This window comes from Rhodococcus wratislaviensis (assembly GCF_900455735.1).
Classification (GTDB): Bacteria; Actinomycetota; Actinomycetes; order Mycobacteriales; family Mycobacteriaceae; genus Rhodococcus_F; species Rhodococcus_F wratislaviensis.
In genome coordinates this window covers 115344-170136 of the sequence record NZ_UAUI01000021.1, presented here as the reverse complement: position 1 = coordinate 170136, position 54793 = coordinate 115344, and the positions used below count along the sequence as shown (strand labels likewise).

At 68.0% G+C, this 54793-nt stretch carries 63 protein-coding genes and 1 tRNA gene (2 of these 64 only partly in view); 31 read left to right on the top strand and 33 right to left on the bottom strand.

Annotated elements, in window-relative coordinates; genetic code table 11:
* From DTA22_RS22715 to DTA22_RS22695, 5 genes are all read left to right on the top strand, one after another.
* On the top strand, positions 1-298 hold the 3' end of the coding sequence (locus tag DTA22_RS22715) for a thiolase family protein (RefSeq protein WP_037230799.1). The gene continues 836 nt to the left of window position 1, outside the view; only the last 298 of its 1134 coding nucleotides appear in the window; its start codon lies beyond the left edge, outside the window; its stop codon occupies positions 296-298.
* Positions 299-331: 33 nt separating this feature from the next.
* Positions 332-1096, top strand: a complete 765-nt coding sequence (locus DTA22_RS22710) for an SDR family NAD(P)-dependent oxidoreductase (protein ID WP_037230795.1) — start codon at positions 332-334, stop codon at positions 1094-1096.
* A 17-nt stretch (positions 1097-1113) separates the two neighbouring features.
* Entirely contained in the window at positions 1114-2763 is a 1650-nt protein-coding gene (locus DTA22_RS22705) for a class I adenylate-forming enzyme family protein (RefSeq protein ID WP_112300968.1), read from the top strand.
* A gap of 86 nt (positions 2764-2849) precedes the next feature.
* On the top strand, positions 2850-3203 hold the full coding sequence (locus DTA22_RS22700) for a hypothetical protein (protein ID WP_112300967.1): 354 nt from the start codon (positions 2850-2852) through the stop codon (positions 3201-3203).
* Entirely contained in the window at positions 3196-3855 is a 660-nt protein-coding gene (locus DTA22_RS22695) for a Dabb family protein (RefSeq protein WP_174233847.1), read from the top strand. The genes DTA22_RS22700 and DTA22_RS22695 overlap by 8 nt, the downstream gene beginning before the upstream one ends.
* Here the strand turns inward: DTA22_RS22695 and DTA22_RS22690 are convergent.
* On the bottom strand, positions 3824-4648 hold the full coding sequence (locus DTA22_RS22690; RefSeq protein ID WP_112300965.1) for an enoyl-CoA hydratase/isomerase family protein: 825 nt from the start codon (positions 4646-4648) through the stop codon (positions 3824-3826). The two genes, DTA22_RS22695 and DTA22_RS22690, sit on opposite strands and share 32 nt — an antisense overlap.
* 270 nt (positions 4649-4918) lie before the next feature.
* Between DTA22_RS22690 and DTA22_RS22685 the strand changes: the two genes are divergently transcribed.
* Positions 4919-5881 (top strand): NAD(P)H-dependent flavin oxidoreductase, encoded by a 963-nt coding sequence (locus tag DTA22_RS22685; protein ID WP_112300964.1) that lies wholly within the window; start codon positions 4919-4921, stop codon positions 5879-5881.
* On the opposite strand, the gene DTA22_RS22680 is transcribed toward DTA22_RS22685, so the two are convergent.
* Genes DTA22_RS22680 through DTA22_RS22660 form a run of 5 tightly spaced genes read right to left on the bottom strand, consistent with a single transcriptional unit; the run spans position 5863 to position 11067 of the window.
* The gene (locus DTA22_RS22680; RefSeq protein WP_112300963.1) at positions 5863-6747 is read right to left on the bottom strand and encodes a LysR family transcriptional regulator; all 885 of its coding nucleotides are present in this window, start codon (positions 6745-6747) and stop codon (positions 5863-5865) included. The two genes, DTA22_RS22685 and DTA22_RS22680, sit on opposite strands and share 19 nt — an antisense overlap.
* A 12-nt stretch (positions 6748-6759) precedes the next feature.
* The gene (locus tag DTA22_RS22675; protein WP_037230785.1) at positions 6760-7638 is read right to left on the bottom strand and encodes a LysR family transcriptional regulator; all 879 of its coding nucleotides are present in this window, start codon (positions 7636-7638) and stop codon (positions 6760-6762) included.
* A gap of 47 nt (positions 7639-7685) precedes the next feature.
* Positions 7686-8447 (bottom strand): crotonase/enoyl-CoA hydratase family protein, encoded by a 762-nt coding sequence (locus DTA22_RS22670; RefSeq protein ID WP_037230784.1) that lies wholly within the window; start codon positions 8445-8447, stop codon positions 7686-7688.
* A gap of 11 nt (positions 8448-8458) precedes the next feature.
* Positions 8459-9502, bottom strand: coding sequence for an MBL fold metallo-hydrolase (locus DTA22_RS22665; RefSeq protein WP_037230783.1), 1044 nt, complete (start codon positions 9500-9502; stop codon positions 8459-8461).
* Positions 9499-11067: a long-chain-fatty-acid--CoA ligase gene (locus DTA22_RS22660; protein ID WP_112300962.1), complete on the bottom strand. Its 1569-nt coding sequence runs from the start codon at positions 11065-11067 to the stop codon at positions 9499-9501. Before DTA22_RS22660 ends, DTA22_RS22665 begins: the two co-directional genes overlap by 4 nt.
* A 167-nt stretch (positions 11068-11234) precedes the next feature.
* On the opposite strand from DTA22_RS22660, the gene DTA22_RS22655 reads away from it, so the two are divergent.
* Positions 11235-11600, top strand: coding sequence for an ArsR/SmtB family transcription factor (locus tag DTA22_RS22655; RefSeq protein WP_005251569.1), 366 nt, complete (start codon positions 11235-11237; stop codon positions 11598-11600).
* Between the two features lie 8 nt (positions 11601-11608).
* Positions 11609-12805, top strand: coding sequence for a CaiB/BaiF CoA transferase family protein (locus tag DTA22_RS22650; protein ID WP_037231030.1), 1197 nt, complete (start codon positions 11609-11611; stop codon positions 12803-12805).
* Positions 12806-12857: 52 nt separating this feature from the next.
* Here the strand turns inward: DTA22_RS22650 and DTA22_RS22645 are convergent, their stop codons facing one another.
* From DTA22_RS22645 to DTA22_RS22610, 8 genes are all read right to left on the bottom strand, one after another.
* A complete protein-coding gene (locus tag DTA22_RS22645) occupies positions 12858-13286 on the bottom strand; it encodes a hypothetical protein (RefSeq protein ID WP_037231028.1) in 429 nt (142 codons plus the stop codon).
* A gap of 191 nt (positions 13287-13477) precedes the next feature.
* Positions 13478-14080, bottom strand: coding sequence for a hypothetical protein (locus tag DTA22_RS22640; RefSeq protein ID WP_037231025.1), 603 nt, complete (start codon positions 14078-14080; stop codon positions 13478-13480).
* Between the two features lie 180 nt (positions 14081-14260).
* Complete coding sequence (locus DTA22_RS22635) at positions 14261-15331, bottom strand: class I SAM-dependent methyltransferase (RefSeq protein ID WP_112300961.1); 1071 nt, start codon at positions 15329-15331, stop codon at positions 14261-14263.
* Positions 15332-15382: 51 nt separating this feature from the next.
* Positions 15383-16177 carry an energy-coupling factor ABC transporter ATP-binding protein gene (locus DTA22_RS22630; protein ID WP_112300960.1) on the bottom strand — a complete coding sequence of 265 codons (795 nt, stop codon included), beginning with the start codon at positions 16175-16177 and terminating at the stop codon, positions 15383-15385.
* Complete coding sequence (cbiQ, locus tag DTA22_RS22625) at positions 16174-16938, bottom strand: cobalt ECF transporter T component CbiQ (protein ID WP_112300959.1); 765 nt, start codon at positions 16936-16938, stop codon at positions 16174-16176. The genes DTA22_RS22630 and cbiQ overlap by 4 nt, the downstream gene beginning before the upstream one ends.
* Before the next feature lie 2 nt (positions 16939-16940).
* A complete protein-coding gene (locus DTA22_RS22620) occupies positions 16941-17303 on the bottom strand; it encodes a PDGLE domain-containing protein (protein WP_112300958.1) in 363 nt (120 codons plus the stop codon).
* Positions 17300-17995: an energy-coupling factor ABC transporter permease gene (locus DTA22_RS22615; protein ID WP_112300957.1), complete on the bottom strand. Its 696-nt coding sequence runs from the start codon at positions 17993-17995 to the stop codon at positions 17300-17302. Before DTA22_RS22615 ends, DTA22_RS22620 begins: the two co-directional genes overlap by 4 nt.
* Before the next feature lie 127 nt (positions 17996-18122).
* A complete protein-coding gene (locus tag DTA22_RS22610) occupies positions 18123-19049 on the bottom strand; it encodes a DNA-3-methyladenine glycosylase family protein (protein ID WP_112300956.1) in 927 nt (308 codons plus the stop codon).
* Positions 19050-19121: 72 nt separating this feature from the next.
* On the opposite strand from DTA22_RS22610, the gene DTA22_RS22605 reads away from it, so the two are divergent.
* Both DTA22_RS22605 and DTA22_RS22600 read left to right on the top strand, forming a co-directional pair.
* Positions 19122-19655 (top strand): ribonuclease H family protein, encoded by a 534-nt coding sequence (locus tag DTA22_RS22605; RefSeq protein ID WP_037230776.1) that lies wholly within the window; start codon positions 19122-19124, stop codon positions 19653-19655.
* A gap of 61 nt (positions 19656-19716) precedes the next feature.
* On the top strand, positions 19717-20592 hold the full coding sequence (locus DTA22_RS22600; protein WP_037231023.1) for an amidohydrolase family protein: 876 nt from the start codon (positions 19717-19719) through the stop codon (positions 20590-20592).
* 42 nt (positions 20593-20634) lie between these two features.
* Here DTA22_RS22600 and DTA22_RS22595 read toward each other — a convergent pair whose 3' ends face one another.
* Positions 20635-21078, bottom strand: a complete 444-nt coding sequence (locus tag DTA22_RS22595) for a VOC family protein (RefSeq protein WP_112300955.1) — start codon at positions 21076-21078, stop codon at positions 20635-20637.
* A 376-nt stretch (positions 21079-21454) separates the two neighbouring features.
* Positions 21455-21527: transfer RNA gene (locus DTA22_RS22590), tRNA-Arg, on the bottom strand.
* Between the two features lie 71 nt (positions 21528-21598).
* Between DTA22_RS22590 and DTA22_RS22585 the strand changes: the two genes are divergently transcribed.
* On the top strand, positions 21599-22369 hold the full coding sequence (locus DTA22_RS22585) for a dienelactone hydrolase family protein (protein ID WP_112300954.1): 771 nt from the start codon (positions 21599-21601) through the stop codon (positions 22367-22369).
* Here the strand turns inward: DTA22_RS22585 and DTA22_RS22580 are convergent, their stop codons facing one another.
* The gene (locus tag DTA22_RS22580; protein ID WP_105415257.1) at positions 22370-22627 is read right to left on the bottom strand and encodes a hypothetical protein; all 258 of its coding nucleotides are present in this window, start codon (positions 22625-22627) and stop codon (positions 22370-22372) included. It abuts the gene before it with no gap.
* A gap of 176 nt (positions 22628-22803) precedes the next feature.
* Between DTA22_RS22580 and cycA the strand changes: the two genes are divergently transcribed.
* Both cycA and DTA22_RS22570 read left to right on the top strand, forming a co-directional pair.
* Positions 22804-24282 (top strand): D-serine/D-alanine/glycine transporter, encoded by a 1479-nt coding sequence (gene cycA, locus DTA22_RS22575; protein ID WP_174233846.1) that lies wholly within the window; start codon positions 22804-22806, stop codon positions 24280-24282.
* Positions 24283-24395: 113 nt separating this feature from the next.
* On the top strand, positions 24396-25184 hold the full coding sequence (locus DTA22_RS22570) for a M23 family metallopeptidase (protein ID WP_037230771.1): 789 nt from the start codon (positions 24396-24398) through the stop codon (positions 25182-25184).
* A gap of 4 nt (positions 25185-25188) precedes the next feature.
* On the opposite strand, the gene DTA22_RS22565 is transcribed toward DTA22_RS22570, so the two are convergent.
* Positions 25189-25449, bottom strand: coding sequence for a hypothetical protein (locus DTA22_RS22565; RefSeq protein WP_005251602.1), 261 nt, complete (start codon positions 25447-25449; stop codon positions 25189-25191).
* Between the two features lie 119 nt (positions 25450-25568).
* On the opposite strand from DTA22_RS22565, the gene DTA22_RS22560 reads away from it, so the two are divergent.
* Positions 25569-27077, top strand: coding sequence for a glutamate--cysteine ligase family protein (locus DTA22_RS22560; protein WP_112300953.1), 1509 nt, complete (start codon positions 25569-25571; stop codon positions 27075-27077).
* An 18-nt stretch (positions 27078-27095) separates the two neighbouring features.
* On the opposite strand, the gene DTA22_RS22555 is transcribed toward DTA22_RS22560, so the two are convergent.
* Both DTA22_RS22555 and DTA22_RS22550 read right to left on the bottom strand, forming a co-directional pair.
* Positions 27096-28277, bottom strand: coding sequence for a globin domain-containing protein (locus DTA22_RS22555; RefSeq protein WP_037230769.1), 1182 nt, complete (start codon positions 28275-28277; stop codon positions 27096-27098).
* 1 nt (position 28278) lies between these two features.
* Positions 28279-28755, bottom strand: a complete 477-nt coding sequence (locus tag DTA22_RS22550) for an RrF2 family transcriptional regulator (RefSeq protein WP_112300952.1) — start codon at positions 28753-28755, stop codon at positions 28279-28281.
* A gap of 249 nt (positions 28756-29004) precedes the next feature.
* On the opposite strand from DTA22_RS22550, the gene DTA22_RS22545 reads away from it, so the two are divergent.
* From DTA22_RS22545 to DTA22_RS22530, 4 genes are all read left to right on the top strand, one after another.
* Positions 29005-29889, top strand: a complete 885-nt coding sequence (locus DTA22_RS22545; protein ID WP_037230767.1) for a universal stress protein — start codon at positions 29005-29007, stop codon at positions 29887-29889.
* 73 nt (positions 29890-29962) lie between these two features.
* Positions 29963-31003, top strand: coding sequence for an LLM class F420-dependent oxidoreductase (locus DTA22_RS22540; RefSeq protein ID WP_112300951.1), 1041 nt, complete (start codon positions 29963-29965; stop codon positions 31001-31003).
* A 48-nt stretch (positions 31004-31051) separates the two neighbouring features.
* The gene (locus DTA22_RS22535) at positions 31052-31942 is read left to right on the top strand and encodes a universal stress protein (protein ID WP_037230765.1); all 891 of its coding nucleotides are present in this window, start codon (positions 31052-31054) and stop codon (positions 31940-31942) included.
* 59 nt (positions 31943-32001) lie between these two features.
* On the top strand, positions 32002-33087 hold the full coding sequence (locus DTA22_RS22530; protein ID WP_112300950.1) for an alpha/beta hydrolase family protein: 1086 nt from the start codon (positions 32002-32004) through the stop codon (positions 33085-33087).
* Here the strand turns inward: DTA22_RS22530 and DTA22_RS22525 are convergent.
* Entirely contained in the window at positions 33084-34034 is a 951-nt protein-coding gene (locus DTA22_RS22525; RefSeq protein WP_112300949.1) for an acyl-ACP desaturase, read from the bottom strand. The genes DTA22_RS22530 and DTA22_RS22525 overlap by 4 nt on opposite strands.
* Before the next feature lie 23 nt (positions 34035-34057).
* Complete coding sequence (locus DTA22_RS22520; RefSeq protein ID WP_112300985.1) at positions 34058-34921, bottom strand: nitroreductase family protein; 864 nt, start codon at positions 34919-34921, stop codon at positions 34058-34060.
* Positions 34922-35093: 172 nt separating this feature from the next.
* Here DTA22_RS22520 and DTA22_RS22515 point away from each other — a divergent pair, with 172 nt between their 5' ends.
* Positions 35094-35729 carry a response regulator transcription factor gene (locus tag DTA22_RS22515; protein ID WP_037230763.1) on the top strand — a complete coding sequence of 212 codons (636 nt, stop codon included), beginning with the start codon at positions 35094-35096 and terminating at the stop codon, positions 35727-35729.
* 8 nt (positions 35730-35737) lie between these two features.
* Here the strand turns inward: DTA22_RS22515 and DTA22_RS22510 are convergent, their stop codons facing one another.
* On the bottom strand, positions 35738-37384 hold the full coding sequence (locus DTA22_RS22510; protein WP_037230762.1) for a sensor histidine kinase: 1647 nt from the start codon (positions 37382-37384) through the stop codon (positions 35738-35740).
* A 117-nt stretch (positions 37385-37501) separates the two neighbouring features.
* On the opposite strand from DTA22_RS22510, the gene DTA22_RS22505 reads away from it, so the two are divergent.
* Positions 37502-38125, top strand: a complete 624-nt coding sequence (locus DTA22_RS22505) for a hypothetical protein (RefSeq protein WP_009474921.1) — start codon at positions 37502-37504, stop codon at positions 38123-38125.
* Between the two features lie 12 nt (positions 38126-38137).
* Here the strand turns inward: DTA22_RS22505 and DTA22_RS22500 are convergent, their stop codons facing one another.
* The 6 genes from DTA22_RS22500 to DTA22_RS22475 form a co-directional block, all read right to left on the bottom strand.
* Entirely contained in the window at positions 38138-38863 is a 726-nt protein-coding gene (locus DTA22_RS22500; protein WP_112300948.1) for an SRPBCC family protein, read from the bottom strand.
* Complete coding sequence (locus DTA22_RS22495; RefSeq protein WP_112300947.1) at positions 38860-39930, bottom strand: tellurite resistance/C4-dicarboxylate transporter family protein; 1071 nt, start codon at positions 39928-39930, stop codon at positions 38860-38862. The genes DTA22_RS22500 and DTA22_RS22495 overlap by 4 nt, the downstream gene beginning before the upstream one ends.
* On the bottom strand, positions 39927-40253 hold the full coding sequence (locus tag DTA22_RS22490; RefSeq protein WP_005254209.1) for a cupin domain-containing protein: 327 nt from the start codon (positions 40251-40253) through the stop codon (positions 39927-39929). The genes DTA22_RS22495 and DTA22_RS22490 overlap by 4 nt, the downstream gene beginning before the upstream one ends.
* A 75-nt stretch (positions 40254-40328) precedes the next feature.
* The gene (locus tag DTA22_RS22485; RefSeq protein ID WP_112300946.1) at positions 40329-40727 is read right to left on the bottom strand and encodes a hypothetical protein; all 399 of its coding nucleotides are present in this window, start codon (positions 40725-40727) and stop codon (positions 40329-40331) included.
* 72 nt (positions 40728-40799) lie between these two features.
* Positions 40800-41306 carry a dihydrofolate reductase gene (locus DTA22_RS22480; RefSeq protein WP_037230759.1) on the bottom strand — a complete coding sequence of 169 codons (507 nt, stop codon included), beginning with the start codon at positions 41304-41306 and terminating at the stop codon, positions 40800-40802.
* Entirely contained in the window at positions 41306-42106 is an 801-nt protein-coding gene (locus DTA22_RS22475; protein WP_112300945.1) for a thymidylate synthase, read from the bottom strand. Before DTA22_RS22475 ends, DTA22_RS22480 begins: the two co-directional genes overlap by 1 nt.
* An 86-nt stretch (positions 42107-42192) precedes the next feature.
* On the opposite strand from DTA22_RS22475, the gene cobF reads away from it, so the two are divergent.
* From cobF to DTA22_RS22450, 5 genes are all read left to right on the top strand, one after another.
* The gene (gene cobF / locus DTA22_RS22470) at positions 42193-42933 is read left to right on the top strand and encodes a precorrin-6A synthase (deacetylating) (RefSeq protein ID WP_112300944.1); all 741 of its coding nucleotides are present in this window, start codon (positions 42193-42195) and stop codon (positions 42931-42933) included.
* A 55-nt stretch (positions 42934-42988) separates the two neighbouring features.
* On the top strand, positions 42989-43855 hold the full coding sequence (locus DTA22_RS22465) for an Fpg/Nei family DNA glycosylase (protein ID WP_037230756.1): 867 nt from the start codon (positions 42989-42991) through the stop codon (positions 43853-43855).
* A gap of 38 nt (positions 43856-43893) precedes the next feature.
* Positions 43894-45105, top strand: a complete 1212-nt coding sequence (gene purT / locus DTA22_RS22460) for a formate-dependent phosphoribosylglycinamide formyltransferase (RefSeq protein WP_112300943.1) — start codon at positions 43894-43896, stop codon at positions 45103-45105.
* Positions 45102-45584: a DUF456 domain-containing protein gene (locus DTA22_RS22455; RefSeq protein WP_112300942.1), complete on the top strand. Its 483-nt coding sequence runs from the start codon at positions 45102-45104 to the stop codon at positions 45582-45584. Before purT ends, DTA22_RS22455 begins: the two co-directional genes overlap by 4 nt.
* A 98-nt stretch (positions 45585-45682) precedes the next feature.
* The gene (locus DTA22_RS22450; RefSeq protein WP_112300941.1) at positions 45683-46444 is read left to right on the top strand and encodes a hypothetical protein; all 762 of its coding nucleotides are present in this window, start codon (positions 45683-45685) and stop codon (positions 46442-46444) included.
* A 15-nt stretch (positions 46445-46459) separates the two neighbouring features.
* On the opposite strand, the gene DTA22_RS22445 is transcribed toward DTA22_RS22450, so the two are convergent.
* Positions 46460-47215 (bottom strand): amidohydrolase family protein, encoded by a 756-nt coding sequence (locus DTA22_RS22445; RefSeq protein WP_112300940.1) that lies wholly within the window; start codon positions 47213-47215, stop codon positions 46460-46462.
* Between the two features lie 106 nt (positions 47216-47321).
* Here DTA22_RS22445 and DTA22_RS22440 point away from each other — a divergent pair, with 106 nt between their 5' ends.
* Positions 47322-47891 (top strand): TetR/AcrR family transcriptional regulator, encoded by a 570-nt coding sequence (locus DTA22_RS22440; protein ID WP_037230751.1) that lies wholly within the window; start codon positions 47322-47324, stop codon positions 47889-47891.
* A 53-nt stretch (positions 47892-47944) separates the two neighbouring features.
* Here the strand turns inward: DTA22_RS22440 and DTA22_RS22435 are convergent, their stop codons facing one another.
* Positions 47945-49336, bottom strand: a complete 1392-nt coding sequence (locus DTA22_RS22435) for an FAD-dependent oxidoreductase (protein WP_037230750.1) — start codon at positions 49334-49336, stop codon at positions 47945-47947.
* A gap of 214 nt (positions 49337-49550) precedes the next feature.
* Here DTA22_RS22435 and DTA22_RS22430 point away from each other — a divergent pair, with 214 nt between their 5' ends.
* Genes DTA22_RS22430 through DTA22_RS22420 form a run of 3 tightly spaced genes read left to right on the top strand, consistent with a single transcriptional unit; the run spans position 49551 to position 51691 of the window.
* A complete protein-coding gene (locus tag DTA22_RS22430; RefSeq protein WP_037230749.1) occupies positions 49551-50003 on the top strand; it encodes an Rv0361 family membrane protein in 453 nt (150 codons plus the stop codon).
* Positions 50004-50051: 48 nt separating this feature from the next.
* Positions 50052-50471, top strand: coding sequence for a rhodanese-like domain-containing protein (locus tag DTA22_RS22425; RefSeq protein WP_005562410.1), 420 nt, complete (start codon positions 50052-50054; stop codon positions 50469-50471).
* Positions 50468-51691, top strand: coding sequence for an O-succinylhomoserine sulfhydrylase (locus tag DTA22_RS22420; RefSeq protein ID WP_081792324.1), 1224 nt, complete (start codon positions 50468-50470; stop codon positions 51689-51691). Before DTA22_RS22425 ends, DTA22_RS22420 begins: the two co-directional genes overlap by 4 nt.
* 67 nt (positions 51692-51758) lie before the next feature.
* Here DTA22_RS22420 and DTA22_RS22415 read toward each other — a convergent pair whose 3' ends face one another.
* Positions 51759-52079 (bottom strand): type VII secretion target, encoded by a 321-nt coding sequence (locus tag DTA22_RS22415; RefSeq protein WP_112300939.1) that lies wholly within the window; start codon positions 52077-52079, stop codon positions 51759-51761.
* A 92-nt stretch (positions 52080-52171) separates the two neighbouring features.
* Between DTA22_RS22415 and DTA22_RS22410 the strand changes: the two genes are divergently transcribed.
* Positions 52172-53833, top strand: a complete 1662-nt coding sequence (locus DTA22_RS22410; RefSeq protein ID WP_112300938.1) for an alpha/beta hydrolase — start codon at positions 52172-52174, stop codon at positions 53831-53833.
* On the top strand, positions 53830-54369 hold the full coding sequence (locus DTA22_RS22405) for an LppA family lipoprotein (protein ID WP_112300937.1): 540 nt from the start codon (positions 53830-53832) through the stop codon (positions 54367-54369). The genes DTA22_RS22410 and DTA22_RS22405 overlap by 4 nt, the downstream gene beginning before the upstream one ends.
* A 21-nt stretch (positions 54370-54390) precedes the next feature.
* Here the strand turns inward: DTA22_RS22405 and DTA22_RS22400 are convergent, their stop codons facing one another.
* Positions 54391-54793, bottom strand: partial view of an HAD-IIA family hydrolase gene (locus DTA22_RS22400; protein ID WP_052033043.1) — the 3' portion only. 392 nt of this gene lie beyond the right edge of the window; the window shows 403 of its 795 coding nt (coding positions 393-795); its start codon lies off the right edge, out of view; its stop codon occupies positions 54391-54393.

Here is a 54793-nt window from a genome sequence, read left to right as displayed (position 1 = left end):
CGCGACGGAGAAGGCACTGACCCGCTCCGGACTGAAGATCGACGACATCGGCGCGTTCGAGGTGAACGAGGCGTTCGCTCCGGTCCCGCTGGCGTGGCAGGCGGAGACCGGCGCCGCGACGGACCGGCTGAACCCGCTCGGCGGCGCCATCGCGGTCGGTCACCCGCTCGGCGGTTCCGGGGCGATCCTCATGACCCGACTCGTCCACCACATGCGGGACAACGGCATTCGGTACGGGCTGCAGACCATGTGCGAGGCGGGCGGCCTCGCCAACGCCACCATTCTCGAACTTCTCTGATCCGACAACACTTTTCGAAGGGACACCCGCACGATGGAACTCAAGGGAATCTCGACCGCGGTCACCGGCGGCGCGTCCGGTCTCGGTCTCGCGACGGCACGCCGCCTCGTCGACGCAGGCGCTCAGGTCACGCTCATCGACCTTCCGAACTCCGACGGTGAGGCGGCAGCGAAGGAATTGGGCAGCGCCGCCCAGTTCGCTCCCGCCGACGTCACCGATTCCGAGCAGTTCGCGGCCGCCCTCGACGTCGCCGACGACCGCGGTGGCCTGCGCGGCATCGTGCACTGCGCCGGGGCCGGACGTCGGATGCGTATCCTCGACTCCGACGGCAAGGCAGGCTCCGTCGAGGACTTCGAGTTCGTGATCCGGCTCAACCTCGTGGGCTCGTTCAACGCCCTGCGCCTCGGGGCGGAACGGATGGCGCGGCAGGAGGAGATCGACGGAGAGCGCGGCGCCGTCGTGCTGACGGCGTCGGTCGCCGCCTTCGAAGGCCAGATCGGCCAGATCAACTACACCGCATCGAAGGCCGGGATCGTGGGCATGACGGTCACCGCGGCCCGCGACCTCGCCAGCCGCAACATCCGGGTGTGCACGATCGCCCCGGGAATCATGGACACCCCGCTCCTCGCCCGGTTGCGCGACGACGTGCGTGCGTCGCTGGAGAAGTCCGTGCCGGGCCCGTCGCGTCTGGGCAAGCCCAGCGAGTTCGGGCAACTCGCCTGCCAGATCCTCGAGAACGGCTACCTCAACGGCGAGACCATCCGCCTGGACGGTGCCATCCGCATGGCACCTCGCTGACGAGTAAGGGACCCAACGTGAATTCTGCTGCACCGGTACTGCATTACCCCGACCTGACGTTGGCGGCGTTCCCGTCCGGCATGGCGGGCCTGTACGGAGACAAGGCCGCAGTGGTCGACGGCGAGACGGTGTGCACCTACCGCGAACTCGACCAACGGTCGGGCGCGTTCGCCGCCGCACTGCGGGACGCGGGGGTGACCGAACGCGACGTGGTGCTTCTGCACCTCGGCAACTGCATCGAATTCGTCGTGGCCTACTACGGCGCACTGCGGGCAGGCGCGACCGTCACCCTGGTCAACCCGCTGCAGCCCGGCCCCGGCCTGCGCTCGCAGATCGTCGACACGGCGGCGGTCGCCGCCGTCACCCAGCCCGGGCAACTGGACACCCTCACCGAGGCGGCGAGCGGCACCACCGTCCGCACGATCGTGGTGGCCGGACTCCCCGCAGGCGCAGGTCGCGGTCAGTTCGGGTTCGAGGAGTTCGTCCGCGGGTACGCCACCGCGCCGTCCACCCCGAAGGTGTCCGGGGACGATGTGGCCCACCTCGCCTACACGGGCGGCACCACCGGGTTGTCCAAAGGTGTGCGGGTGCTGCACCGCAACGTCCTCGCCAACGTGACGCAGATGATCGCTTGGCGGGCGGGCCACGAGGTGCGCGCCACCGCCGACGGCGGAATCGAACTGCGCCCCGTCGAGAGTCTCGGGGACCGCGGGGTGGTGCCCGGCGCCGGAGCGACCGTCGTCGTGTCGCCGCTGTTCCACGCCCACGCGCTGATCAACATGTCGTTCCTCCTGCTGTGCGGGGCGACGCAGGTGTTCGCCGGACGGTTCGAGCCCGGCCGCATGCTGGAATTGATCGAAACGCACCGCGCCACATACATCACCGGCAGCCCGGCGATGTGGCATGCCGTCGCCACCCACCCCGACGCCGCGGCCCGGGACACCGACTCGGTGCGGGTCGTCTCCTCGGGTGCCGCACCGATCGATCACGTGACGCTCGAGGCGCTGGGCCGAGCCTTCCCGTCGGCGAGCGTGGTCGAGGGGTACGGGCTGACCGAGGGCACCTGCCTGGTCGCCTCCGCACCGTTGACCGGCTCCGTCGCGTACAAGCTCGGCAGCGTGGGGCTGCCGGTGTTCGACACCGAGGTGCAGATCCGCGCCCAGGACGACTCCGGTGCCGTATTGGAGGCCGGCACCCGCGGCAAGTTGTGGGTCCGCGGCCCGCAGGTCACGGACGGCTACCTGAATCATCCGGAGATCACGGCGCAGCAGTACGTCGACGGCTGGCTCGACACCGGCGACATCGCCTACCTGGACGAGGACGGGTACCTGTTCATCTGCGACCGCACCAAGGACATGCTGATCTACAAGGGCTACAACGTGTATCCGCGTGAGCTCGAGGAGATTCTGGTCTCGCACCCGGACGTGTCCTCGGCCGCCGTCGTCGGCAGGGAGGCCGGCAGCGTCGGTCAGGAGCCGGTGGCGTTCGTGGTGCCGATGCCGGACGTGACGATCGATCCGGATGCGGTGTCCGCGTACGTCGCCGAGCGGGTGCTGCCGTACAAGAAGGTACGCGACGTCGTGGTGGTCGAGCAGCTACCGACATCGGCGGCCGGGAAGATCCTCAAGACGAAGCTGCGTGAGCAACTCGCGACCGCGGCGACCTAGCGTCTTCTCCCGCTGGGTGGACGCAACTCTGTGAGGCGCGCCCTTCTTCCCCCTACCGTCCTGGTCGGGGGAAGAAGGGAGCGCAGATGGCACCGGCCGAGTCGATCGTGTACATCGTCGACGAGATGGTGGTCGAGCCCGGGCGGGCTCGCGCGTTTCTCGCCGCCTACCTGGAGCGTTATGCGCCCGGGGCGACTGCGCGTGGCCTGACGCTGGACCGCGTGCTCGTCTCCCCGCCGGTGTGGCTGGAGGACCAGTCGAACACCCTGACCGTCAGCTGGACTCTGCGGGGTGCTCGCGCATGGTGGCATCAGAGTCTTCTCGCACGCCACGATGCGGAGGTGCTTCGCTGGTGGGCCGACGCGGACGAGGTCCTCACCACCCGGCGCCGCACCGTCTCCTGCTCGTCGGCGGATGTGGAGGCGATGACCGATGTTTAAGGTGACCAAGCTCGTTCACCTCGCCGACGACGCGGATGCCTCCACCGGTGCGACGTTGGCCGGCAGGCTGCGCGAGGTCGCTGTTCCCCGGGCTCGGCGCGTTCTCGTGAAACCGACCCTGCCCGGCGTAATCAACGGCGGCGACGTGATCGCGCACCTCCACTTCGACGACGAATGCCACTGGCGCGCCGTCGAACCAGACATCACCGCACAGCTGTGCGCGCCCGAGATCGCGCACATCGACAGCGTCGGCTACGCGGGTGTGCCCACTCCCGCCCGACGTCATGTCGAGCCGACCGTCTACCGGACGCTGCTTGTCTCAGTGGACGATTCGGTCGACCCGGAGGTAGTGGAGCGGTTCGAATCCGAGACGCGGGCGATGCCGGACCATATCCGCACGATCGGGACCTCGCAGCTGAGCCGGGTGCACGAATCGGCCGGTTCCGCGAGGTGGACCCATGTCTGGGAGCAGGAGTACGCGAACCTGGACGGGCTACTCGGGCCGTATATGACACATCCCTATCACTGGGCGCACATAGATCGGTGGTTCGATCCCGAACGCGGGCCGCGGATCGTCACTCGGCTCTGCCACAGCTTCTGTGCGATCGACGGCCCGACCATCACGGTTGCGGCACCTGCCACTCCCCGCTGAACGCAGGGGGACGCTTCTCCACGAATGCGCGTAGCGCGGCGGGCGCGTCGGTTGCGAAATTGACCGCTTGCGAACGCGCCTCGTTCTCGAGTGCGTCCCGCAGCGACGACGTCGTGCTGTCCTCGATCAGCCGCGTCGACTGCATGACGGCCACCGTCGGCGCTGCCGCGAGACGGGTGGCGAATTGGGTGACGGTGGCGTCCAGTTCGTGCGGCTCGACGAGCTCGCTGACCAGTCCCAGCGCATCCGCCTGCTCGGCGTCGATCATCTCGGCGAGCATGACCAGACGTTTCGCGCGGTGCAGGCCCACCATGCGCGGCAGGAGCCACGAACCGCCGAAATCCACCGACAGGCCGCGCTTGGCGAAGATCTGGCTGAACTGCGCGTCGCGCGAGGCGATGAGCAGATCACACAGCAGCGCCAGGTTCCAGCCGGCTCCCACGGCGTAGCCGCGAACCTTCGCGATCAGCGGCTTGGGGAACTCGGCCACTGCCAGCGCCGTCGCGTTGATCTGACGCATGCGGTTCAGCGGGTGCATGGGTGTGCGCTTGTCGAGGTCCGCGCCAGTGCAGAAGTCGCTGCCGGCGCCGGTGAGGACCACGACGCGGGTGGTGTCGTCGAGGGCGAGTTCGCCGAGTGCCTCGCGCAACGCGATCCACGAGTCGAGGGTCATGGCGTTGCGCCGTGTGGGACGGTTCAGGGTGATCGTCGCGACCGCACCGTCCCGGCTGATCAGAACGTCGCGTTCGGCGGATTCGGTGTCTGTGGTCGGGGTGACGGATTCGATGCTCATACGCGGCTCCAGACGTCGGCGCGGTTCTCGGCGAACGCCGGAGTGGTCGACGCCGTGCCGCCCAGCCAGTCGATCACCGGGGACGTTCCGTCGCAAGGTCGTTCTGGGATACACCGGATGAGGTGAAACCTATGGTTGCCGCCGAGCGTCATAGGTTCCGATTAATCGGACCATCAGCGATGTGTCTTTGTCCGCGCCCAGCGCGCGTGCTGAACTGTTCGGGAACTGGAAGTGCTTGCATCAGAAGACTCCCCCTCATCAGGAGAACCGATGTCTCTACCACCCGTCCTGTCCGATCGCCTGCGCCTGCCGGCCGTCGCCTCCCCGATGTTCCTCGTCTCGGGTCCCGAATTGGTGATCGCCCAGTGCACGTCGGGGATCGTCGGCTCCTTCCCCTCCCTGAATGCCCGCCCGCAGCCCGTCTTGCGCGAATGGCTCACCCGCATCACCGAAGCCCTCGCCAAGCACGACGCCAACCACCCCGAGACACCGTCCGCGCCCTACGCGGTCAACCTGATCATCCACAAGAGCAACGACCGCCTCGACGAGGACCTCGCGACCATCGTCGAGTTCGAGGTCCCGATCGTCATCACGTCCCTCGGCGCCCGCGCCGACGTCAACGAGGCCATCCACAGCTACGGCGGCATCGTTCTCCACGACGTCATCAACAACAAGTTCGCGAAGAAGGCCGTGGAGAAGGGCGCCGACGGCCTCATCGCCGTCGCGGCCGGCGCCGGCGGACACGCGGGCACCCTGTCGCCGTTCGCGTTGATCCAGGAGATCCGCGAGTGGTTCGACGGACCGGTCCTGTTGTCGGGGTCCATCGCCCACGGCCGCTCGGTCCTCGCCGCGCAGGCCGCAGGCGCCGACCTCGCCTACATCGGCTCCGCGTTCATCGCCACCGAGGAGGCCAACGCGGACCAGCGGTACAAGCAGATGATCGTCGACTCCACCGCGTCCGACATCGTCTACTCCAACCTGTTCACCGGCGTGCACGGCAACTACCTGCGCGGCAGCATCGAGGCCGCCGGCCTCGACCCGCACGACCTCGCCGTATCGGACCCGTCCGCGATGAGCTTCCGCGGCGGAACCGCCAAAACGAAGGCATGGCGCGACATCTGGGGATCCGGACAGGGGATCGGCACCGTGCGCTCCGTGCAACCGACGGCGGAACTCGTCGACCGCCTGGTCGCGGAGTACGCCGCGGCCAAGAACTACCTGCTCGCGCTGTAGCCTTCTGCCCGCACGAGTTCGACGAACGCGTGGCCGACGGGGGAGAGCATGTCGGGATCGAATGCGATCCCGAAGGTGCGGGCAATCGTCGGCTCCGCGCGGCGGACCACCGCGCGGTCCCGGGCCGCCTCCGCGATCGACCGTTCCAGCAGGGTTCCGCCGATTCCCGCGAGTACCAGGGGAAGTCGCGCCTCGCGGTGATCCGACAGCGCCGCGAGGATGGGGCGTGCCCCGGCATGACGGATCGATTCCTCGATCTCGTTGGCGACGGAGTGGCCGCGGGGGACGAAGACCATCGGGATGTCGGGGAGCGCTGCGAGCGGAACGGGACCTTCCGGCAGGTCGGTGCCAGGCGGGTACACGAGCCAGTACTCCTGTTCGCCGAGTTCGACGACGTCCAGGCGGGCGTCGTCGAGCGGGAGGTGCGCCACCACGAATTCGCAGTGGCCGTCCTCGATCAGCGACCCGGCCTGCGCCTCGTCTTTCAGTTCACCCAACCGGACCGTCACATTCGGGTGGGCCCGCCGGAATTCGGTGACGAGGTCGACGAGGGGCCCGATCGCCAACGCCGGAAAGGCCATGATGTCCAGTCGGCCGGCGAGTGCCCCGTCGGAGGTGGCGAGGAGGTCCTCGACGGCGGTGACGTCGCGGAGGATCTGCCTGCTCGGCCCGACCATGCTGCGCCCGGCGGCGCTGAGCACCATGCCCCGGCCGATGCGGTGGAACAACTGCACACCCAGTTCCCGCTCGAGCCCGCGCAAAGCCTGCGAGATGGTGGGCTGTGCGACGCCGAGCGACGCGGCGGCCCCGTTGATGCCCTCGTGTTCCACAACGGCGAGAAAGTACTCGACCTGACGCAACTCCATGTGCTCAGTTCCTCACTCGGGTGCCGGTGTTCGGGTGGCCTGCGCGATCGCGACGAACGCCGAGGCCGCCGGTGATCCCGGTCCGGACCGCTGCACGAGGCCGACGGGGCGGGTCAGTTTCGGTGTCATCGACCGGATCGAGACCCCGCGCAACTGCTCCTCGGCGACCAGGCGGGGGAGGACGGTGGCCGCGGCGCCGCGCATCACCAGCTCCCACGTGGCGCCCGGGTGGGTGCAGTCGATGACGACATTCGCGGGCTCACCGACGAGGTCGGTGATCAGCGCCGCGTCACTCTTGTCCCCGAGATCCTGAACGAGCGGAATGGTGCGGACGGCCGAGCGGGGCACCGGATCGGGAAGGGTCTCGGCGAGGGCACCGGGCAGGGCGAGTACCAGCTCCTGATCGCCGATGGGAACCGAGCGCAGCGCACTGTGGTCGACGGACAGGTCGATCACCCCGAGTTCGGCCTCGCCGCGGCGCAGGGCGCCGAGGACGCCGGTGGGGCCGTCGGCGTCGATGATGCGGACCGTCACGCGGGGGTACTGCTCACGGAACCGGCGCACCAGGTCGACGATCGGATCGATCGAGAACGCCGCGTAGGTGACGACGTCGACACGGCCGGACACGAGTTCGCGCACCGCGGCGACCTTGGCCTTGGCCCGCTCGACGTCGGCGAGGATGCGCCGGGCGGCGACGTCGAGGGTGCGGCCGTCCTCGGTCAGCTCGAGACGCCGCCCGGTGCGGTCGAACAGCGTGACACCGAGGCGGCGTTCGAGTGTGCGAATCGCCTGCGAAAGCGACGGTTGCGAGATGTAGAGGGACTGCGCGGCCCTGGTGATCCCGCCGTGATCGACTACCGCGACGAAGTAGGTGACGAGATGCAGGTCCACGCGGTCATCGTACGGAAGCCGTGATGCGGGCTGTGCCGATCATGCCGCTAGCGGCCACGCCACACCGGTGGGCGCTTCTCCGCGAAGGCGCGCGCACCCTCCTGGGCGTCCTCGGACGCGAACACCGGATCGAGGAAGCGGCGCTGCCCGGCGAACGCGTCGGGGTCGGTGTAGTTGGCGGACATCGCGACGACCTGCTTGGTGGCGCGCACGGCGAGGGGACCGTTGGCGGCGACCCGTGCCGCCAGTTCGCGGGCGGCGGCGAGAGCCTGCCCGGGCTCGGTGAGCCGGTTGACGAGTCCGTGCGCGTGCGCGACCTCGGCGGTGAGGGGATCGCCGGTGATCGCCATTTCCATCGCGATCGGGTACGGCAGCACCTTCGGCAGTCGCAGCAGACCGCCTGCGGCGGCGGCGAGCCCCCGCTTGACCTCGGGGATGCCGAACTTGGCGTCGCGGGCGGCGACGATCAGATCGGCCGACAGTGCCAGTTCGCAGCCGCCGGCCAGCGCCCATCCCTCGACCGCGGCGATCAGCGGCTTCGTCGGCGGGGCCTCCGTGATCCCACCGAAGCCGCGGCCGGGCAGCGACGGCCGCTCCCCGCGGGTGAACGCCTTCAGATCCATGCCCGCGCAGAACGTTCCCCCGGCGCCGGTGAGGATCGCGATCGTCAGGTCGGGCCGCGCCTCGAACTCGTCGATCGCGGCGGCGAGCGCTTTGGCGACCTCGAGGTCGACGGCGTTCTTCGCCTCCGGCCGGTTCAGGGTGATGACGGCGACGCCATCGGAGAATTCGGTGAGAACCACACTCATGGGTGTCTTCCTTACGGTGTCGGGGTCCAGCGTTCGGGGTGCCCGCCGAGTGAGCGGATGCTCCCGCGGTCGGCCAGAACGAGCAGGTGGGCATGGGTTTCGCGGACCGCGAGGCGGAGCAGGCGGTCGGACATGGAGTCGAACGGCCGCGACCACGAGATGTGTTGCGAGATCTCCCACGCCGTCGATTCCGGGCGCACGCCCAGCGCGTCGACGATCTCGGCGAACCGTTCCTCGTGATGGTCCATCAGCTGCCGGGCGCGGTCGGCGATCCCCCGGAAGCGGTACTCGTGGGCGGGCAGCACCTCACCGTCGGGCATCGAGGTGGTGGCGTGCAGCGACAGCAGATAGCGATGCAGCGGGTTCTCCAGCTCGCCGGGGACCGTGGAGATGTTCGGACTGATGCGGGGCAACATGTGGTCGCCGCTGAACATCAGCCCGTGGGCGTCGTCGACGAAAGTCAGATGACCCGGAGTGTGCCCGGGGGTCCAGACCGCCCGCAGATCCCAGCCGGGCAGGTCCAGGGCAGTGCCGTCACCGAGCACGACGTCCATGGACTCGCCCGCCCCGAGGCGAACGAGATCGACGCGGGCAGCCGCGAGGATGCCGGTGGGGGCCCCGAGCTGAGCGAGCTGGGTGTTCCACGTCTGTTCGTCTTCCGCGACGTCCGTCGGTGAATGGTGGCCGAGCAGTGCGGCATCCGCGCCGTGCATCGCGAGCGCGGCCCCGCTGACCTCGCGCAGCCGGGGCGCGAGACCGAAGTGGTCGGGATGCAGGTGGGTGATCGCGGCGTAGCGGACGTCGGTGACGTGGTGCCCGGTCTCGGCGATGCCGTCGACGAGGGCCCGCCACGACTCCTCGGAGTCCCAGCCGACGTCGATCAGGGCGAGTCCGTCGGGCAGCGCGAGCGCGTAGATCAGGACGTAGCGCAACGGGTTTCGTGGCATCGGCACCGGGATCGACCACAATCCTGGGCGTACCTGTTCGACCGGCGGCAGGACGCCGCGCGCCCACGCCTCGCGCTGGACGGTACCCACGTCTTCGGTGACGATCACGACGACACCTCCGTGGCGCGGAGCCGTTCGCGCAGGGTGCGTTTGAGGATCTTGCCGCTCGCCCCTCGCGGAAGTTCGGCGACGTAGACGATCTCCCGCGGCTTCTTGTACGACGCGAGCCGGTCGGCGGTGAACGCGATCAGGTCCTGCTCGTCCGGTTGGTTCGCCGGATCGACGAGCCGGACGACCGCCGTCACGGACTCACCCCACGTCCGGTGCGGCACGCCGACCACCGCAACCTCGGCGACCGCCGGATGCTCGGCGAGCACCGATTCGACCTCGATCGGGTACACGTTCTCGCCGCCCGTGATGATCATGTCCTTCACCCGGTCGGTGACGAACAGATAGCCCTCCTCGTCGATGTGCCCGGCGTCGCCGGTGCGCAGGAAACCGTCGTGGGTGAGGAGTTGCGCGGTCTCGTCCGGCCGCCGCCAGTAGCCCGCGACGTTGTTGCGTGAGCGGCACACGATCTCCCCGGACTCGCCCACCGGAAGCCGGGCGCCGGTCACCACGTCCCGGATCTCGACCTCGACACCGGGCATGGGTTTGCCGGCGGAACGCAGCAGGTGAGCGCGGTGCCCGGACGGGTCGTGATCCTCGACGGCGAGGGCGGTGACCGAGCCCGTGGTCTCCGTCATTCCGTAGCGCTGCACGAATCCACAGCCGAGGCGATCGATCGCTCGCCGGAGCAGAGTGGTGGTGATCGGCGCCGAACCGTAGGCGACCAGTTCGAGGCTCGACACGTCGTAACGTTCGAGGTCGGGCACGTCGAGGAGCATCTGAATGGTCGACGGAACCAGGAAGGCGTGGGTGATCCGGTGCCGTTCGACGAGTTCGGCGACCTCCCGTGCGTCGAACGCGCCGAGCAGCACCACGTGGACGCCGGCCGACAGACAGGTGCTCAACCAGCCGGCACCCGCGATGTGGAACAGCGGCATCGCGTCGAGTGCCACCGAGCCGGGCTTCCAGCGGTAGATCAGCAAGCCTTCCGGCTCGTTGTGCAGGTTGCGATGCGTCGCGACCACACCCTTCGGGAAGCCCGTCGTGCCCGATGTGTAGAGCTGCAGCACCTCCGCGTCGGGGTCGTCCCCGAGACCCGGATCGGTGGCGGTGCCCGACGTGACCAGCCGGTCCCACGTCCAGGTGCCGGGCGGAAGAACGTCGCCGTCGGCCGCGTCCACGACCACCACGACCACACTCGGGAGCGCGTCGCGGACGGCGTGCGCGGCGGCAGCGAATTCGGATTCGACGATCAGCACCTGGAGCTCGGCATCGACCGCGATCGCGGCGGCCTCGGCAGCGGGGAGTCGCCAGTTGAGCGGGACGAACACGAGTCCCGATTTGGCGGCGGCCACGAACGTCTCGACACCGTCCGTGCGCATCCGGAGCAGTGCCCCGACCCGGCCGCCGTCGGATGTCAACGCCGACAGCGCGGTTGCGATCCGATTGGTCCGCCAGTCGAGCTCCGCGTACGTCAGTGTGGTGTCACCCCACGTCACCGCCGGTGCTCCGGGCCGTTCTGCGGCATGGTGCCGCACACGCTGGGGAAGATGCAGACCGCTCACATCACGCTCCTCGATGACTCGTCGCCGCCGCCGGAAATCGGGTGACGCGTGCTGCCAGTCGACCACCCGTGTGAGTGCGGAAACAAAGTCACAGAGCCGAACGGACAGTGAGGAATCGCCTATGGATGCCAGGTCGAGTGGCCTCGCGGCGTTTGTAGACTGGCGTGATGGCCGCCACCCCCGCCCTGAACCCCGAGGACGTTCAGCGTGCTGCGGCGGCACTGCACACCCCCGACATCGACGGCTGGGCCAACCGATTCGAACTGCTGTCCGACGGCAACCGCCTGCGACTGCTGCTGTGCCTGCACCACGCCCCCGACATCTGCGTCGGCGACCTGGCGGCGGCACTCGACATGACCGGGACCGCCGTCTCGCACGCGCTGCGACTGCTCCGCAACCAGGGGTGGGTGTCGGCGACGCGGGACGGCCGCTCGATGCGGTACCGGCTCACCGACGACACCGTGCACGAACTGCTGCACACGATCGGGGCCACGCACTATCACAATCACACGGGAGCCGAAGAGGAAAGGTGAATCCCGACATGGAGAACGATCCCGGACTGCTGCCGCTCGACGGCATCACCGTCGTGGCACTCGAGCAGGCCGTGGCCGCTCCGCTCGCCACCCGCCATCTCGCGGACATGGGTGCGCGGGTCATCAAGATCGAGCGCGTCGGCGAGGGCGACTTCGCCCGCAACTACGACGACGCCGTGTTCGGGCAGGCCTCGCATTTCGTGTGGCTGAACCGGTCGAAGGAGTCGCTCGGCGTCGACCTGAAGTCCGAGGTGGGTCGGGACACCGTCGCGAAGCTGATTGCGAAGGCCGACGTCTTCATCCAGAATCTCGCCCCCGATGCCGCCGACCGCCTGGGGTTCGGCGCCGACGAGTTACGCGCCGAACACGAGGAACTGATCGTCGTGAACATGTCCGGCTACGGGTCGGCGGGACCGCGGCGCGAACGCAAGGCGTACGACATGCTGGTCCAGGCCGAAACGGGGATGATCTCGGTGACCGGCACCCCCGACACCGCAACCAAGACGGGTGTCCCGGTCTCCGACATCGCGGCGGGAATGTACGCGATGACGTCCGTCCTCGGCGCCCTGTTCCGGCGGTCGCGAACCGGGGTGGGGGCGCGGATCGACGTGTCGATGTTCGACGCGACCGCGGAGTGGCTGGGCCATCCGATGTACATGAAGATGTACGCCGACAAGCAGATCCCGCGCGTCGGGCTCGGTCATGCGGCGATCGTCCCGTACGACTCGTATCCCACCCTCGACGGGCAGATCCTCATCGGTGTCCAGAACGACCGCGGGTGGCGGCAACTGGTGACCGACGTGTTCAAACGACCCGAACTCGCCGACCATCCCCGGTTCGCGACCAACATGCTGCGGGTGCAGCACCGGGCGGAGGTGGACGCCCTCGTAGCCGAGGAGACTCAACGTTTCACGAGCGCGGCTCTCGACCAGGCGCTCGCGGACTCCGGGATCCCGGCGGCCGAGCTCAACGACATGGGCGGGCTGATCGAGCACCCGCAGCTGGACCAGCGCGACCGCTGGCGCGACGTCGGAACCGAGGCCGGTCCGATCAAGGCGATGCTGCCCCCGATGACGTTCTCCGATGTGGAGATGCGGATGGGTGACGTGCCCGCACTCGGCGCGCACACCGATCGGATCCTCGGTGAACTGGGCTGGTCGGCGGAAGACATCGCGACGATGCGCGTCCAGGGCGTCGTCGGCTGAACGCGCCGCAGCCCCGGCCCGAGTGAGGCCGGGGCTGCAGCTCGCTCTTCGCTCAGGGTGTGGCGAAGAACTGCTCGACGGCAGGCTGGGCATTGGGGTTACCCACGCCGATACCGATGACGGCGCCGGCGATGGTGCCGACCACTGCGCCGACAATGCAGCCTGCGATGAAGTTGGGGAAGATCGACACGCACCCGATGGCCATGCCCACGTTGGAACCGATCGCCATGCCCTGCAGGCCCGCGTTGTTCCAGCCGGTATTGATCTCGTTGGTCATCTTGTCGAAGGCGTCCTGCTTCACTTCGTTCTCCGGGAAGAACTGTTCGGCCACCTGGCTGCTGCCGCCGTCGGCTGCCGGGGTCATCAGTGGCTGCGACCAGTCGATTCCCTGAGGTGCGGGATCGGCATACGCAGTGCCCGCCCCGACGGCCATCGCGGAGATGACGAATATGGACAATGCCAGAGTTTTCAAGAGTTTCATGGAAATTCCCACCATGTCGTAGGACGAACACGGCCCCCACCTGAGTGCACCGAACATCGTTGTGCGTGGACCATATTCGCTGGAAAACCGGAACGGCTACATGCATATGTGGGTGCGCGGTGATGCTCCCCGTGTGCGAACTAACCCATAGCCCTCCCGAAATCGTCTTCGGAGTCGGACGGAAAGCCCCGCTACGGGGTTCCGAGGAATTCGTAAACCGCTGGTGGCGCAGCGGGGTTCGCGTTGCTGATCCCCGTGACGGCGCCGATCGCTGCGCCCACCGCGGCACCCGGGAGGCACCCGCCGAGGATGAGGAAGATGCACCCGACGACGAATCCGATGCCTGCGCCGATCGCGGTCGCGGTCCCGCCGCCGTTGTCCCAACCGATCTGTAGTTGCTGGACCATGTTGTTGTACGCCGAATCCCTGTCGACCGGGGTGAGGGCGAGGGTTCCGGCGACAGGGGTCGTCGTGGGTGTCAGGTTCAGGAACCGGCCGGCGTCGGTGATGAGCGGATCGATCGCGAACTGCACACCGGCGATCGAATAGCGCAGGGGGATCGTGCCCACCGAGGTGCCCGAATCGTTGACGATGTCGACGGCGGCGGCCGTCCGCGACAGGGTGAAGTGCCCGGCGTCGAGTGCAGTGCCGACCGATCGGCCGTCGGCGCTCAGGCTGGTGTGCGAGATGACGGCCTGGTCGGCGGGAGTGGGGGCGGCATACGCGGTACCCATTCCGACACACAGGGTGGCGATCAGCAGCGCTGCCGGTGCTGTCACTCTATGCAGTTTCATGGTGTTTCCCATGCGTAGTAGCGGATGACAAACGACAAATCTGGTTCGACCTGGCGCTTCACTTGCCCCGACCGGCGAAAGCGTCCGTAACCTGCCTACTGCAGACATCTTCCCCCTTCGGATGCCCCAGTTTTCGGCCTTTCCGCAAAATACGTGCGTATCGGGGTGTCGGTCCAGGGATTACACCGTGAGCCGGTAGAACCGGAAGAACGCGAAATCCTCGATCGGCAGGACGTCCATGGTGCCGAAACCGGCCGCCTCGGCGTAGCCGCGCAATGTGCTCGGGCGCATGACCGTTCCGGTGCCCGCGCTCGGTGTGTGGTTCATCCCGTCGGGAAGGCACACGGTGAGGCTGAATCCGTACATCAGACGCTCGATGTCGCTTCCCGGCGCGGAGAACTCGTCGTCCACCGCCTCGTCCATCACGATCAGCGCGCCACCGGGAACCAATGCCCTGCGTACCGCGGACAGTACATCGACGGGCGCGGGCATGTCGTGGATGCATTCGAACGCGAACGCGGCCGTGTAGCTGCTCTCGGGAATTCCCGCCGCATCCGATTCGGTGATCGTGATCCGATCGGCGACGTCCGGCCGCTCGCGCACATTGGACCTCGCGAGTTCGACGGTCGCGGTGTCGATGTCGTAGCCGTGGAGCCGGGCGTCCGGGTAGGCGCGCGCGAGTGCGATCGTGGACCAGGCGCCGCCGCATCCGACGTCGGCGATCGCGGCACCGGGCGTCCGGAGCAGTGCGTCGACCTCGGGAACCGATGCCAGCGCACCGGGAAGAACCTGCTCGTACCACGGACGATTCATGTCGGCCTGCGACTCACGGGCATCCGCGCCGTACTTCGCCCAACCCACCCCGCCGCCCGTGCGGTACGCCTCCAGCAATGCGGGCATCTGCGAGGTCGCGGCGACGAAGATCCGCGCCAGCGGGGCAAGATAGTTGAGACTCTGCTCGTCGGTGAGCACTTCGGCGGCGCCGGCCGGAAGCGTGAACGTCCGTGGCTCCGAATCGTCGACCGTGAGAAGTCCCGACACGGCCTGCTGTTCGAGCCACTCCCGCGCGTACCGCGGGTGGGTGGAGGTGCGTTCCGCCAGTTGGTCCGCGGTCGCCGGACCGTCCGACGCGAGACTGCGGTACCAGCCGAGACGGTCGCCCAGATGGACGGCGAGGAGGTCGATCGCCCCGAGCGATGCGTCGAAAATGCGCTGGGACACCGCCCCGGCGTCGGCTTCGGGTATGGACATCGCGGACCTCCGGTGGGAGTGCGGGGCGAAGCTTCGTCTCCCCATCGTGAGCTACCTGATCTGCGGTGTCACGGATCGTTCGCCGGGCGAATGAGGGTCGGTCGCGGGAAGCCGGAAACCCCAGGGCAACTCGAGGCGATGCTCGGCGAGCAGCGCGGGGTCGCCGAGCAGTTCCAGGATCGGACCGTCGGCCACCAGGTGTCCCTCGTCGAGGATCACGGCGCGCGTGCACAACTGGGCGGCGTACGGCAGGTCGTGCGTGACGAGCAGCTGCGTGGTGTCGATACCCAGGAGGACTTCGGCCAGTTCACGTCGGGCGACGGGGTCGAGATTGCTCGACGGCTCGTCCAGCACGAGGACGTCCGGGGCGCACGCGAGGACCGTCGCCAGCGCGACGCGGCGGCGCTGCCCCACCGAGAGGTGCGCGGGATTGCGATCCGAGTGTGCCGTCATGTCCACGGCCGCCAGCGCATCGTGCACCCGCTCGTCGAGCGCGGTCCCGGTGACCCCGAAATTGACCGGGCCGAACGCGACGTCCTGCGCGACGGTCGGCATGAACAACTGGTCGTCGGGGTCCTGGAAGACGATGCCGACGCGGCGCCGGACCTCCCGCACCGTGTCCCGGGACGCCCCCCGCGACAGTTCCAGCCCGCCCACGGTGACACTGCCCCCGGTGGCCGTCAGAATGCCGTTGAGGTGCAACATCAGTGTGGTCTTCCCGGCCCCGTTCGGACCGAGAACGGCCACCCGCTCGCCGGGTTGCACCGTGAGATCGATCCGGTGCAGCGCGGCCCTGCCGTCCGGATAGGCGAACGAGACGCCCACGAGATGCACGGCCGCGGTCATCGGAGCACGCACGCCGTGATACAGATCCCCACCGCGCACACGGCGGGCACGAGCCCCGCCCGCCACATCGCGGCGGTCGCCGGGGGCGCCCCGGCCGTGGGAACGGAACCGGTGAATCCCCGCGACAGCATGGCGAGGTGGACGCGCTCGCCGCGCTCGTAGGACCGCACGAACAATCCGCCGACGCCCCGGGCGGTGGCACCGATCTGCCGGAACGTCCGGGGGTCGTCGCCGCGGGAGAGCCGGGCGGTGCGCATCCGCTCGACCTCGGCGGTGAGCAGGTCGAGGTAGCGCAGCATCAGCACCACGATCGTGGTGAGCATCGCGGGCACCCGCAGCCGCGCCAGACCCAACGGCAGGTCCCGCGCGGGCGTCGTCGCGGCGAGCGTCAGCGAGACCAGGACGCCGAGCGTGCCCTTCACGAGAATGCCCCAGGCCGCGTACAGGCCCGCGACCGACAGCGACAGTCCGAGGGCGGTGACGCGTGCGCCGCCCTCGGCGAACGGCAGCAGAAGCGCGAGCGTCACGAACGGCAACTCGATCAGCATCCTCGGCCCGATCCACCGCAGCGAAATGCCGGCGATCCGCCAGATCACGAGCAGGATCGCGAGATATCCTGCGAACGCCCAGAACGCCTCGCGTGGCGTCGCGACCACCGCGAAGACGAAGACGACGGCGCAGACGATCCCGACCTCGGCGGGCATCCGGTGCAGAGGGGACGTGCCGTCGAGGTAGAGCGGGTGGGCGTGACCGGCTCCCACGGTCAGGGGCTCGTTCGGTTCCGCCGCGCGCGGGCGAGCAACCAGAACAGTCCACCCGCGACGACGAACGTGGCGGTCGCGCCGATCACGCCCGCGACCCCGGTGAGATGCGACCGGCCGCCCACCGTGTAGTCGGCGAGCGGCGAGTCCGACAACGGATGGGCGGACGCGTTCTGGGCGATGCAGTCACCCACGAGCGTCTCCCCGGTATCGGTTTCCACGGTTTCGCACCCGCGAGTGGTCGCGGCATCCAGACCGTCCGGACTCGAGCTGGCGAGGTAGGAGACCGCGCCGGCGACGAGCAGCGCCACCAGCGCGAAGCCGAGAAGGAATCGGCGCAGCGAGACCGGCGACGACGTGCTCATGCCTGCACCTCGACTCGTCGCGGTGCCGTCCGCAGCAGGTACACGAGGTCGGGGCGCGCCTTCGCGACGGCCGTCACCGTGACGGCGGTGATGAGGCCTTCGCCGATGCCGATCAGCACGTGCGCCCCGAGCATGTACGCCGCCACCGGGCCCAGCGACGTCGAATCTCCGGATGTCGCATGACCGCCGATCGCGTACTCGAGGACGAAGCCCATCGACGCCGCCACCGTTCCGCACAGTGCCGCGGCGAATGCGAGTCCGCCGAGGACGCGGAAGCGCAGTCGCTGCTGTCGCACGACGAGCGGACGCAGGGCCACCGCGACGCCGTAGCCGACGACCACCCCGATGATCGCCATGTTGGTGATGTTCGCTCCCAGCGCCGTCAGCCCACCGTCGGCGAACAGCAGGGCCTGCACGATCAGCACGATCGAGACGCAGAGCATCCCGGTGTAGGGGCCGACGAGGATGGCGGCGAGCGCACCACCGAGGAGGTGTCCGCTCACACCGGGAAGGATCGGGAAGTTGACCATCTGGACCGCGAAGATGAAGGCCGCCACGAGACCGGCCATCGGTGCAGCGCGTTCGTCGAGTTCCGAGCGCGCGCGCCACGCGGCGATCGACAGTCCCGCCACCGCGACGACGACGAACAGCAGTGAGGTCGGCGCATTGATCAGGCCGTCGCTCATGTGCATTGCCACGGGTTCCACGGCGACTCCTCCGGCCGGCAGCTGATTCTTCGAAGTCTAGTTTCTCGTATGAACACTTGAACAGGTGTTCATGGGTGCGGGAAACGCGTCTGGGGCCTCCGCGACTGCCGGGTCAGTGCCAGGTGTGGTCGACGAGCGCCGTGCGGGGCCCGAACTTCGGTTTGACGGCCTTCCCGCTCACCTCCAGCAGCCGCACGGCGCGATGGCGGTGCGGCTGAAGCGGGGCCAGGTACTCCACCATCTCGGCGTCGTCGAGGGGCTTGCCGAGCAGCGACCACCCCACCATCGCGGCGAGGTGATAGTCGCCGACCGACAGGGCGTCGGGGTCGCCGAGCGCACGCTGCGACACCTCGGCCGCCGTCCAGATCCCGACGCCGGGGACGGACATCAGCCGGCGATTCGCTTCCTCGCGGGGGAGGTCGACGATCTTCTCGAGCCGGTCGGCTACCTGCGCGCAGCGGACGATCGTCCGGGACCGGTTCGGGTCGACGTTGGCCCGGTGGAATTCCCAGGACGGAACCCGCCGCCACACGTCCGCGGTCGGGGGCAGCCGCATCCCGTCCGGAGCGGGACCGGGAGCGGGCCCGCCGAACTTCCACACGAGACGCCGCCACGACGCGAACGCCGCTATGCCGTGCACACGCTGCTCGAGGATCGCGGGCACGAGGGCCTCCATCACCCGGTCGGTGCGGCCGAGGCGCAGCTGCGGGAATCGGCGGTGGGCCTCGACGAGGATCGGATGGCCGGGGGCGAAGTCCGCGCAGTCGTCGTGGTCGCCGACGAGGCGGCCGAGTCCGGCGGACAGCTCGTGGGCGCCCGCACCCCATGCCTGACAGCGCACCGAGTGGCGGTCGGTCTGAGTGAGGCGATAGGTGACCGGGCCCGACTTCTGCACCGACGTCCGCCAGATCGAGCCGTCGGCCGTCCGGCGGTGGCAGGGGTCGCCCTTGCCACGTTGCAGCGGCTGCAACGACATGGCGACGTCCAGGGGACGCCGCGCGGTCACGGTGGTCTCGACCACCTCCAGCGAAACCGTCATCGAATGCAGCGTATCCACTCCGAAGGCGACCGCTACCGGCGGATGTCGGAGCGCGCACGTAAAGTCCCAGCCATGATCATCGTGAGTACCGACGGATCCTGCCTCCGCAACCCCGGTGGGGCGATCGGCTGGGCATGGGTCAATCACGAGGGTCCCAGCCAATCGGGTGGCGAACCCTCCGGGACAAATCAGATCGCCGAGCTGCGGGCCTTGCTCGAAGCGATCACCGCGCATCCCGGGGCCGATCCGCTGCTGATCGAGTCCGATTCCCAGTACGCCATCAAGTGCGCGTCGGAGTGGCTGCCCGGTTGGAAGCGCAAGGGCTGGAAGACGGCGGGTGGTGCTCCCGTCAAGAATCTCGCGCTGGTGCAGTCCATCGACCGGGCCATCGGCGAACGTCCCGGGCCCGTGCGTTTCCGCTGGGTTCGTGGTCACGTCGGCAACCACTACAACGAGATGGCCGACGTCCTCGCCGGCGAGGCGGCGCGCGCCGTCGCGTCCGGTGCGCTCGCGCCTGCACCGGTGACAGCGCCGGCCCCCGCGCCCGCACCGGCAGCCGTCGCGCCGTCCACCCCCGAGGCCGAGGACGCGTTCACCCTGTTCTGAGGCGGCCCCTGTTCTGATCCGCCGGGGTTCTGCGTCCGGCACTGCGTCGAGGAGAAGATTGTTGTCCGAGGATCTGCGGGTGCAGGAGTTCTGGCGTGCGCTGGGGCTGCCCGGCATCATCGACGTCCACACCCACTTCATGCCCGCGAACGTGATGGAGAAGGTGTGGGGTTACTTCGACGCGGTCGGTCCCCTCACCGGACGTGAGTGGCCCATCCACTACCGGCACGAAGAGGACGTCCGCGTCGAACACCTGCGCGGGTTCGGTGTCAGGCGGTTCACGTCCATGATCTATCCGCACAAGCCGGAGATGGCCGCCTGGCTGAACCAGTGGTCGGTCGAGTTCGCCGAACAGACCCCCGATTGTCTGCGGACGTCCACGTTCTACCCCGAGGAGTCCGCGGCCACATATGTCGCGGAGGCAGTCGAGTCGGGCACGCGCGTCTTCAAGTCCCACATCCAGGTGGGCGATTACTCGCCGAACGATCCGCTCCTCGACCCCGTGTGGGGTGTGCTGCAGGAGTCGGGTGTTCCGGTGGTCATCCATTGCGGATCGGGGCCGGCGCCCGGCACCTACACGGGCCCCGGCCCGATCGCCGAATTGCTGGCGCGGTACCCGAGGCTGCACCTGATCATCGCCCACATGGGTCTGCCCGAGTACCGGGAATTCCTGGACTTGGCCGACCAGTACACCAACGTGTATCTCGACACGACGATGACGTTCACGGACTACACCGAAGCGGCCACACCGTTTCCGCGCGACCAGGTGCACCGGCTGGCGGATCTGCAGGAACGCATCGTGTTCGGCAGCGACTTCCCCAACATCCCGTACCCCTACCTCGACGCACTCGAGGGACTCACCCGATTCGACCTCGGCGAGCCGTGGCTGCGGGCGGTGTGCCACGACAACGCGGCGCGACTCTTCGCGATCGACTGACAACCCGGTGCGGTGCCGCGTCGATCGGGTTCCGTGTCACCGTCATTCGCCCTCCGGCCAGTCGCCGCTGCTCTCGCCCGGGCGTAGGGTGCCGAACGTCCACTCGAAGCCCTCGAGGTCGAGGACCCGGCAGCGATAGTTCCCCCATTGGGTGTCGGCGGGCTCCCAGACCGGGGTGGCGCCGGCCTCGATGGCGGTGGCATAGACCTCGTCGACTTCGCTGTCGGCGCCGACGCTGAGATACGTGCCGTGCCCGACGGTCTCGCCCCGGAGCGCAGGCCGGTCGTAGTTGCCGTCGTCGCTGAAGACCATGATGGCGGCGGCGCCTCGGCGCAATTCGGAATGCATGATCCCGCCGTTGTCGTCCGGGAACTCGAGGGTGGTCTCGAACCCGAACGCGCGCTCCAGCCAGCGCAGAGCGGCCGGGGCGTCACGGTAGGCGAAGTAGGAGTGCAGGGCGGCCGGGCGTTTCTCTGTAGTGGTCATGGGGCGACGATACGAACTATCGAGGTCAGCGACGGTCCTCGATAACTTCCGGCCGGGCTACCGTGCGCTAGAAAGGATTCCACCAGTTGATGAAGGCGATGTAGAGATTGGTCGGGAAGAAGAACTCCCAGTCCAATCCCATGTACGGCAGGTCGGGCAGTATGCCGATCATGATCCCGCCCCGTTGTTCGTCAGCGCGGCCAACAGGTGCAGCGGGTTGGCGATCGGCGGTGGGAAAATGTCGATGTCCACCCAGTTCATGAGACTCTCCTCGGGTCGTCCCGACCTACCCGGCGTATCGCCTGCGGGCGTGACCTGCGTTACCTCCCCGAGGCGCTGGGACTGTGTGCAGCGAGGGCTTCCGCAGGCAGGAGAGTGCCCTCGGCAGGATTCGAACCTGCGACCTACCCTTTAGGAGAGGGTTGCTCTATCCCCTGAGCTACGAAGGCGCTGTGCACGCGCTGGGCGCACACCGAGGTGAGTGTAGCGGGAATGGTGGTGCGCTCGCGATGGGGAGGGCATGGTTGTCGCAGATGTTCTGGAAGTGACGACGGAACGGGAGACGCACATGTCCGAGATCGACTTGACCGACCTCGCTGCGCGGCACGACGGTTCGCTGAACTTGCACGGTTATCTGGCGAGGCCGACCGGTGAGGGTCCGTGGCCGGGCGTGGTGATGGTGCACGAGGCGTTCGGCTTGGACGATGTGATGCGTCGGCAGGCGGACAGGCTGGCGGCAGCGGGGTTTCTGACGCTGGCGCCGGACTTGTTCAGTGCAGGCGGGGCGCGACGCTGTCTGGTGTCGACGATGCGGGCGATGCTCTCGGGGAAGGGGCGGGCGTACGGGGACATCGAGGCCGCGCGTCAGTGGTTGTCCGGCTCGTCGGACTGCACGGGAAAGATCGGTGTCATCGGGTTCTGCATGGGCGGCGGGTTCGCCCTGATGACCCTGCACACGGGGTTCGACGCGGCGGCCCCGAACTATGGGGTCCTGCCGCGCGACCTCGCGGCGGCGGTGGCGGGTGCGTGCCCGGTGGTCGCCAGTTACGGCGGGAAGGACTTCGCCCTGCGGAACGCGGCGGCCAAGTTGGAGGCGGCGCTGACGAAGGCAGGCGTGACTCACGATGTGAAGGAGTACCCGACCGCCGGTCATACGTTCCTGAACGACGAACTGGCCGGCCCGAAGGTGCTGCATCCGCTGGCGAAGGTCACGGGGATGGTGCCCGACCCGGAAGCCGCCGCCGACGCGTGGAAGAGGATCGACGGTTTCTTCGGTGAGCACCTGGGTTGATCAGTGGATGTACTGGCGCGCACTCGAGGTGGCGTGCCGGTAGTCGAGACCGCATGCCCGGACGACCTGCCCGAGGCTGAGGTAGCCCTCGACGCTCGTGGCCTTCGCGAATTTGCCGTCGGCCCGCACCGTGACCGTGACGCTGGACGCGACCGAATCGACCCGCGCGAGCTCGTACTCGTCGACGCCGTCGGCGGCCTGAGCCACGCAGGTGACTGCGCCCTGGGCGTACGCGATCTCGATCAGGTCCTCGATCATGTGCAGGCTCCTCGCCTCGAAGTAACGAACTGAGGTTAGCCTTAGCTACTCGGCTTCTGTCAAGTCCCTCGATGCGGAATGCCGTCCTCGACCGTGGTCCGCGAGCGGTCCCGGCGTAACGTGACCCACGCTTTCGGACGGTGACAGCAAGGACTGAGAAGGGTTGCAGGTGTTCCATGGCTGACCGCACTTCCTCGACGGGCTCGATCGGATCGGAACCGGGTGATGGCTCGGGGGCAGGATCGGCGGGCGAGCCGCATCTCTCCCGGCAGCTCGCGAACCGGCACATCCAGCTGATCGCGATCGGCGGGGCAATCGGCACGGGACTCTTCATGGGGTCCGGGAAGACGATCTCGCTGGCCGGACCGTCGGTGATCTTCGTCTACATGATCATCGGTTTCATGCTGTTCTTCGTGATGCGCGCGATGGGTGAGCTGCTGCTCTCCAACCTGCATTACAAGTCGTTCTCCGACTTCACCGCCGACCTGCTCGGCCCGTGGGCCGGGTTCTTCACGGGGTGGACGTACTGGTTCTGCTGGATCGTCACCGGCATCGCCGACATCATCGCGATCTCCGGTTACGTGCAGTACTGGTGGCCCGACCTCCAGCTGTGGATCCCGGCGCTGGTGGCCATCGCGGCGCTGCTGCTGCTGAACCTGCCGACCGTGCGGGCGTTCGGTGAGACCGAGTTCTGGTTCGCGCTGATCAAGATCATCGCGATCGTCAGCCTCATCGTCGTCGGGCTCGTGATGGTGTTCGCACACTTCACGTCGCCCAACGGGTCCGAGGCCGGCTTCGACAACCTGTGGAACGACGGCGGCATGTTCCCGACCGGGGCGATGGGTTTCGTGGCCGGATTCCAGATCGCGGTCTTCGCGTTCGTCGGTATCGAGCTCGTCGGCACCACCGCGGCCGAGGCGAAGGACCCGGAGAAGAACCTGCCGAAGGCCATCAACTCCATCCCGATCCGCATCCTGCTGTTCTACGTGGTCTCGCTGATCGTGATCATCTCGGTCACGCCGTGGCGTGAGGTCGTGCCGGGCGAGAGCCCCTTCACGGCGATGTTCACCCTCGCCGGTCTGGGGATCGCGGCCGGAGTCATCCAGTTCGTCGTGCTGACGTCCGCGGCCTCCTCGGCGAACTCGGGAATCTATTCGACGTCCCGGATGGTCTACGGCCTCGCGCAGGAGGGTGACGCCCCCGCCCGGCTCGGCAGGCTCTCCTCCCGCAAGGTTCCGGCCAACGCGCTGATGTTCTCGTGCGCCTTCCTGCTGTCGGCGATCGCGCTGCTGTTCTCCGGCGACTCCGTCATCGAGGCGTTCACCACTGTGACGACAATCTCATCGGTGCTGTTCATGTTCGTGTGGACGATGATTCTGGCCAGCTACATCGTGTACCGGAAGCGCCGGCCCGAACTGCACCAGGCGTCGAAGTTCAAGATGCCCGGTGGTGTGGTGATGTGCTGGGTCGTCCTGGCGTTCTTCGTGTTCCTCATCTGGGCGTTGACCCAGGAGGCGGACACCCTCGAGGCTCTTCTCGTCACCCCGGTATGGTTCGTCGTGCTCGGGATCGCGTGGGCGGTGATTCGCCGCCGTACCCCGCACCGCGCTCGCTACGCCGCTTTCAAGGCCGAGCTCGAGGAGCGCCGAACATAAACATTCGGTAACGGTGGCGCGGACCTATATCGTTTTGTTACATTCGTCGCCAGACAGAGGAGCCCACCCCGGATGGGGAGAGCTGCAATCCGACGACTGACGAGGTATTTACTGTGGGTTCCCACCACCGGGCGAACGGGTCTTCCATTCGCTTCGAGATCGATCCGGACGCGGCGCGCGGGCGCCATCGCAACCAGCAGACCGGAGCGGGTGTGGGCATCAAGGCCGCGACTGTTGCGGCCGCCACCGGAGCCATCGTTGTCGGTGCAGCCCAGCTGGGCGCCGGAAACGCTGCTGCCGCCCCCGTCGACTCCCACGAGACGAGCGGCGCGCAGACCCTGCCGGGCCTGCCGTTCGAGATCCCGGCCGGTGTCCTTCCCGCCGGCTTCGAACTGCCCGCCGACCTCGGTGCCGCCGCCCAGAACCTCGGCGGCCCGGACCTCGGCGCTCAGGCACAGCAGTGGCTGTCCAACGTCAACCCGGTCAAGCCGCACGCGGTGCAGCCGGTGTCGGGCAAGCTGACCTCCAACTTCGGTTCCCGCTGGGGAGCGCACCACGGCGGCATCGACATCGCGGCGCCCATCGGCACCTCGGTGCTCGCGGCTGCCGACGGCCAGGTCATCGACGCCGGAGCAGCGTCCGGTTTCGGGCTGTGGGTGCGTCTGCTGCACGACGACGGCACCGTCACCGTCTACGGACACGTCAACGATTACACCGTGAGCGTGGGGCAGCGCGTCACCGCCGGGCAGGAAATCGCCCACGTCGGTAACCGCGGCCAGTCCACCGGACCGCACCTGCACTTCGAGGTGCACGACGCGAGCGGAAACAAGATCGATCCGGGGCGCTGGCTGCAGGATCGCGGCGTGTCCGTCACCTGGGGCGACGCAGGCGCCAACGCGTAAGGGCCTATTCCGGCTCGAGGTCGTCGTCGTTGCGGAACACGAGTGGTCCGCTGTCGAGGGCGATCGCCCAGCGCCGTGAGACGGCCCAGTCCCGGCCGTACGAATCGTTGCTGATGTCCTGGACGCCGGCGAAGTCGTCGACGATGACGCCGGCCTCCAGGGGCCACTTCTTCTCGGCCAGTTCGTGATCGGCCGAATGCCGCGTTTTCACGCGCGTGCCCACGGAGAACTCTGGTTTCTTCTTGGAGTCGGTATCAGGCGTCATCTCAAAGTCCTTCCGCTCACCAGCGTCTGGTTCGAGGTTAGCCCGCCATCCCGCATTCGCGCGGGATGAACGGATATGCTCCCCCGTGAGCGCAGTTCGACGCGCAGTTGGGGAGTGGTATGGGTCGCGAAGTGACGTCTCGGACATTCACCCGAGCAGACCGGCGCCTGTTCCGGCAGAAGGTGCTCATGTGCGTCGACGCGCTCGAGAGGATGCTGCGGGAGGGCGCGTTCGCCGACGACGTCGACCCGCCGAGGCCCATGCTGGGCATGGAGATCGAGTTCAATCTCGTCCACGCCGACATGACGCCCGCGATGTCCAATCTCGCAGTCCTCGAGTCGATCGACGACGACGCCGTGTTCCAGACCGAACTCGGTCAGTTCAACGTCGAGATGAATGTCCGGCCGGGTCCCCTGATCGGTGAGGGGACGTTCGAGCTCGAACGCACCCTGCGCGCGTCGCTGCACGTCGCGGACGCGCGGATCCACGGGCACGACGCCCAGCTGGTGATGGTGGGCATGCTGCCGACGCTGCAGCTCGAGCACCTCGGCCGGGAGTGGATCACCGCGAATCCCCGCTACGAGCAGCTCAACGATCAGATCTTCGCCGCGCGCGGGGAGGACATCGAACTCGACCTCGAGGGTGTGCCGCTCGAGGGCCGGCTCGCCGAACAGCTGAAGGTGGACGCCAATTCGGTGCTCCCGGAAGCCGCGTGCACGTCCCTGCAGCTGCACCTGCGCGTCGCGCCGGACGAATTCGCCGCACACTGGAACGCCGCGCAGTGCCTGGCCGGTGCCCAGGTGGCGCTTGCCGCGAACGCGCCGTTCATGGCGGGCACGGCGTTGTGGCACGAATCCCGCATCCCGATCTTCGAGCAGGCGACGGACACGCGTCCGCTGGAGCTGAAGAACCAGGGTGTGCGGCCCCGGGTGTGGTTCGGGGAGCGATGGATCACGTCGGTCTTCGACCTGTTCGAGGAGAACTCCCGATACTTCCCGGCGCTGCTGCCGGAGGTCTCCGACGTCGACCCGGCGGCCGAGCTCGATGCGGGCCGGGTGCCGGACCTCAGCGAACTGCAGATGCACAACGGCACCATCTACCGGTGGAACCGCCCGGTGTACGACAGCGACGACGGCAAGCCGCACCTGCGGATCGAGAACCGGGTGCTGCCCGCGGGCCCGACGGTGCTCGACACGATGGCGAACGCCGCGTTCTACTACGGCGCGCTGCGTGGGCTCGTCGAATCGGATCGGCCGGTCTGGTCGCAGATGTCGTTCAACGCGGCCGAGGAGAACCTGCATGCCGGCGCGAAGTACGGCATGGACGCCGAGTTGTACTGGCCCGGTGTCGGGTTCGCGGGCGCCGACGAGCTCGTCCTGCGGCGGCTGCTGCCGATCGCCGACGAGGGGCTCGCCGCGTTCGGACTGTCCGCGAAGGCCCGCGACCGCTACCTCAGCGTCATCGAGGGCCGGTGCGTCACCCGGCAGACGGGGGCGTCGTGGCAGCGTGCGCAGGTGGTCCGGCACGAGAACGCCGGTCTGAGCCGCCCGGAAGCCCTGGCCGCCATGTTGCGTCAGTACGTGGAGAACATGCGCGAGGGCAGCCCCGTCCACACCTGGCCGGTGTGAACGGCGCCGCCGCGGTTCTCACACCGTCGCCGACCAGCTGTCGGGGCCGAACACCTCGTAGTGGATGTTCTCGGCGGGCACGTCCTTCGCGAGGAGCGCCTCGCGCATTCCGAGCATGAACGGCAACGGACCGCACAGGTAGGCGCGGGTGCCGGGCGCGATCGTGACCTCGCCGAGGTCCGCGCGTCCCTCTCGCAGGCTGCCCTCGGGCCGCCGGGCGCCCAGGTCCTCGTACCAGCGGTGCATCACCGCGAACGGCAGACGTTCCACCAGTTCGGTCAGCTCCGCGCGGTGTGCGTGACTGCTGGCGGACCGGTCGGCGTGGAGCACCGAGATCGGTCGGCTGTCCTCGGTGTCGGCGAGGTGGCTGAGCATCCCGATCATCGGCGTGCATCCGATGCCCGCGGACACGAGGAGAAGCGGCGCGTCGTCGTCCTGCAGGACGAGGTCGCCGAACGGCGTCGACACCGTCACGACGTCGTCTTCGAAGACATTGTGATACAGGAAGTTCGACACCTCGCCTGCTCGTTTCACCGAGATCCTCCAGTCGCCGCGCGACGGGGCCGACGACAGGCTGTACTGGCGGATCTGGCGCGCGCCGTCCGGCAGGTGAACCGCGACGGAGAGGTACTGGCCCGGAGCGAAGGACGGAAGCGGCGAGCCGTCGAGTGACGTGAGCACGAACGACACCGTGTCGGCGGACTCGTGGCGGCGCTCGCGGACCCGCACGTCCCGCCACACGTCGCCGGCCGCCACCCCCGCCGAGGCGTAGAGGCCGGCCTCCATCGCGATCAGGGTCTCCGCCATCAGCCAGTACACCTCGTCCCAGGCCGCAGCGACCTCGGGAGTGACGGCGTCACCGAGGACCTCGACGATGGCCGCGAACAGGTGCGTGTGCACGATCGCGTACTGCGAGGGCTCGATTCCCAGTGAGGCGTGCTTGTTCGCGATCCTCGACAGGATGAGGTCGACGCGCGCCTGATCGGGCTCGAGTTGGAGGGCCGCGAACGCGGCGATTGCCCCGGCCAGCGCTTTCTGCTGCTCGCCCTGCTTCTGATTTCCGCGGTTGAACAGGTCACGTTCGAGTTCGGGGTGCGCGTCGAACATCTTGCGGTAGAACAGCGTAGTGATGTCCGAGATCGCGGCGCCGACCACGGGCAGGGTGGCGCGGATGACGTCCGTCGAGGTGGGCGAGAGCATGTCATTCTCCGATCGTTCGAGAAATCTGGGAGGTTGTGGCGGCGGTAACTCGCGGGAGGGCGAGCAGCACGGTTCCGGTGGGGGACCGGGTGAGGTCTTCGATCGTGAGGGCGTCCAGCGACTCGAAGAACGCGTTCTGCGCGCGTCGGAGAGCCGACCGCAGCAGGCACCCCGATCGCAGCGGGCACGGTTGGGCGCCGTCGCAGTCGACGACCTCCGCATTGCCTTCGAGTCGGCGGGCGAGCCAGCCGACGGACGCGGTGCGCCCGAGTTCGGTGATGGCCAGACCGCCCGCGCGTCCCCGGCGTGCGTCGACGATGCCGAGCTCACCCAGCCGGGTAATCACCTTGGCGGTGTGGGTGTACGACACCGACAGTTCCTCGGCGATCGCCCGGCTCCCCGGTCGTTCGCCGTCCCCGGCAACGGCCAGTCGCATGACCACCCGCAGTCCGAGGTCGGTGAACTGTGTGAGTTGCATGACCCGAACGTACTTTAATTCTCATCTCGGATACCAAATTTGTGACGGACGTCGCTGGGGTGAAGCTGGATCGGAAAATGCTGTGGCCCAGTCATATTCGCGTTGGACAGATGACCCCACGTTCTCATCATCGCCGAAGTCGGCCGCCGCCGCTACGGGCGGAGAGCCCGAGTCTGCAAGGACTTAAGTCCCTCCTCGAAAGGCGAAGGGCGGCAGACGCGAAGCGGAGGCCGGGGATAGTGTGAAGTCATGAGCACACGGGACCGCAACAGCGTCGTCGTCGGTGTCGACGGATCGGACACCTCGAAGTCCGCTGTCCGGGTGGCTGCCGAACTGGCCACCGAACGTGGACTGAACCTGAAGATCATCCACGCACTCGACTTCGCTCCGTACGGGTTCGGCGGTCCCTACATGGATTCGGGCGGCGTGTACGAGTGGGTGGAGGCGAGCGGCAAGGCAATTCTCGCCGAGGCGCAGGAGCAGGCGTTCGCGGTCAATCCCATCATCGACGTCCACACCGAACTGTCGATCGGCAGCAGCGCTCAGTGGCTCGTCGACCTGTCCGAGAACGCCCGGGTCGTGGTGGTCGGCGCGTCCGGGTCCGGAGCGGCCGCCACCGCACTGCTCGGGAACACGGCGATCAACGTCACCAGCCACGCGCACTGCCCGGTCGTCGTGGTTCGCGGTGACGCCCACGCAGGCGGGCCCGTCGTGGTCGGCGTCGACGGCAGCCCCACCAGTGAGCGGGCGATCTCGGTGGCCTTCCAGGAGGCGTCGCTGCGGAACGCGCCGTTGGTGGCCGTCCACGTCTGGAGCGACCTCGGACCGAAAGCGTTCGAGGACCCTCGGGCCGCAGCCCTGGTGCCGCAGGGGCTCGAGGAGGACGAACACGCCGTTCTCGCCGAGAGCCTCGCCGGCTGGCAGGAGAAGTACCCCGACGTGCGGGTCACCCGGGAGGTGTACATCGACAATCCGAGGGCGCGATTGCTCGAGTGGTCGAAGAAGGCCCAGCTGCTGGTGGTCGGCAGCCGGGGGCGCGGAGGGTTCAAGGGGATGCTGCTCGGATCGACCAGTAACAGCCTGGTCGGTGGTGCGCATTGCCCGGTAGTCGTCGTGAGGCCTGCACGCCCCTGACGCGATTGCTCGCAGTAGGGTCAGGGGTTGAAGCAGGAACAGGTTGCAGGTAACGCCAGGATTGGGGAACGACGTGCGCATAGGTATGGGCTTGAACTACAGCGGCGGTTTCGCCGAGACGGTCGACGAGGTCGCCGACCTGGAGAAAGCCGGGCTCGACATCGCGTTCGTGCCCGAGGCCTACTCGTTCGACGCGGTGAGCCAGATCGGCTACCTCGCCGCCAAGACCACGACACTCGGACTCGCTTCGGGCATCTTCCAGATCTACACCCGCACGCCCAGCCTGACCGCCATGACGGCAGCCGGCCTCGACTTCGTGTCGGACGGCCGCTTCGTGATGGGTCTCGGCGCCTCCGGCCCGCAGGTGATCGAGGGCTTTCACGGCGTCAAGTACGACGCCCCGCTCGGGCGCACCCGCGAGGTCGTCGAGATCTGCCGCAAGGTGTGGCGCCGCGAGAAGGTCGAGTTCCAGGGCAAGTACTACCAGATCCCGCTGCCCGCCGAGAAGGGCACCGGGCTGGGCAAGCCGCTGAAGATCATCAACCACCCTGTGCGTGATCGCATCCCGATCGTCATCGCCTCGCTCGGGCCGAAGAACGTGGAGCTGACCGCCGAGATCGCCGAAGGCTGGGAACCCATCTTCTACCACCCGGAGAAGGCCGCGAGCGTGTGGGGAGAGCCGTTGGCCAAGGGCAAGGCGAAGCGCGACCCGAGCCTCGGTGAGCTGCAGGTCTTCGCATCACCCGCTCTCGCCATCGGTGACGACGTCGAGCACATGCTCGACTGGGTTCGCCCCGGCCTGGCGCTGTACATCGGCGGCATGGGCGCGAAGGGCAAGAATTTCTACAACGACCTCGCGGTCCGGTACGGCTACGAGAAGGAAGCCGAGACCATCCAGGACCTCTACCTGTCGGGCAAGAAGGACGAGGCCGCCGCCGCGGTGCCGGACGAGCTGGTGCGGGCCGTGTCGCTGATCGGTCCGGAGAGCTACGTCGCGGAGCGGGTGGCCGCCTTCGCCGAGTCGGGGGTCACCACGCTCACCGTCACCCCGCTCGCCGCGGATCGTGCGGGCCGTGTCGCGTTGGTCGAGAAGCTCCGCAAGATCTGCGGGTAGCCCCGTAAACCCAGCAGTGCCCAGCCGGAATAATCAGGAAAGGTGACCATGACCGGAATCAAGCCGATCGTCGTGGGTGTGGACGGATCCGAGTCGGCCTCGGCCGCGGTGGCGTGGGCTGCGCGCGCCGCCGCCGCACTGTCGCTCCCACTGCACATCGTGACAGTGGTGCACATTCCTGCCTTCTACTACACCGAGCCGTACCTGGCCGAGAGTTTCAAGGAAGAACTCGAGGACACGGCGAAGTCCCGGCTGGGCAGTGCGCGGGTCCATGCCAAGCAGACGGTGGACGAGGCGCTCGACATCACTACCGAACAGCACGAGGGCAAGGTGAGCCAGACACTCATCGAGCTCTCCGCGAACGCGCACATGGTGGTGCTCGGTTCGCGCGGGCACGGTGAGTTCACCGGTCTGCTGGTCGGTTCCACCACCTCCGCGGTCGCCGCGCACGGCCATTGCCCGCTGGTGGTCGTGCGGGGGCGGACCATGGACGGTCAGCCGCCGACCGAGGGGCCGATCGTGGTCGGCGTCGACGGTTCGGAAAGCAGCAAGGCGGCGGTGGAAGTGGCGTTCGAGCAGGCCGCCGCCCGCGGTGCGAGCCTGGTCGCGGTCAATGTGTGGAGCGATGTCAGTGTGCAGCCGTCGCTCGGAGCCAGCCCGGAGGACCCGCTGTGGAGCAGCATCCAGACGGGTGAAGAGGTGGTGCTGTCGGAGCGCCTCGCCGGATACCAGGAGCGGTATCCCGACGTGACGGTCGAACGCGTCGTGGCGCGGGACCGTCCGGTGCGGGTGCTCAGCGAATTCGCCGAGAAGGCGCAGCTCATCGTCGTGGGCAGCCGTGGCCGGGGTGGCTTCAAGGGAATGCTGCTGGGCTCCACCAGCAACGCGTTGCTCCACACCGCGGACTGCCCGGTGATGATCGTCAGGCCGGAAAGCTAGCGCCCCCGATCACGACGATGGTGCGGTAGCCTTCGCTCGACTTCGCGGAGGAGGTTCGAGTGAAGGCAACCCGCACACTCCGGGGACTGGTCGCCGGCGCAGTGGTTTTCGGCGCGGTGGCCTCGGTCCAGCCGGCTATGTCGCGTGCCGACACCGGCACGGTGCTGCGCTTGCCTGCGAGCGATTCGAACATCGGCGTCAGCACACTCGAACTGGTGGATCACGATCGCGTCGATCCGTGGACGCCGGGCCGTGCGCGATCCATCCCGGTGACGGTCACCTATCCCGCCGGATTCGCCGCGGGCGGAACCCGCTCGCTTCCCGTCGTCCTCTTCTCGCCGGGCTTCTATGTGCCGCGGACCCTGTACACGGTCGCCGCCGAGGACCTCGCGAGCCGCGGCTACGTGGTGATCAGCATGGATCACACGGGTGAGGCCCTCGCGACGGTGTTCCCGGACGGCCGCGTCGTCACGGCCCAGATCACCGATCCGTACTCCGCCGACACCCAGAAGAAGGCGCTCGACACCCGGGTGGAGGATGCGAGTTTCGTCATCGACACCGTCGAATCCCTGTCCCGCGGCGACGACCCCGACGGGATCGGCCGGCTACTGCCGGACGGTCTTCCCGGGGCCGTCGATCCCGACCGGATCGGGATGTTCGGTCATTCGATCGGCGGAGCCACGACCACGCAGGTCCTCCTCGACGATCCCCGTGTCGACGCCGGAGTCAATGTCGACGGAGCGCTCCTGTATGCGAACACGGCGAGCCCGATCGTCTCCCAGGATCCCGGCACCCCCCTGCTCAGCGTGCTCAACTCGCGTCACGCCGAGAGCCCCGAAGGCCGGGAGAGGTTCTGGGGGCAGTATTTTGCGACCCCCCGGTCCTGGAGCAAGGTCTACGCACTGCGGGACACCGGGCACTTCAGCTTCACCGACGCCGAGCACTACGTCCCGCAGGCGATCCCCGATCCCCCGGGTATGGATGTGCCCGCCGGCTTCAGCCTCGGCACGGCTCCCCGCCAGGAGGTGGTCGACACGACGAACGACCTCGTGGCGGGGATGTTCGACCGCTTCCTGAAGGGGGACCCGGCACCGGAACTCGACGACGCCGGCTCGCGGTACCCGCTGGTCTTCGAGGTGCGTTAGCGGGCTGACACGCGTTCGCCGCGGCGGGCCTCGCGGGCGAGCGCGCGGTCCCGGGATTCCTCGAACCGGGCCGCCTTGGCTTCCAGGTTCTGCAGGAACGCCGCGAGTTCCTCGCGGCAGCGTTCACCGTCCGGTCCGAAATCGTTACGCTCGAACATGTTCCACTTGCGAAGCACGGGCAGGACGACGTCGTCGAGGTGCTGGCGCAGGTCGTAGATCCCGCCCTTCGCGATCAGGACCGCGTTGCGGCGGAAGTTGTGCATTCCCGCGCCGGGCATCTGGAAGTTGGTCACCACCTTGTGGATCGCGGCAATCGCCTGATCGGGTGCGACGTCCAGGGCGGCACCGACGATGTTGCGGTAGAACATCATGTGCAGGTTCTCGTCGGCCGCCACCCGAGCCAGCATCCGGTCCGCGATCGGATCACCGCACGCCTTACCCGTGTTCCGGTGCGACACCCGGGTGGCCAGTTCCTGGAACGTCACGTACGACACCGAATCCAGCATGGACCCACCGCCGGGATCGAAGCCCTGGGTCATGTGGTCCATCCGGGCCAGCTCGAGCGCTACCGGGTCGACCCCGCGCGTCACGACCAGATAGTCCCGCATCACGATCGAATGCTTGTTCTCCTCCGCGGTCCACCTGCCCACCCACGTGCCCCAGGCGCCGTCGAGTGAGAAGTGCTGGGCGATCTCGCGGTGGTAGGACGGCAGGTTGTCCTCGGTCAGCAGATTGGTGATCATCGCCGCCCGCGCGGTGTCGCTGAGCCGGGACTGCTCCGGATCCCAGTCCTCGCCGCCCAGCGCGGCGAAGTTGCGGCCGTCGTCCCACGGGACGTAATCGTGGGGATGCCAGTCCTTGGCCATGGCGAGGTGCCGGTTGACGTTGTCTTCGGCGACGTCCTCGAGTTCGTGCAGCAGTTCGCGGTCCGTGAGTACGCGGCTCACAAGGGCACTCCGTTTCTGTTCTGTCAGTATCCGATTCGCAGGATCAGTTGTGGATAGCCCGGCACATCGAGTCGACGTGCCAGCCGATGCGCCGAATCGTCGACGCGAAGCGGGTGGGAGAGGACGGAGGCGCCCAGCCGGGCGTCGACGGCGGTCAGCCACGCCCGTTCGACCGAGATTCCGGTGCGGACCAGGTCGATCGACTCCTGCGTGTCCGACACGAACACGAGGACGGTCTCTCTCTCGATCGCCGCGGCGAGTCGTGCCGAATCGGGGACGCCGCGGGTGACGACGGTCCGGATTGGGTCCACCGACTCGTGACCGCCCTGCGGCAGCCAGTGCGACGTCCACGGGAAGAGGTCGCGCTGGTGGCCGGGATCCTGCCGAACCCGGTCGGCGGAATAGAGAAGTACGTCGGCGAGTGCGGGCGCCTCGTCCGCGGCGAGCAGCCGAGCACGGACGCCCTCCATCTCCGCTGCGGCGACGATGTCGGCGATGGTTGCCGCGGGAACCGGTATGTCGGCGAACGCTTCTCGATGACTCCGACGGCGGGCCATGGCGGAGAAGAGTCTCAGCTCGGTGCTCGACGGGGAAGCTGTGCCCACGGCCCGAACGGTCGCGACGAGGTCGGGCCTGCGCGGATCGGGCAGCAGGTCGGTCTCGATCTTCTTGCCGAGCGCCCGCAGCGCGAGTTCCACGTTCGCGACACCCGCACCGCACGAGATCACGCGGTCGGCGCGCGGTGTGTCCGTGAAACCGCGACGCTCCGTGACCTCCGCGCACCTGCCGTCCAGCCGCAGATCCCACGGCTGCGTGTCGTGGACCGACGGAGCCGAGACGATGGCGCGGGAGACCACCTCGATGTCACTGAGCGACCAGCTGTTCATCGCGACCTCCACTTGTGGTGTCCGGGTGTTCCCCCGCAACCTCAGTTTTCCGCGCACCGCGGCGCCTGCGCTTGGGTCGAAGGTCCCCAATGCGTGTGGGAGAGGTCCCGGAGGGGTGGGCACCGGTCGCCGGCGCGGTACGGTTCGAGGAGAAGACGGTGGAGGTGCAGACATGACCACGCGGGTGTTCCTGGTCGACGACCACGAGATCGTGCGACGAGGCCTGGTCGACCTACTCGGCAGCGTGCCCGACCTCGAGGTGGTCGGGGAGGCCGCGTCCGTCGGCGAGGCGATGGCACGGATCCCGGGCAGCGGCGCCGACGTCGCCGTGCTCGACGTCCGGTTGCCCGACGGCAACGGCGTCGAACTGTGCCGGGACCTCCGCGCGGCCCTGCCCGAACTGAGGTGCCTGATGCTCACGTCGTACTCCGACGACGAAGCGCTGTTCGACGCCATCATGGCCGGCGCGTCCGGATTCGTCCTCAAACAGATCCTCGGCACCGACCTGGTCGCGGCCGTGCGGACGGTGGGGGAGGGCGGTTCGCTGCTCGACAGCAGGGCGACATCGGCGCTGATGAACCGGATCAGGTCCGCGCGCCGGGAAGACCCGCTGGCGGAACTGTCCGAGCAGGAACGCGCCGTGTTCGAGTTGATCGGCGAGGGGCTCACCAACCGGGAGATCGCCGAGCGGCTCTTCCTCGCCGAGAAGACGATCAAGAACTACGTGTCGCGGCTGTTGTCCAAACTCGGGATGCAACGACGCACGCAGGCGGCCGTGCTGGCCACCGAACTACGCAACCAGCGCTGAATTCTTCATCACGTCAACGGAACCCGCCAAGTGACGACGGTCCCACCGCCGGCGGCGTCGACGGTGCAGATGCCGCCGCAGTGCTCGGCGCGCCGATCGAGGTTGTCCAGTCCGCTGCGCCGGGCGCCGTCGGCGATCCCGATGCCGTCGTCCGCGACCGTCACGGTGAGGTCGTCCCCGGCGGCCACCGAGATGTCGATGGTGGTGGCCCGCGCGTGCCGCAGCGCATTGCTCAGGGCTTCCCGCAGCACCGCCTCCGCGTGCTGGTGGATGCGGCTGGGCACGAGAGTGTCGATGGCGCCGGAGAACTGGACGTTCGGCGCGATCGGTGACTGGGACGTGAGGTCGCCGATCACGTCGAGGAGGCGACGGCGCAGACTGGTCGCGGACGCGATGCCGGTGGCCTGCAGATCGAAGATGGTGGTGCGGATCTCGCGCACCGTGCGATCGAGTTGCTCGACTGCGGTGGCCACGATGGAGCGCACGCCGTCCGGGACGTCCCCGACCGCGTGCGTGCTCTGCAGGCTCATGCCGGTGGCGAACAGTCGCTGAATGACGTTGTCGTGCAGGTCGCGCGCGATCCGGTCGCGGTCGGCGAGCACCGACAGCAGGCGTTGCTTGCTCTGCTGATCGGAGAATTCCACCGCGACTGCAGCCAGGTCGGCCACCGATTCGAGTCGGGCGACCTCGTCCGGATCCCACGCAGTGTTGCCACGCGCCGTGACCACGAGGATCCCGCCGACCCCCGACGCCGTCGACAACGGCAGCACCGCGGCCCGGCCCGCCTCGGCGGAGAACGGTGCGAGACCGTCGAGACCCGTCAGCAGTGCGGGAGTGCGGGAGCGCAGCACGTCGGCGAACGGTTCGGCCTGGGTGGCGATTCGGAAGGTGTCGCGTAGTGGCCGCACCGTGCTGTCCGCCCCGACCACCGCGCCCTCGCCGAGCGTGACGACGATGAAGACCTCGTCGCCGCTGGACAGTTCGCGTACCTCGGCGGCGAGTGTGTGGAGCGTTTCGTCGAGTGATCCGCCGACCATCAACCGGGACGTGATCGCCGCGACGGCCGTCAACCACCGCTCCCGCGTCCGCGATTCCTCGAACAGCCGCGAATTCTCCACCGCCACGCCTGCCGAGGTCGCGAGCGCGCGCAGGATCACCTCGTCCTCGTCGGTGAACTCGGGTCCGCTGAGTTTCTCGGTGAGATAGATGCTTCCGAAAACCTTGCCCCGCATCATGATCGGCATGCCCAGGAAGCTCTTCATCGGGGGATGATTGGGCGGGAAGCCGATCGACCCCGGGTGATCGGCCAGATTGGCGAGGCGCACCGGGCGAGGGTCGTGGATCAGCAGTCCCAGCAGGCCGAGGCCTTCGGGCAGATGGCCCATGTCCGCACGCTCTTCGGGCGTGATGCCCTCGTAGACGAACTCCGACAGGCCCCCGTCGGGGGCGTGGACACCGAGGGCGCCGTACCGGGCGTCGAGCAGGGACGTCGCCGAAGTGACGATGCGCTGCAGGGTGGAATCCAGCTCGAGTCCCGACCCGACCACGAGGACCGCCTCGAACAGGCGCTGCAGACTTCGGCGGGTCGGGACCACGTCGGCGAGCCCCTCCCGAAACTCACTGATCCTCGCCTCGTGCCCACCGTCCGATCCCATGTCTGCAGCATAGGTCCGGGGGCGGCGTAACGCCGCGAACCGCGGCGTCGATAAGGGCTCGAGTGTTTACTCATTCGAACTAATGCTTACCCATTGACGTGACGAGGGAGAAGAAGAATGAATCGACGGCACTTCGGGCGACGGGTCGCGGCAGGTCTGACCGCTGCAGTGGCAGCGACGATGATGTTCACCGGTGTCGTGTCGGCGCAGCCCGCAGATTCCGCCCCCGTCGTCGACCCGGCCACCGCGATCGCGAAGCTGCGCACCGTCGCCGCCGGGAACCCCGAGGCCGAAGCGGCACTCGAGCGACTCGCCGCGTCGCCGACCGACACCGCGGCAACGAACATCGCCCTCCCCGGCCAGATCTTCCAGATCCCCGCGTACTCCGACACCGGGCAGGGCGGTCCGGTCCTCGGACAGCTGTACGGCGCGGGCGTGGCGACCAACATGAGCAACCAGTTCCGCTTCGGATTCTTCGGCGGACCGGGCGTCATCGCGAACGACCAGACCGGCGCCGAACTGGACGTCGTCTACTACAGCTTCGCCACCGGTGCCAGCGGCATCGTGAAGCTGGACCAGAACAACGTCGCGGTTCCCACGGTCGTCTCCTCGCCGCCGGTCGCCGGGCTCGGCAGTGGTCTCGTCGTGGCGGCCGTGTACGGCTCGCTGAACCATCAGGTGGGACCGAACGTCGTCAAGAGCACGATCTGGTGGCCCACCCTGGGCACCGTGCTCGCCTGACCGTTCGAGAACTCAGGTGGCAGGTTCGGCTCCCGGCCGGGCCTGCCACCACTCTCTCCAGCGCTCTTCGAGTTCGGCCCACTCCTCGTCGTCCAGGTCGTAGGCGGCCAGCAGGATCTGCGCGCCGCCGTTGGGGCGTGCCGCGTTGACGGGCTGCTCGCCGAACTGCAACAGTCCCGGGCCGAGGTCGTCGACACTCACCGCGGTCTGGTGTTCGCCCACGAAACACACCACCCCGTGCAGCAGATCGCCCGTCTCGGCGACCACGGTGAAATGATCGCCGACCGTCATGCCCTCGAGTTTGTCGAGGCCGAGCAGGTGCCGCGCCGAATCACCGTCCGCGACCGGACCTTCGAGGAACAGCGTGCGACGCTCGTCGAGTCCGTGCCGCTCGATGCCGAACTTGAGGAACTGCAGGAACGTGGTCCAGCCCTCGGTGACGTCGTCGTACCAGTCGTCGGCGGCGGGGTCGCCGCTGCGGGGCGGGCGGGTGACCCGCACCAGCGTGGTGCCCTCGTGCTCGTGGAGACTGAACTTGTCGGCCCCGTTCAGGGCGAGAGTGAAGGCGGCGGCGTCCTCCTTCACGTCGTCGAAGTAGATTTCCCTGATCTCGTCGGCCAGGCCGGCGTAGTCCCAGCCGTGCCAGCGCCGGATCAACTCCGGGTCGCGCAGGGCAGGCCACACCACCGACGGCGCCGCAGCGACAGACACCTCGATCACGGTCTGGGATTCGGTCACGCGTTCTCCTGCGTCTTCACTGTTGCCGGTCCGACATGAACCACCGACCGCCAGAAATGCACCACCATGACGACGAACGCCACGCACCACACGGTGAATGCACACCAAAGTTCGGCACTACCGACGATACCGACGAGCGGAAGATGGTCCGCACGCCCCAGGTAGATGCCGGCGACCGCGTACATGCCGAGCGGGAACACGATGCTCCACACGGTGGCGTCGTAGCGCAATGGCACCTTGTTCGCGACGTGACGCCACCATCCGGCGGCCACCAGGACCGGGATCAACCACGTCGCGAACGCCCAGAAGACCACCGCGAGCCCGCCGATGAGGCCGCGCGTGGCGTTCACCATCGGCGCATCCTCCATCTCGACGATGCGGGCACCGGCGAGGACGGTGATCGCACACGCACCCATCGACACCCAGTACGGTGCCGTGAGGTCCCGGGGCCGGAGCGGATACAGCATCATCCGCGCGGCGACGAAGATCCCCGCCGCGCCGTAGAGGAACACCCCGACCGACCAGGAGAACACGGCGACTACGGCCAGGAACCGGCGAGCGCCGTCGTAGACGGGTTCGAGGGTCGCCGCGGCGACGGCCACCGACTGGGCGGCGACCACCCAGATGAACCAGGTTCCGTTGGCGCGCGCCACCACCGGACGTTCGGAGGTGCCGAGGACGGCGGTCCACGGAACGACGTAGCCGAGCACGATCCAGGTCAGTGCCGCGACGGCGAGCAGCACCGCGGTGACGGTATGGTGGCCGTCCATCGCCAGGCGCACGCCGAGCACGTCGGTCCCCGCGATGAACGTGAAGAATCCGAATCCGCGGCTCGCATCGGTCAGGTCGTCGACGACCTCGCGGCGGTACGCCACGAGCCGCCAGATCGTGAGGACCACCAGCATCGCGTAGGCCACAGCGCAGACGATCAGCAGCAGCACCGAGATCAGGTCGAATCCGCCCAGCTTCATGCCCACCGAGATGATGCCGCTGGCCATGACGATCGCGAAATAGCCTGGGTTCAGGCTCCGAACGGAGTCTTCGACACGGTCGAGCACGACCGTCACATGGCGACGGTGAGCAGGAACGCGACGTCCTCGATCGCCTCGACGCTGTGCCGATCGGTCGGAAGGACCAGCAGATCGCCGGTGGAACCCTTCCACGAGTCCTCGCCGGACACGAGGTTCAGTTTGCCGCTGAGAATGAACAGGGTGGCCTCGCCCGGGCTCTCGTGTTCGGCCATCTTCTGGCCCGCGGCCAAGGCGATGACAGTCTGTCGGAGGCTGCGCCGATGCCCGCCGTACACGGTCTGCGAACTGCGGCCGCTGGACGTCCCGCCTGCCAACTTCAGTTGCTGACGGGCAAGGGCGGTCAGTGACTTCTTGTCCATGAGGTGAGTATGAACCACTGCGCGCACCGTCACCCGTCGAATGGGGTAACGGTGCGGCGGCAAAGGGGGTGCCGGTCAGCGCCGGGTGAGGGCCCCGCCCTGGGCTGCGGCGAACGCGCCGACCACCACGGCCTGCAGCAGCACCCAGACGACCCCGACGGTGGTGAGGTGCTGCCACTCCGTCAGCACCAGAGCCACGCTCGCGCCCACCCAGACGACGTTCGCGAGGACGACGGCGTCCACTGCGGCCGGCGCGGGACGGTCGGGCACGCTCACCGCCCACACCCCGGCGGTGAAGACGAGCAGGAAGACGCCGATGGCACGAAGGAAACCGGCAGTCGGGCCGAGGACGTCGTCGAGCACGGTGGCGGCGGCGAGGTAGGCGACCCCGTTGGCGCCGGTGACGACGGCGTCGACGCGGAGGGCGAGGCGCAGTGGGGAGAGTGCGGTGTGGGTTTCGAGTGCGGCGATCATGGCGGCGGTCCTCACGTGAGACGAGTGAACGGGTACGTCACTCAGACTCGGGCCGAAGCCGAATGCTCTCAATTACCTCGCAGGTAATGCCCGGGTGTAGGTGATCCACCGGTACCGGGTGCCGTTCTTCTCCGACGTGCGCCACTCGCCGGTGTCCTGTGCGTGCCAGGAGTCGTCGATCGGGGGTGCCCAGGCGTCGCCGTCGATCGTGACGTCGATCTCGGAGACCAGCAGGTGGGTGGCGAGCGGCATTGCCGCCGTGTAGATCTGGGCGCCGCCGATGATGCAGACGTCCTCGTCGGTGAGCGCGAGCGCCGAGTCGATCCCGTCGGCGGACTCGGCCCCGTCCGCGGTCCAGTCGGGCTGACGGCTGATCACGATGTTGCGCCGCCCGGGCAGGGGCCGGAATCTCGGGGGCAGCGAGTCCCACGTTCTGCGGCCCATGATCACGGGGTGGCCCTGCGTCACCTTCTTGAAATACGCCATGTCCTCGGGGACGTGCCACGGGATCGTGTTGTCGAGGCCGATGACGCCGCCGACGCCTTGGGCCCAGACCAGCTTGACCTGCCGCGCCGCCACTAGACGGCCACCGGCGCCTTGATCGCCGGATGGTGCCGGTAGTCGACGATTTCCACGTCCTCGAAGGTGTAGTCGAAGATCGAGTGCCGCTTGTTCAACTTCAGCGTGGGGTACGGCAACGGCTCCCGGCTCAACTGCTCGGTGACCTGGTCGACGTGATTGTCGTAGATGTGGCAGTCGCCGCCGGTCCAGATGAAATCGCCCGGTTCGAGCCCGGCCTGCTGCGCCACCATGTGGGTGAGGAGCGCGTAGCTCGCGATGTTGAACGGCACGCCCAGGAACAGGTCGGCGCTGCGCTGGTACAGCTGGCACGACAGCTTGCCGTCCGCGACGTAGAACTGGAAGAACGCGTGGCACGGCGCCAGCGCCATCTGCGGGATGTCGCCCACGTTCCACGCCGACACGATGATGCGGCGCGAGTCCGGGTTCGACTTCAGCGTCTCGATGGTCTGGGTGATCTGGTCGATGTGCTCGCCCGACGGGGTCGGCCAGCTGCGCCACTGCACGCCGTACACCGGGCCCAGTTCGCCGTCCGCGTCCGCCCACTCGTCCCAGATCGTGACGCCGTTGTCCCGGAGCCACTTCACGTTGGAGTCGCCGCGCAGGAACCACAGCAGTTCGTAGACGATCGACTTGAGGTGCACCTTCTTCGTGGTGACCAGCGGAAACCCGTCCGCGAGGTTCCAGCGCATCTGATGACCGAAGACGCTCTTCGTGCCGGTCCCGGTGCGGTCTGCCTTCGGGGTGCCCGTGTCCATGACGAGTCGGAGCAGGTCTTCGTACGGGGTCGGCACAGTCACGGCGTCCAGTTTAAGGCGCTCCCCGCTCGTGCGCCTTTTCGGTAGCTGGAACAACCGGAAAGGCGCACGGGCGATAGCCTGCCGCCATGCGTGAACTCTTCGTGATCGGCATCGGCGCCGGCGACCCCGACCAGGTGACGGTCCAGGCGATCAAGGCGATGAACAAGGCCGATGTGTTCTTCGTCATCGGCAAGGGCGACGAGAAGCAGGACCTCGTCGATCTCCGCACCACGATCCTCGAAGAGCACGTCACCGGCCCGCACCGCGTCGTCGACATCGTCGATCCGCCCCGCGACCGCACGCCGTCCGACTACGAGGGCGTGGTGGACGACTGGCACGAGCGCCGGGCGGCACTGTTCGAGGCCGAGTTCGCGTCCGAGCCGGGGGTCGGGGCGATCCTCGTCTGGGGTGACCCGTCTCTCTACGACAGCACGTTGCGGATCGTCGAGCGGGTGCTCGCCCGCGGCAACGTGTCGTTCGACTACTCGGTGATCCCGGGCGTCACCAGCGTGCAGTCGCTGGCCGCGCAGCACCGGATCGTGCTCAACCGGATCGGTGAACCCGTGCACGTCACGACCGGCAGGCGACTGGCCGAGGGCCTGCCCGACGGCGTCGACAACGCGGTGGTCATGCTCGACGCCCACTGCACGTTCACCCAGGTCCCCGGCGACAACGTCCAGATCTGGTGGGGTGCCTACCTCGGCACACCCGACGAGGTGCTGATCTCGGGTCGCCTGCGCGAGGTCGAGGACGAGATCCAGCGGGTACGCGCCGAACTGCGCGAACGCAAGGGCTGGATCATGGACACCTATCTCCTCCGCAGGTGAGTGCGAAAGCGTCGAGGAGCACACTTCGGCGCTCACCTACCGTTAGCCTGGGACCATGCCCGAGCTGCCCGAGGTGGAGGCGTTAGCCGAGTTCCTGCGTGAACACGCCGTGGGAGCGGTCGTCGGCCGAGTGGACGTGGCGGCCCTGAGCGTGCTGAAGACGTTCGACCCCCCGATCACCGACCTGCAGGGTCGCGACGTGACGGGCGCAGCCCGGTTCGGCAAACACCTCGCACTCGACTGCTCCGGGTTGTGGCTCGTCACACACCTGTCGCGTGGGGGCTGGTTGCGCTGGACCGACAACCCGTCGGCGGCGCCGCCGAAGCCGGGGAAGGGCCCGCTGGCGCTGCGAGTGCACTTCTTCACCCCGGAGGGCGCGACGCCGGCGTTCGACCTGACCGAGGCGGGCACCAAGAAGCGGCTCGCGGTGTGGGTGGTGCACGACCCTCAGGAGGTGGAGGGGATTGCCCGGCTGGGGCCCGACGCGCTTGCCGTCACCGAACCCGAGTTCGCCGCGCTGCTGTCCACGACGTCGGCGCGGATCAAGAATGCGCTCGTCGACCAGTCGCTCCTCGCCGGGGTCGGAAATGCCTACTCCGACGAAATCCTGCACACCGCAAAGATTTCCCCGTTCGCCACGTCGCGCACCCTGCCGGATGACCAGGTGCACGTGCTGTACGACGCGATGCGGTCCGTGCTGAGCGATGCCGTCCAGAGGTCGCTGGGCCAGGATGCGGCGCGGCTGAAGGGGGAGAAGCGATCCGGCATGCGGGTTCACGCCCGGACCGGCCTCCCGTGTCCGGTCTGCGGCGACACCGTCCGGGAAGTGTCGTTCGCGGAGAAGTCTTTTCAGTACTGCGCGACGTGTCAGACCGGAGGCAAGGTGCTCGCCGACCGCCGGATGTCGCGGCTGCTGAAGTAGGCGTCGGCGCGAAACCGTGCCCGCATATAGTTGTGACCATGCGTGAACAGGCACCCGTACGGTTCGGTACACCTCTGACGGCAGGCGCGACCCGCGTGATGCTGCTCGGGTCGGGTGAGCTGGGCAAGGAAGTGATCATCGCCCTCCAACGGCTCGGGGTGGAGGTGATCGCCGTCGACCGCTACGACAATGCGCCGGGCCACCAGGTGGCGCACCGCGCGCACACGATCGACATGAGCGACCCGGACGCGCTGTTGCGTCTCGTCGAGCAGGAACGACCGCACTTCGTGGTCCCCGAGATCGAGGCGATCGCCACCGACGCGCTGGCCACGGTCGAGGAGCGCGGCACCGCGGTGGTCATCCCCACCGCCCGGGCGACGCAGCTGACCATGAACCGTGAGGGGATCCGGCGCCTCGCGGCGGAGGAACTGGGGCTGCCGACGTCGCCCTACGAGTTCGCCGAATCGCTCGAGGAGGTCCGGGCGGCCACCGAACGCATCGGCTTTCCCTGCGTGATCAAGCCGGTGATGTCGTCGTCCGGCAAGGGACAGTCGACGGTGCGCGACGCCGGCGACGTCGAGACGGCCTGGGAGTACGCGCTCGCGGGCGGCCGCATCAATCACGGCCGCGTCATCGTGGAAGGGTTCGTCGACTTCGACTACGAGATCACCCAGCTCACCGTCCGGGCGATCGGTTCCGACGGCGAGGTGGGCACCTTCTTCTGCGAGCCCATCGGGCACCTGCAGGACTCGGGCGACTACGTGGAGTCGTGGCAGCCGCAACCGATGAGCGACGCGGCACTCGCCCGGTCGCGGGAGGTGGCCGAGAAGGTGACCACGGCGCTGGGCGGCCGCGGGATCTTCGGTGTGGAACTGTTCGTGAAGGGCGACGACGTGTACTTCTCGGAGGTCAGTCCGCGCCCGCACGACACGGGGCTGGTCACCCTTCGGACGCAACGACTCTCGGAGTTCGAACTGCACGCCCGCGCCATCCTCGGCCTGCCCGTCGACACCACCCTCACGACACCCGGTGCGTCCGCGGTGATCTACGGCGGCGTCGACGCCACGGGGATCAGCTTCGAGGGCGTCGCCGACGCGATGGCGGTGCCCGAGACGGACCTGCGATTGTTCGGCAAGCCCGAGAGTTTCGTGCGCAGACGGATGGGTGTCGCCGTGTCCACGGGACCGGACGTCGAGACCGCGCGCAGCCGTGCGCGGGAGGCGGCATCCCGCGTCGAGCCCGTCGCGTGAGTCCGGTCGCCGAACTCCTCGTCGGCCTGGCCGTCATCATCGGGCTCGTCGGAATCGTCATCCCGATCCTGCCCGGAACCATCCTCATCTTCGCCGCAATCCTGGTGTGGGCCATCATGACCGGCGGCGCGACGGCGTGGACGGTGTGCGCGGTCGCAACGGTGTTCCTCGTGATCAGCGGCGTCGTCAAATACACCTGGCCCGGTAAACGGATGCGCACGGCCGGGGTTCCCGGTAAGTCGCTGATCGTCGGCGGACTGGCCGGGATCGTGGGGTTCTTCGTCGTTCCCGTGGTGGGATTGTTCCTCGGCTTCATCGCGGGAACGTATGTGGCCGAGCTGTACCGGTTGCGTGCGCACAACCGGGCGTGGGCGTCGACGTGGCACGCCTGCAAGGCCGTCGGACTGTCGATGCTGATCGAACTGCTCGGCGCCCTGATCGCCTCGGGTGTGTGGCTGGCTGCGGTGGTCGCGACGTAGGTCGTTCGAAATCGTCGCCGAGGGGTATCCAGAAGCGTCCTCCACCTGCGATGATGAAATGCGGATGTTGATCTTCCCGGCTAGCGGAGGAATACGCCGTGAACAAGAAGACGACCTGGATCCTGGCGCCCCTCGCCGCCGTGGCCCTCTCCCTGAGCGGCTGCGGCGACGACTCGTCCGACTCGGCGGCACCGAGCACGACCAGCGCAGCCGCCACGAGCAGCGGCGAAGCGGCGCCCGCGTCGAACATGATGGAGAAGGTTCCGTCACCTTTCGTGATGACCCCGCAGATGGAGCCGACCTACGTCGGTTCGGTCGACGGATCCGACGCGTACGTCGCGCTGGCCAGGTCCGGCGACGAGATGATCGCCTTCCTGTGCGACGGAGACCAGATGTGGACATGGATGACCGGCACCATGGACGGCGACAAGGCGTCGCTGTCCTCGCCGGACGGAGCGACCCTCACCGCGTCGATGAGTGACGGCACCGTGACGGGGCAGGTCAGCGCGCCGGGTATGCCCGACAAGGCGTTCGTTGCCCACCCGGCCGGCGCCGACGAGGGCATGTTCCGGGCAGCCACCAACCGCGACGGCGCCGACTACACTCTCGGCTGGATCATGACCGCCGACGGCGTCCGGGGGCTCGAACGGCAGGCCAACGGTTCGACCGCAGGCGGCATCGCCGTCGACCGGAATGACGACCAGATGGACGATCGGCAGCGTGAGCGGCGGCAGGAACGCCGCGAACAGCTCGACTGCGACGAGATGAACAACTACAACACGTGGCTGGTGTCGCAACCGCAGACGCCGCCGGTGGCCGAGATGGTGTCGATGAACAGTGTGCAGATGGAAGGCTGTTGACAAGGGGCCTACGTGCTAGCAGGTTCCTCCGGGAGTGTCGCAGCGGTACCAGGCGCGTGCGTTGCCGCCCATGACGGCGTCGAAGTCGTCACCCACCGCGTCCGCGACGATGTCGATATCGCTGTCCTGGAACACTCTTCGGGAACGGCTACCCGGAAGGTCGGTACCGAACATCAGCGCCTCGGGGTTGACGGCGTGGATCCTGCGCAGCACGTCGCCGACGTTCTCGATGGTGGTTCGCCCGAACCCGGTGGCCTTCACCCGGACTCCTCGGTCGACGAGGTCGAGCAGGTACGGCAGACCCCGTGTCGACATCCCCAGGTGGTCGATGCACACCGCGGGCAGCTTGGCGAACACGGGCTCGAGCGACAGCAGCAGCGTGGCGTCCACGTAGAACTCGGCGTGCCAGCCGGCCAGCTCGTATGCACGGAGGGCCTGCTTGGTGAGGAGTTTCACGTCGGTCGCGCTGCGCCGGAGGTTGAATCGGACGGCGCGAACCCCGGCGCGATCGAGTTCGAGGATGCTCTCGTCGGTGGCGTCGGGCTCCATCTGGGTGACGCCCACCCAGCTGGGGCCGAGCTCCGCGAGCGCCGCCTTCAGGTAGTTCTGATCGGTGCCCTGATACGAGGCCGTGACGACGGCGCCGCCGTCCACACCGAAGCCTTCCGTGCGCGCCCGGTAGTCGGCGATGGTGAACGGCTCCGGGAGGTAGCCGTGGTTCTCGACCACCGGGAACCGGGGGTCGATGATGTGAACGTGGGCGTCAAACACGACTTACATCCTGCCTTGTGCGGGGGACACGCCGAGTCGCGGAGCGGTCCGCGAGTGCTGGTACGAGCGTCCTACACCTACGTCTCAGGCTCATTAGGGTGAGGTCATGGGAAATCGCGAAGACCTGATCGACGGCGCCGCGCGCAGCCTGTACGAAAAGGGATACTCGCGGACGACGGCCCGGGACATCGCGTCGGCATCCGGGGTGAGCCTCGCGGCCATCGGCTACCACTTCGGCACCAAGGAGACGCTGCTCCACGCCGCGCTGTACCGGGAGATGGCACGCTGGGGTGACGACCTCGCGACGGCCGCCGCGAAGAAGATCGAACCCGGCATGAGTCCCACGGAACGGTTCGAGGCCATCTGGACCGGTGTCATCGAGTCGTTCACCGCCCATCGTCGGTTGTGGATGCTGCAGTTCGAACTGCTCGGGCACCTGGACTCCCTGCCGGAATTGAGAAAGAACCTGGTGGCGTCGACCGCCGATGCCCGCGACGGGTTGGTCGAGCTCTTCGGTGACGCGGGCATCGAGCCGGGCCGGGCGCACACGCTGGGCGCGCTGTACCAGGCGCTGCTGCTCGGCGTCGCGGAGCAGTGGCTGGTCGACCCCGACCACGCGATGTCGGCCGAGGAACTGCTCACGGCGTTGCGGGCGCTGTCGTCACACCTGGCCTGAGACGACGGAAGGGAACCTCCCGCAGGAGGTTCCCTTCACACCGATTCGGAAGATCAGGCCTTGTCGGGCTCGCTGGCCTTGAGCATGTCTTCGCGCTCGACGACCTTGATCCGCTCCCGGCCCTCGGGCTCGCCCAGGCTGCGCTCGTGCGCGTCGAGGCGGTACCAGCCCTGCCAGGTGGTGTACGGGACCTGCTTGCCCTCGAGGAAGTCGATGATCGCGTCCTCGGACGGGTTGGCGGGCTCGGCGAAACCGGACCGGTCCTCGAGCAGGTTCGCGACGGTCTCGTTGGCGTCACCCTTGGTGTGGCCGATCAGGCCGACCGGGCCGCGCTTGATCCAGCCGGTGACGTAGGTGGCGGGCATGAACCGGTCGTTGCCCTCGGCGGAGTCGTCGGCGATGACGCGTCCGGCCTCGTTCGGGACGGTGCCTGCCTGCTCGTCGAACGGGAGCTTGGCGATGTTCTGCGAGAGGTAACCCACCGCGCGGTACACGGCCTGCACGTCCCAGTCATTGAACTTGCCGGTGCCCTTGACGTTGCCGGTGCCGTCGAGCTGGGTGCGCTCGGTGCGCAGACCGACCACCTTGCCGTCTTCGCCGAGCACCTCGGTAGGCGATTCGAAGAAGTGCAGGAACAGCTTGTGCGGACGGTTGCCCACGTCGCGGATGGCCCAGTCCTGCAGGGTGTTGGCGACCATGTCGACCTGCTTGGAGTTGCGGCGCGCCTGCTCGGAGCCCTCGTCGTAGTCGATGTCCTCGGGGTCGACGATGACCTCGATCGTCGGCGAGTGGTCGAGTTCACGCAGCTCGAGGGGGGTGAACTTGGCCTGCGCGGGTCCGCGGCGACCGAACACGTGGACCTCGACGGCCTTGTTGCCCTTGAGTCCCTCGTAGACGTTGGCGGGGATCTCCGTCGGCAGCAGTTCGTCGCCGGTCTTGGCGAGGACGCGGGCGATGTCGAGGGCGACGTTGCCGACACCGAGGACGGCGACCTTCTCGGCCTCGAGAGGCCAGGTGCGCGGGACGTCGGGGTGGCCGTCGTACCAGGAGACGAAGTCGGCGGCGCCGTAGCTGCCGTCCAGTTCGATGCCCGGGATGTTGAGGGCGCGGTCGGCGTTGGCGCCGGTGGAGAAGATCACCGCGTCGTAGAAATTGTGCAGATCTTCGAGGGTGATGTCGCTGCCGTAGTCGATGTTGCCCAGCAGGCGCACCGACGGCTTGTCGAGCACCTTGTGCAGGGCGGTGATGATGCCCTTGATGCGCGGGTGGTCGGGTGCGACGCCGTACCGGATCAGACCGAAGGGGGCAGGCATCCGCTCGAAGAGGTCGATGCTGATCCCGCCGTCAGACGCGGCATCGGATTTCATGAGAGCGTCGGCTGCGTAGATACCGGCGGGGCCGGCACCCACGATCGCAACGCGCAACGGACGTGTCTGATCAGTCATCTGGAGCGAACTACCTTCTGATGGGCGGACAACGAAACCTCAGCTTAAATTAAGCCCAGCCTAATCGGGTGGCCGAGGTGCGGCAGACAGGGCAGAGCCCATTCTCGGGACGCACGCCTGTAGAGGGTAGTCGCCTTCGTCTTGGGGGGTCACAAACACGATTTGTAGGGGCTGCTCTATACACTCGTGGCCACGCCGAGATCGAAGGGAAGTCATGTCCGGTTCGAGCGAATCGCCCCAGCGCGACGCGGAAGGCACCGAAGATCCGGTGGATCCGCGGCGCACCACGGCGGTGCCGTTCATCGCCGCCGTCACCGTCATCGTCGTCATCCTGGTCGCCATCGTCGTGTCCAGCAGGCTCTCGCCCGCCGACGAGAACGTCACGGAAGCGGACCGCATCAACCGTTCGGTCGCCGACTTCATCCAGGCCCACAACCACGACGACGCCGATCTGCAGAAGACGCTGGTCTGCGCGTCGTGGTCCGACGACCGGTCGGTGCTCCGGGACCGGGAAGGCGAGGTCACGCTGAAGGGCGTCGAGTCGTCGGAGGTCAACGGGGACCGTGCCCGCGCGGAGGTCCGGGTCAGCGCCGACGACGGCAAGGGCGAGACGACGGATACATGGCAATTGACGCGGGACGGCGAGACATGGGTCGTCTGCAACTGACCGTTGCCCGGAAGGGCGCACCGAACAGGGTTGTGAAAAGCTGACATGGTGAGTTACGCAGGCGACATAACGCCGGAGCATGCCTGGGAGCTGCTCCGCGAGAATCCCGACGCTGTGCTCGTGGACGTGCGGACGGACGCCGAGTGGAAGTACGTCGGCGTGCCCGACACCACCTCGCTCGGGCGGAAGACCGTGCTGATCGAATGGGTCAGCTACCCGACGGGCACTCGTAACGACAACTTCGTGGACCAGCTGAAGGAGGCGGGGATCGCGGGTGGCGAGAATGCCCCGGTGATCTTCCTGTGTCGTTCCGGCCAGCGGTCCATCGGTGCGGCGGAGGCCGCGACAGCGGCGGGCATCGGCCCGTCGTACAACGTGCTCGACGGTTTCGAAGGCGGCCTGGACGCCGAAGGTCATCGTGGGGCGGTCGGCTGGCGGGCTTTGGGCCTGCCGTGGAGGCAGTGGTGAGTGCAATTCCTCAGGGCGGCGCGTTTCAGAAGGCGCTGCCGGACGACATCGGCCAGGGCACGATCAGCGTGCGCGGAGGAACCCTCCGCTCCGGTTTCGAAGAGACGTCCGAAGCGATCTTCCTGAACTCCGGTTTCGTGTTCGAGAGCGCGGGAGCGGCCGAGGCGTCGTTCACCGGCGAGATCGACCACTTCGTCTATTCCCGGTACGGCAACCCGACCGTGAAGATGTTCGAGGAGCGGCTGCGCCTCATCGAGGGCGCGGAAGCGTGCTTCGGCACCGCCAGCGGCATGTCCGCGGTGTTCACCGCGCTGGGTGCGCTGCTGAAGGCCGGCGACCGGCTGGTTGCGGCACGCAGCCTGTTCGGCTCCTGCTTCGTGGTGTGCAACGAGATCCTGCCCCGCTGGGGTGTGGAGACGGTGTTCGTCGACGGTGAAGACCTCGACCAGTGGGAGAAGGCTCTGTCCGAGCCGACCACCGCGGTGTTCTTCGAGACACCGTCGAACCCGATGCAGACGCTCGTCGACGTGCCCCGCGTGACGGAACTCGCGCACGCCGCCGGCGCAAAGGTCGTGCTGGACAACGTGTTCGCGACGCCGCTGCTGCAGCACAGCCTGGAGTTGGGTGCCGACATCGTCGTCTACTCCGGCACCAAGCACATCGACGGCCAGGGCCGCGTGCTCGGCGGGGCGATCCTCGGACCGAAGGACTACATCGAGGGGCCCGTCCAGAACCTGATGCGCCACACCGGGCCGGCGCTGAGCCCGTTCAACGCGTGGACGCTCCTCAAGGGGCTCGAGACGATGCCGATCCGGGTGCGGCACTCCGTCGGGTCCGCACTGGAGATCGCACAGTTCCTCGAGGGTCACTCCGCTGTCGACTGGGTCAAGTACCCGTTCCTCGAGTCGCACCCCCAGTACGAACTCGCGAAGCGCCAGATGAGCGGCGGCGGCACCGTCGTCACGTTCGCGCTGAACGCATCCGAGGGCGAAGCGAAGAAGCGGGCATTCGAACTCCTCGATGCCCTGCGGCTGGTCAACATCTCCAACAACCTCGGCGACTCCAAGTCGCTCATCACCCACCCCGCCACCACCACCCACCGGGCGATGGGCCCGGAAGGTCGTGCAGCCGTGGGCATCACCGACGGCGTCGTCCGCCTGTCCGTGGGACTCGAAGACACCGCGGACCTGCTGACGGACCTGGAGCAGGCGCTGGCATAGGCGGCTACGCCGCTCGTGCGCCTTCTGGTTGTTCCAGCAATCAGAAAGGCGCACGGGTGCGAAGCGCCTAGAGGTCGAGGCTCGTCGCCTGCGCGACCGCGTCGAGGTGCCCGGCTGTGGTCCCGTCCTGAGTGTCGTACCGCCGCGCGCTCTCGGCGAGACTCGCCGACATCTCGGCCACAGTCCGCTGCAACAATTCCCGCCGATCGTCGAGGTAGGACGTGAACCGGCCGAACGCGACGCCGGCTGCCTCCGGCCACGCCGCACCCGAGTCGGCGAGGGCCGCGTCGGTGGTGTTCAGCTGTGAGGACGCATCGTCGAACAGGACGTCGAGCTGACCGGCCGCTGCGCGGAGGGCCGCGGTGTCGACGTGGATGGAACCGCTCATTATCGATCCTTCGTGTCGGTCGAGCGAGATCGGACTCCCGCGGACGCGATCGATCCGTTAGGGTACGGGCATTATGCATCCTGGGGGGGATCGTGAATCTGAAGGACATTGCCCAGTGGGACACCCACGCGCTGCACGCCGTGCAGCGGTCGCTGTCCGCGCGGGCGGCGACGATCCGTTTCGTGCAGGACCGTCTCGCCGACATCGGCCGGTTGCCGGCGTGGCAGGACGACGCTGCGGACGCCGCACGTCGGCGGTTCCGGAGCGCCGCGGATGATCTGAGCGGCGAGGCCGCGGCGATCGCCGTCGTCGAGAAATTGGCCCGCGACCTGGTCGACGCGGTCACGCACCTGAAGACCGAGCTCGAGGGCGTCCGGGAAGCGGCTGCCGCCCACGGTATGGCCCTGTCCGACAATGGGGATGTCACCGATGGATCGCCCGTCGACGCCTCAGTGGCAGCGCGTCGTGAAGAACTCCGTGCCGCCGCCCGCGCGCTGATTCTGCACGCCGAGGACCTCGTCGCCGACGCGGCCGCCGTCCTCACGCGGGCCGCGGACGGCGCGACCGAACCCGGTGAGGCGGATCGCCCGGGCACCGGACTGTCCGCCCCGCCGCCCCCGCCGGACGGCTCCCCGCTCGACAACCGCGCGTACTGGGACGCCCTGCCGGCAGCCCAGCGCCGCGAGGTGATCGAGCAGCATCCCGAATGGGTGGGAAATCGCGACGGCATCCCGTCCGTGGTGCGGCACGAGGCGAATGTGACCCGGTTCGACGACGAGCGGTCGCGGTGGGAGACGGAACGAGACCGACTCCGGGACAGGCTGGACCACACCATGTTCGGTGGAACATTCACCGACGACGACGCCGAACTGTGGTACGCCGAGCAGAAGTTGCGGGACCTCGACAACCTCGAGGAACTCGTGCGCGCTCACCCGGACGGCAGGCTGATGCTGCTCGACCTGCAGTCGGGTGAACGGACGATGACCGCATTCGCACTCGGCGACCCGGACACCGCCGACCACATCTCCGTCACCACACCGGGCATCGACACGACCGTCGCCTCGCTGCGCGGGATGACCGAGGAGGCGGCGGCGCTGAAAGCCGAGACCGAACGGCAATTGGACCTGGCCGGCCGCTCGAGCGATTCGGTGTCGACGATCGCGTGGCTGGGGTATCAACCGCCGACGACCACCGGTCCGGGCAATTTCGATGTGCCGTTCATCGACCAGAATCTCGGGCGTGGATGGCTCGTCGATTCCTGGCAGTCCGGCCGCGCGACCGCGGGTGCACCGAAGCTCGCCGCGTTCTACGAGGGCCTCGACGTCGCCTCGCAGACGCCCGATCCGCACATCACCGCGCTCGGCCATTCGTATGGTTCGTACACCCAGGGCCTGGCCCTGCAGGACGCGGGACCGCGGCAACCGGTCGACGACGCCGTGTTCTACGGGTCGCCCGGGTTCGACTCGAACGACGAATCGGATCTCGGTTTGACACCCCGGCACGGGTTCGTGATGCGCGCACACGACGACCCCATCACCGTGGCAGACGGGTTCGGCAGGCTCGGCCCCGATCCGGTGCAGACGGACCTCGAACAACTGTCGGTGCGCGAGGCGTCGACCCCCGACGGCGTGCAGCGGGAAGATGCCAACGGGCACAGCGAGTATCCACGGCCGAGCGGCAACGGAGAGTTACGGACGTCCGGCTACAACATGGCGGTGATCGTCGCGGGCATGCCGGAACTGGCGATCCGGTGACGGTCCGCGGCGAATGGGCAATGAAGGCGGTCGCCGTGATCGGCGCGGCGATCCTGACGAACGGATGTGGTGGCGTGACGGACAACCCGTACAACTTCAGCGACGAGGAGATCGCTGCGGCGGCGGAGAGCCTGAGCGGCCGGCCGACACTCGCGGTCACCGAGCGGCACGTCACCGATGCGCTGGTGCGGATGAGCGAGGCCGTCGCTGCGATAGCACCGGACGTCCGGTGGCGGTGGCATCGCGAACGCAGCCAGGGCGGCGGGTGCCCGGGACCGTATGCGTACACGGAGGGGCTTTCCGTCACCACGCAGGTATTGCTGTCCGACAACCCGATCGGCGACGCCGACTGGCCCGCCGTGCTGACCGCGGCCCGTGCGATCGCCACCGACGCCGGAATGGACCGGCTCGACGTGCACGCCGACCGACCCGGACGCCACGACGTCACGTTCGCCGGTGGGGACGGGAACCGGATCACGTTCGGGACGTACCGGGCAGCGACCATCAGCGGCATCACCGGCTGCCGCCACCCGTGAGTACTTGTTAACGTCCCGCGGTTAAGAAGTACTCACGGGCGGCGGAGCCGCATCGCCGCCGAACGGATCCGACGTGCGGCCGACCAGATCGGCGACCGATTTGAGCACCGCGGTGGGGCGGTAGGGGAACAGTTCCACCGAATCCCGCGTCGAAATTCCGGTGAGGACGAGGATGGTCTGCAACCCGGCCTCGAGCCCGCAGACGATGTCGGTGTCCATGCGGTCGCCGATCATCAATGTGTTCGCGGAGTGCGCGCCGATGGCCCGCAGCGCCGAGCGCATCATCAGCGCATTCGGCTTGCCCACGTAGTACGGGTCGCGACCGGTGGCCCTGCTGATCAGTGCCGCAACGGATCCCGTGGCCGGAAGGGAACCCTCCCGGGACGGCCCGGTGGGGTCGGGGTTGGTGGCGATGAAGCGAGCG

Coding starts and splice junctions, on each gene's coding strand:
- DTA22_RS22485 (WP_112300946.1), bottom strand. CDS start 40,727: ATGATCGCCGCACTCGAAACCCACACCGCACTCTCCCCACTGCGCCTC.
- DTA22_RS22650 (WP_037231030.1), top strand. CDS start 11,609: ATGGAGAACGATCCCGGACTGCTGCCGCTCGACGGCATCACCGTCGTG.
- DTA22_RS22710 (WP_037230795.1), top strand. CDS start 332: ATGGAACTCAAGGGAATCTCGACCGCGGTCACCGGCGGCGCGTCCGGT.
- DTA22_RS22560 (WP_112300953.1), top strand. CDS start 25,569: ATGGGTCGCGAAGTGACGTCTCGGACATTCACCCGAGCAGACCGGCGC.
- DTA22_RS22510 (WP_037230762.1), bottom strand. CDS start 37,384: ATGGGATCGGACGGTGGGCACGAGGCGAGGATCAGTGAGTTTCGGGAG.
- DTA22_RS22690 (WP_112300965.1), bottom strand. CDS start 4,648: ATGAGCATCGAATCCGTCACCCCGACCACAGACACCGAATCCGCCGAA.
- DTA22_RS22565 (WP_005251602.1), bottom strand. CDS start 25,449: ATGACGCCTGATACCGACTCCAAGAAGAAACCAGAGTTCTCCGTGGGC.
- DTA22_RS22580 (WP_105415257.1), bottom strand. CDS start 22,627: ATGATCGAGGACCTGATCGAGATCGCGTACGCCCAGGGCGCAGTCACC.
- DTA22_RS22655 (WP_005251569.1), top strand. CDS start 11,235: ATGGCCGCCACCCCCGCCCTGAACCCCGAGGACGTTCAGCGTGCTGCG.
- DTA22_RS22635 (WP_112300961.1), bottom strand. CDS start 15,331: ATGTCCATACCCGAAGCCGACGCCGGGGCGGTGTCCCAGCGCATTTTC.
- DTA22_RS22515 (WP_037230763.1), top strand. CDS start 35,094: ATGACCACGCGGGTGTTCCTGGTCGACGACCACGAGATCGTGCGACGA.
- DTA22_RS22435 (WP_037230750.1), bottom strand. CDS start 49,336: ATGACTGATCAGACACGTCCGTTGCGCGTTGCGATCGTGGGTGCCGGC.
- DTA22_RS22430 (WP_037230749.1), top strand. CDS start 49,551: ATGTCCGGTTCGAGCGAATCGCCCCAGCGCGACGCGGAAGGCACCGAA.
- DTA22_RS22545 (WP_037230767.1), top strand. CDS start 29,005: ATGAGCACACGGGACCGCAACAGCGTCGTCGTCGGTGTCGACGGATCG.
- DTA22_RS22640 (WP_037231025.1), bottom strand. CDS start 14,080: ATGAAACTGCATAGAGTGACAGCACCGGCAGCGCTGCTGATCGCCACC.
- DTA22_RS22605 (WP_037230776.1), top strand. CDS start 19,122: ATGATCATCGTGAGTACCGACGGATCCTGCCTCCGCAACCCCGGTGGG.
- DTA22_RS22505 (WP_009474921.1), top strand. CDS start 37,502: ATGAATCGACGGCACTTCGGGCGACGGGTCGCGGCAGGTCTGACCGCT.
- DTA22_RS22595 (WP_112300955.1), bottom strand. CDS start 21,078: ATGACCACTACAGAGAAACGCCCGGCCGCCCTGCACTCCTACTTCGCC.
- DTA22_RS22685 (WP_112300964.1), top strand. CDS start 4,919: ATGTCTCTACCACCCGTCCTGTCCGATCGCCTGCGCCTGCCGGCCGTC.
- DTA22_RS22555 (WP_037230769.1), bottom strand. CDS start 28,277: ATGCTCTCGCCCACCTCGACGGACGTCATCCGCGCCACCCTGCCCGTG.
- DTA22_RS22645 (WP_037231028.1), bottom strand. CDS start 13,286: ATGAAACTCTTGAAAACTCTGGCATTGTCCATATTCGTCATCTCCGCG.
- cycA (WP_174233846.1), top strand. CDS start 22,804: ATGGCTGACCGCACTTCCTCGACGGGCTCGATCGGATCGGAACCGGGT.
- DTA22_RS22550 (WP_112300952.1), bottom strand. CDS start 28,755: ATGCAACTCACACAGTTCACCGACCTCGGACTGCGGGTGGTCATGCGA.
- DTA22_RS22610 (WP_112300956.1), bottom strand. CDS start 19,049: ATGACGGTTTCGCTGGAGGTGGTCGAGACCACCGTGACCGCGCGGCGT.
- DTA22_RS22700 (WP_112300967.1), top strand. CDS start 2,850: ATGGCACCGGCCGAGTCGATCGTGTACATCGTCGACGAGATGGTGGTC.
- DTA22_RS22490 (WP_005254209.1), bottom strand. CDS start 40,253: ATGGACAAGAAGTCACTGACCGCCCTTGCCCGTCAGCAACTGAAGTTG.
- DTA22_RS22520 (WP_112300985.1), bottom strand. CDS start 34,921: ATGAACAGCTGGTCGCTCAGTGACATCGAGGTGGTCTCCCGCGCCATC.
- purT (WP_112300943.1), top strand. CDS start 43,894: ATGCGTGAACAGGCACCCGTACGGTTCGGTACACCTCTGACGGCAGGC.
- DTA22_RS22465 (WP_037230756.1), top strand. CDS start 42,989: ATGCCCGAGCTGCCCGAGGTGGAGGCGTTAGCCGAGTTCCTGCGTGAA.
- DTA22_RS22440 (WP_037230751.1), top strand. CDS start 47,322: ATGGGAAATCGCGAAGACCTGATCGACGGCGCCGCGCGCAGCCTGTAC.
- DTA22_RS22535 (WP_037230765.1), top strand. CDS start 31,052: ATGACCGGAATCAAGCCGATCGTCGTGGGTGTGGACGGATCCGAGTCG.
- DTA22_RS22615 (WP_112300957.1), bottom strand. CDS start 17,995: ATGCACATGAGCGACGGCCTGATCAATGCGCCGACCTCACTGCTGTTC.
- DTA22_RS22695 (WP_174233847.1), top strand. CDS start 3,196: ATGTTTAAGGTGACCAAGCTCGTTCACCTCGCCGACGACGCGGATGCC.
- DTA22_RS22680 (WP_112300963.1), bottom strand. CDS start 6,747: ATGGAGTTGCGTCAGGTCGAGTACTTTCTCGCCGTTGTGGAACACGAG.
- cobF (WP_112300944.1), top strand. CDS start 42,193: ATGCGTGAACTCTTCGTGATCGGCATCGGCGCCGGCGACCCCGACCAG.
- DTA22_RS22630 (WP_112300960.1), bottom strand. CDS start 16,177: ATGACCGCGGCCGTGCATCTCGTGGGCGTCTCGTTCGCCTATCCGGAC.
- DTA22_RS22585 (WP_112300954.1), top strand. CDS start 21,599: ATGGTTGTCGCAGATGTTCTGGAAGTGACGACGGAACGGGAGACGCAC.
- DTA22_RS22670 (WP_037230784.1), bottom strand. CDS start 8,447: ATGAGTGTGGTTCTCACCGAATTCTCCGATGGCGTCGCCGTCATCACC.
- DTA22_RS22620 (WP_112300958.1), bottom strand. CDS start 17,303: ATGAGCACGTCGTCGCCGGTCTCGCTGCGCCGATTCCTTCTCGGCTTC.
- DTA22_RS22415 (WP_112300939.1), bottom strand. CDS start 52,079: ATGAGCGGTTCCATCCACGTCGACACCGCGGCCCTCCGCGCAGCGGCC.